Source organism: Streptomyces sp. NPDC002054, assembly GCF_040296685.1.
In the GTDB taxonomy this organism is placed as follows: domain Bacteria; phylum Actinomycetota; class Actinomycetes; order Streptomycetales; family Streptomycetaceae; genus Streptomyces.
On sequence record NZ_JBEOXT010000038.1, the window covers coordinates 1 to 56376 of the forward strand.

The following is a 56376-nucleotide window of genomic DNA, read 5'->3' on the forward strand; positions in this document are numbered from 1 at the left end:
TGCCGGGTCCGCCCGCCTGCGCAAGATCCCCGGTGTGCTCACCGACCCCACGCACCCCGCGCGGGAGGTGAGCCGGGCGGCGGCTCCCTTCACCCCCCGGGGGCCGGCGCCCCACGGCCAGGGTGGTCAGGGGGTCAGGGAGCGCCAGGCTGTCGGGATGGCCAGGGCCAGCTCGTGGGCGGTGATCGGGGCGCCGGCCGCCGTGCCGCCCGCCGCCGTGCCGGCCGACGCGCCAGCCGCGAGTTCGCCCGCTCGGCCGTGGAGGTATGCCGCCACCGCGCCCGCGTCGCGTGCCCGGAGGCCCGCCGCCAGCAGGGATCCCGCCAGACCCGACAGCACGTCCCCGCTGCCGGCCGTGGCCAGCCAGTGCGAGCCCGTCGGGTTGACCCGTACGGGGGTGTCGCCGCCCGGTTCGCAGATCAGCGTCGCCGACCCCTTCAACAGCACCACCGCCCCGAACCGGTCCGCCAGCTCCCGCGCCGCCGCCAGCCGCCCGCGTTCGACCTCCTCCCGGGACACGCCCAGCAGCGCCGCCGCCTCCCCGGCGTGCGGGGTCAGCAGGGTCTCGGCGGTCCGGGCCCGGACCGCGGCAGGGGTCAGGCCGCGCAGCCCGTCCGCGTCGGCCAGCAGCGGTACGTCCCCGTCCGGCAGCGGAACCTCCTCGCTGCCGAGCCCGGGGCCCATCACCCACGCCTGCACCCGGCCCTTGCCGATCAGCACCTCGGGGTAGCGGGCCAGCACCGCGTCCGCCGCCGGGCCGACGTACCGCACCGCACCCGCCCCGCCCCGCAGCGCGCCCGCCACGGTCAGCACGGCCGCGCCCGGGTACTGGGCGGACCCGGCGATCAGGCCCACCACCCCGCGCCGGTACTTGTCGCTCGCGGCGGTGGGTACCGGCAGCAGCCGCCGTACGTCCGCGTCCTCCAGCGCCTCCGCCGTGGCTTCCTCCGGCAGCTCCAGCCCGATGTCCACCAGCCGCACCTCGCCGGCCAGCGAGGCCCCGGGCTCGATCAGCAGGCCCGGCTTGTACGCCCCGAAGGTCACCGTCAGCCCGGCCGCCACGGCCCGCCCCGCCGTCTCCCCGGTGTCCGCGTCCACCCCGCTCGGCAGGTCGACGGCCACCACCAAAACCCCGGCCGGCAGTCCGTCCACCAGCGCCGCCGCAGCCGCCCGCAGGCCGCCCCGGCCGCCGATCCCCACCAGCCCGTCCAGCACCAGGTCCACCCGGTCCGGCACCCGCTCCGCGGTCCGCCCGCCGGCCCGCAGCAGCGCGGCCAGTCCGCCCGGATGCATCCGCTCCGGGTCCATCGGCACGGCCCACACCCCGGCGCCGCGCCGCGCCAGCCGGGCGCCCGCGTACAGCGCGTCGCCGCCGTTGTCCCCCGGCCCCACCAGCAGCGCCACCCGGCTGCCGGACACCCGCCCCAGCCGCTGCGCGCATACGGCGGCCAGCCCGGCCGCCGCCCGCTGCATCAGGGCGCCCTCCGGCAGCCGCGCCATCAGCGCGCGCTCGGCGGCCCGTACGGTCTCCACGCGGTAAGCAGTACGCATGGGGTCAGCCTTCCGCGATCACCACCGCCGACGCCACCCCGGCGTCGTGGCTGAGCGAGATGTGCCAGGAGCCCACGCCCAGCTCCTCGGCGCGCGCCGCGACCGTGCCCTGGACCCGCAACCGCGGCCGGCCGCTGTCCTCGACGTACACCTCGACGTCCGTCCACAGCAGGCCGGGCGGCGCGCCCAGCGCCTTCGCCAGGGCCTCCTTGGCGGCGAACCGGGCGGCGAGCGAGGCGATACCGCGCCGCTCGCCGCTGGGCAGCATCAACTCCGCGTCGACGAACAGCCTGCGCGCCATGCCGGGCGTACGCTGCAGCGCGGCCTCGAACCGGTCGATCTCGGCAACGTCGATCCCCACGCCGATAATCACAATTGACGACCCATCACTCCACAGTCACTGACTTCGCGAGATTACGCGGCTGGTCCACCTCGTTGCCCCGCGCCGTCGCCAGTTCGCAGGCGAACACCTGCAACGGCACCGTCGCCACCAGCGGCTGCAGCAGCGTGGGCGTGGCCGGGATCCGGATCAGGTGGTCGGCGTACGGGACCACCGCCTCGTCCCCCTCCTCCGCGATCACGATCGTCCGCGCCCCCCGCGCCCGGATCTCCTGGATGTTCGACACGATCTTGCCGTGCAGCACCGACCGGCCGCGCGGCGACGGGACCACGACCACCACCGGCAGATCCTGCTCGATCAGCGCGATCGGGCCGTGCTTGAGCTCGCCCGCCGCGAAGCCCTCGGCGTGCATGTACGCCAGCTCCTTCAGCTTGAGCGCACCCTCCAGGGCCACCGGGTAGCCCACGTGCCGCCCCAGGAACAGCACCGTGTTCTTCGCCGCGAGGGACCGGGCCAGCTTCCGCACCGGCTCCATGGTCTCCAGGACCATGTCCACGGCCCGCGCGATGTCCGACAGTTCACGGACCACGGCCCGGATCTCGTCGCCCCACTTGGTGCCCCGCACCTGCCCGAGGTAGAGCGCGACCAGGTAGCAGGCGACGAGCTGGGTCAGGAACGCCTTCGTGGAGGCGACGGCGACCTCCGGCCCGGCGTGCGTGTACAGCACCGCGTCCGATTCCCGCGGGATGGTGGAGCCGTTCGTGTTGCAGATGGCCAGCACCCGGGCGCCCTGCTCGCGCGCGTGCCGCAGCGCCATCAGAGTGTCCATCGTCTCGCCGGACTGCGAGATCGCCACCACCAGCGTGCGCTGGTCCAGGATCGGATCCCGGTACCGGAACTCGCTCGCCAGCTCCGTCTCGCACGGAATCCTGGTCCAGTGCTCGATCGCCAGCTTCGCGATCAGGCCCGCGTGGTACGCCGTACCGCAGGCCACGATCATGACCTTGTCGACCTCGCGCAGCACCGAGACCGGGATGCGCACCTCGTCCAGCGTCAGCGAGCCGCTCGCATCGATCCGGCCCAGCAGGGTGTCGGCGACGGCCTTCGGCTGCTCGGCGATCTCCTTGAGCATGAAGTAGTCGTAACCCCCCTTCTCGGCCGCCGAGGCGTCCCAGTCCACGTGGTACGCCCGCACCTGGGCCGGCGTGCCGTCGAAGTTGGTCACCGTCACCCCGTCGCGGCGGAGTTCGACGACCTGGTCCTGCCCCAGCTCGATCGCGGCCCGGGTGTGGGCGATGAAGGCGGCCACGTCCGAGGCGAGGAAGTTCTCCCCCTCGCCGACGCCCACCACCAGCGGGGAGTTCCGGCGCGCCCCCACCACCACGTCCGGATCGTCGGCGTGCACCGCGACCAGCGTGAACGCACCGTCCAGGCGCCGGCAGACCTGCCGCATCGCCTCGGCCAGGTCCCCGGTCGAGGAGAAGGCCTCCGCCAGCAGGTGCGAGACGACCTCGGTGTCCGTCTCCGAATCCAGCCGGTGCCCGCGCTCCGTCAGCTCGGCGCGCAGGGCGGCGAAGTTCTCGATGATGCCGTTGTGGACGATCGCGACCCGCCCCGAATTGTCCAGGTGGGGGTGCGCGTTGATGTCGGTCGGCGCGCCGTGGGTGGCCCACCGGGTGTGCCCGATCCCGGTGCAGCCGGCCGGCAGGGGCCGGCTGACCAGCTCCTTCTCCAGGTTGACCAGCTTGCCGGCCTTCTTGGCGGCGGCCAGCCCGCCGTCGGCGAGTACGGCGACCCCGGCCGAGTCGTAGCCGCGGTACTCCAGCCGCTTGAGTCCGGCAATGACCACATCGAGCGCCGACTGCGCTCCCACGTAACCCACAATTCCGCACATAGGCCGCAGCGTACGCCGCTGAACCCCCGCTGACCGGTAGCTGAACCAGACGAAAACCCCGCCCCGGCGAATGTGCCGGAACGGGGTTTGACGTTCGGGTGCGCGCCGCCCGGGGCGGCCGGGCGCGCGCTGCCTCAGCCGAGCTTCTTGGCCTGGGCCTCGACCAGGGCCTTCGGCTGCTCGGCCTTGCCGGACAGGCTCAGCGTGGAGAAGGTGGCGAGGGTGTTGCCCTTGCGCACGACCACCAGCTGGGTGGCGAACGCCTCGCCGTCGGCGTCGGCCGCGACGGTGTAGGCGACCGCCTCGTCGCCGGCGGTGATCGCCGCGGCGGGGGCGACACCGGTGACCTTGCCGGTCTCGCCCGCCTGGGTGGCCGAGTAGCCGCCGGCGCATGCGGTGCCGGCCGTCTTGACGGAGGCGAAGGCCTCCTCGGCGCCCTTGCCGTCGTACGAGGTCAGGGTGACGGCGGTCGCGCTGGCACCGGTGAGGGCCTCCAGCCCGGCCTTCAGCTTGTCCTCCTCCGAGGCACCCGCGCCCGGGGTCTTCACGCTGGCGCCGGCGGCCTTGGTACGGGCGGTGCCGGACGGCGTGCCCAGCGTGCCGAAGGACTGCGCCTGGACCAGCACCTTGCACTCGGGCTTGTCGCTGGTCGCGGCGGCACCGGCGGCGGCCTCGGCCGGCGTGGCCTCCTTGAAGGTGGTGTCGGCCACGTCGCCCTGAGCCACGATCAGCTTGGCCAGCTCGGCGTCCGTCTTGCCCTTGGCCGCCGGGGCGGCCGGCGCGGACACCGAGGGCTTGGTGTCCGTCTTCGCGTCGTCCTTCTTGTCCTCGGAACCGCACGCGGTGGCCAGCAGGGCCAGCGAGACGGCAGACGCGGTCATGACGGAACGACGAACGAGGGTGCTGCGCACGAGAAGATCTCCCCCAGGAAAATGTTGATTACCGACCGGCCGGGGCGCCTCCGCACAGGGGCACAGCGCGCACACAGGAACCGGAACAAGATCTGAATCTACGAGGTCCCGGCACCCGCACACAGCCAGATTCCCGATCGTAACGAGCCCGATATACCGCCTCGCCCCAATCGAGATCAAGACCCACACAACCTTCACCTCAGGTGCCGTCCACGTGACCGACCCCACCACCCACAAGTCCGCCGGAGAGCCGACAATGGCGGTGTGATCACTTCGCCGCCACGAAGCGCACCCGGCCACCGGCACCGCACCGCCGATGTCTCGCCGTACGTCGACCTCACCCGAGCCGAGTGGAGCGCATTGCGCGAGCGGACCCCGCTCCCGCTGACCGCCGAGGAGGTGGAGCGGCTGCGCGGCCTCGGCGACGTCATCGACCTGGACGAGGTCCGGGACGTCTACCTGCCGCTGTCCCGGCTGCTCAACCTGTACGTCGGCGCCACCAGCAATCTGCGCGGCACGCTCAACACCTTCCTCGGCGACGCGGGCAACGGCCACGGCGCACAGCAGGGCACCCCCTTCGTGATAGGCGTGGCCGGCTCGGTGGCCGTCGGCAAGTCCACCGTGGCCCGTCTGCTGCAGGCGCTGCTCGCCCGCTGGCCCGAGCACCCGCGGGTGGAGCTGGTCACCACGGACGGCTTCCTCTACCCGATGAAGGAGCTCAAGGAGCGCGGGCTGCTGTCCCGCAAGGGCTTCCCGGAGTCGTACGACCGGCGCGCGCTCACCCGCTTCGTCGCGGACATCAAGGCCGGCAAGGACGAGGTCACCGCCCCCGTCTACTCGCACCTCATCTACGACATCGTGCCGGGCGAGCAGCTGGTGGTGCGGCGGCCGGACATCCTGATCGTGGAGGGGCTCAACGTCCTCCAGCCGGCCCTGCCCGGCAAGGACGGCCGGACCAGGGTCGGCCTGGCCGACTACTTCGACTTCAGCGTGTATGTGGACGCGCGCCCCGAGGACATCGAGCGCTGGTACCTGAACCGGTTCCGCAAGCTCCGCGAGACCGCCTTCCAGAATCCTTTCTCCTACTTCCGGAAGTACACGCAGGTGTCGGAGGAGGAGGCCATGGAGTACGCGCAGACGATGTGGCGCACCATCAACCGCCCCAACCTGCTGGAGAACGTCGCCCCGACCCGCGGCCGGGCCAATCTGGTCGTCCGCAAGGGACCGGACCACAAGGTACAGAAGCTCAGTTTGCGGAAGCTTTAGCGCATAGAGTGCGTTAATGCTTCATTTGCGGATGATCACCCCGGCCGACCGGACGGAGGCCGTGGTGGCGGCCGTCGAATCGACGGTCGGCACCACCCATCTGGTCGTACTCCCCGGCGCCGCCCGGGACCCCCGAGGGGACCTGGTCCTCTGCGATGTCGCCCGGGAGGCCGGCGACGAGCTGCTGCACGAGCTCCGGCAGCTCGGCATCCACAAGGACGGCTCGATCGCAGTCGAGAACATCGACCTCTCGATGTCGGAACGCGCCGACGCGGCCGACCAGGAGGCCCCCGGAGAACCGGCGGACGCGGTGATCTGGGAGCAGCTCGCCGAGTCGACCCACGAGGAGTCCACCCTCACCATCACCTACGCCGCACTCATGATCATCGCGACGATGATCGCGGCCTGCGGTGTGGTGCTCGACAACGCGGTCCTGATCGTGGGCGCGATGGCGGTCGGCCCGGAGTTCGGGCCGCTGGCCGGGGTCTGCACCGGCGTGGTGCAGCGCGCCCCCAGACTCGCCGCCCGCTCGCTCGCGGCCCTGCTGATCGGCTTCGCCGCGGCGATCATCGCCACCACCGTGTTCAGCCTGGTGATGGACGCGCTCGGCCTGTTCAGCCAGGGACGGCTCGACAATCCGCGGCCGAACACCAGCTTCATCTGGCAGCCGGACCCGTTCTCCTTCGTCGTCGCCCTGCTGGCCGGCGTCGCCGGAACGCTCTCGCTGACCTCGGCGAAGGCCGGAACGCTGGTCGGCGTGGCCATCTCGGTCACCACCGTCCCGGCCGCCGCGAACGCAGCCGTGGCGCTGAGCTACAAGGAGTACGCGCAGATGTGGGGCTCGGCGCTCCAGCTGCTGCTGAACCTGGGCGGCATCATGCTCGCCGGCGTCCTGACCCTGTACGCATGGAAGCTGCTGTGGCGCACCCAGCGTGGCCGCTGGAAGCGCGTACTCCCCCGGCGCTGACCGAAACCGGCCGGCCGGGGGAGTTCAGGGGCCCTACGTGTCCGGCCCTAGCCCAGCGCGGACTTGACCGCGTCCGCCAGCCGGCCGGCGACGGACTGCGCCTGCTCGATGTCGGCGGCCTCGACCATCACCCGAACGAGCGGCTCGGTGCCGGACGGACGGAGCAGTACCCGGCCGGTGGTGCCCAGCTCGCGCTCCGCGTCGGCGACCGCCGCGGCCAGCTCGGCCGAGGTGCCGACCCGGGACTTGTCCACGTCCGGGACGTTGATCAGCACCTGCGGCAGCCGCCGCATGACGCCGACCAGGTCGGCCAGGGTGCGGCCGGTCGCGGCGACCCGGGCCGCCAGCATCAGGCCGGTCAGCGTGCCGTCGCCGGTGGTCGCGTGGTCGAGGATGATCACGTGGCCGGACTGCTCGCCGCCGAGCGCGTAGCCGTTCTCCTTCATCGACTCCAGCACATAGCGGTCGCCGACGCCGGTCTGCACGAGCGCGATGCCCTCGGCCTCCATCGCCAGCTTGAAGCCGAGGTTGGACATGACGGTGGCGACCACGGTGTTCTTGCGCAGCTGGCCGGACTCGCGCATGGCGAGCGCCAGCACCGCGAGGATCTGGTCGCCGTCGATCTCCTCGCCGGTGCCGTCCACGGCCAGGCAGCGGTCGGCGTCACCGTCGTGCGCGATGCCGAAGTCGGCGCCGTGCTCGACGACGGCCTGCTTGAGCAGGCCGAGGTGGGTGGAGCCGCAGCCGTCGTTGATGTTGAGGCCGTCCGGCTCGGCACCGATGGTGACGACCTCGGCCCCGGCCCGGGCGAAGGCCTCCGGGGAGACCCGGGCCGCCGCACCGTGCGCCTCGTCCAGGACGATCTTCAGGCCGTCCAGCCGGTTCGGGAGGACCGCGATGAGGTGGGCGATGTACTTGTCGAAGCCCTCGTCGTAGTCACTGACCCGGCCGACACCGGCGCCCGTCGGGCGCTCCCACGGGGCACCGGTGCGGTGCTCCTGGTAGATGGCCTCGATCTTGTCCTCGAGCTCGTCGGCGAGCTTGTGGCCGCCCCGGGCGAAGAACTTGATGCCGTTGTCGGGCATGGCGTTGTGGCTGGCGGAGAGCATCACGCCGAGGTCGGCACCCAGCGCACCGGTGAGATACGCCACCGCCGGGGTGGGCAGCACACCGACGCGCAGGACGTCCACGCCCGCGCTCGCCAGTCCGGCGACGACCGCCGCCTCCAGGAATTCGCCGGAGGCCCGGGGGTCACGGCCGACCACCGCGGTGGGCCGGTGCCCCTCGAAGGTGCCCGCCTCGGCGAGCACATGGGCAGCCGCCACGGAAAGACCGAGCGCCAGCTCGGCCGTGAGATCCGCGTTGGCGACACCGCGTACACCGTCCGTGCCGAAGAGTCGTCCCACTTTTGTCCTCCGAGTTCGCGCTGGGTACTTCTTTGTACGTGACCGCGTGTGACAGATATGTGCCGCCTGAGGCGGTAAACGAACCGCCCCGGCAGCACAGAGCGTGCCGCCGGGGCGGATTCGTGCAGAGAGCAGGCAGATTAACGCTTGCTGTACTGCGGAGCCTTACGGGCCTTCTTGAGACCGGCCTTCTTGCGCTCGACCGCACGGTCGTCGCGGGAGAGGAAGCCGGCCTTCTTCAGCGCCGGGCGGTTGTTGTCGACGTCCGCCTCGTTCAGCGCACGGGCCACACCGAGGCGCAGGGCGCCGGCCTGGCCGGACACGCCGCCACCCGCGATGCGGGCGATGACGTCGTAGCGGTTGTCGAGCTCGAGCACCTTGAAGGGCTCGTTGACTTCCTGCTGGTGCACCTTGTTGGGGAAGTAGTCCTCAAGGGTGCGACCGTTGATCTTCCACTTGCCGGTGCCCGGAACGATCCGGACGCGGGCGATGGCGTTCTTGCGACGGCCCAGGCCGGCGGCCGGCTGCGGGTCGCCGAAGCGCGAGGCGACGGACTCGGAGGTGTAGTCACCCTCCGGAGCCTCCGACTCGAAGGTGGTCACAGCGTCGTAGGTCTCGTCGCCCTCGATGGGGGTCTCGACGGTGGTCTCGGCCACGATTCTCCTCAGAATTCTTTACGTCTTAGGGGGTGGCCGGAATTACTGCGCGACCTGGGTGATCTCGAACGGCACCGGCTGCTGGGCAGCGTGGGGGTGCTGGTCGCCCGAGTAGACCTTCAGCTTCGAGAGCATCTGACGGCCCAGGGTGTTCTTGGGGAGCATGCCCTTGACGGCCTTCTCCACGGCCTTCTCCGGGTTGTCCGCGAGGAGGTCGCTGTAGCGGACGGCACGCAGACCACCCGGGTAGCCCGAGTGGCGGTACGCCATCTTCTGGTTCGCCTTGTTGCCGGACAGGTGGACCTTGTCGGCGTTGACGATGATGACGAAGTCGCCCATGTCCATGTGGGGGGCGTAGGTCGGCTTGTGCTTGCCCCGGAGGAGGGCAGCGGCCTGGGTCGCCAGACGGCCGAGGACAACGTCCTGGGCGTCAATGACGAGCCACTGGCGCGAGATGTCGCCGGGCTTGGGGCTGTACGTACGCACGGTTCGTAGCCTTCGCTTCTTCAGTGATGGGTCCTGACAAAGGTCACCACGGAACGATCACGACAGCCCTGGTGCACGACGGGGACGCAACCCGTGTGTACCGCTGGTCATCGGCCCCGGTGGACCGGCGTAAGGGCCCTTTCACGTGAGAATGAACAAGCCAATACGCATAACGAACCAGCAGAATACCTGGGCTGCCCCGGACGGGTCAAAACGCCGGACGAGATCCCGCCTGGAGGGGCTCCTCGACGGGCCCTTCAGCGGGCTCCTCGGCGGACCCTTCGGGCCGCACGGATCCTGCAGTTCGTACGCCTACCAGACTACCCCGCCGCCGGGCGGCGCACCCGCGGATCAGCCCGGCCGCCAGCACGCACAGGGTGAAACAGTCCTTGAAGGCCCGCCGCTCCCTGGTGAAGTACCAGTTCCACGGCATCCCGATGACCTGCGGCACCACCGCCGTCCAGAACCAGGGCGAGCGCGGCGCCGACCCCGGCCGCACCACCGAGGCGAACAGCAGCGGCAGCACCACCAGCAGGTAGTGGTCGAAGGACGGCCGGGACACCAGGAAGGCGGCGAGCATCGTCATACAGGCGGTCTCCGCCAGCCGCAGCTCCCCCCGGTCCGGCTCCAGGGCGGCCGGCCGGGTCCAGCGCCGCCACACCGCCCACAACCCGGCCGCGGCCAGCGCCCCCGCCAGCCCCACCGCGACCGGCTCCGGCACCCCGAGCCGGGGCAGCACCGCGATGGGCGAGGCGTCCCAGGGCAGCGCGTAGGAGTCCTGGCCCTGGAGCAGGAAGGGCAGGGTCTTGGTGAAGAACAGGGTGGGGCTGGGCATCAGCAGCGCACCGGCCAGCGAGAACCCCAGCGGCACCAGCACGGCGGCGGCCAGCCCGCGCCACTGCCGGGCCAGCAGGAACAGCAGGGCCACCGGCACCAGCATCGGCTTGGCCGCGATCGCCAGCCCGATCACCGCACCCGCCGCAACCCAGCGCCTGCGGTGCGCCAGCAGCAGCGCACAGGGCAGCGCGGCGGCCGAGACCGCCGTCCAGTTCCCGATCAGCACCATGTTCGCGTACGGCTTGTAGGCGAACGCGAAGGCCGCGAAACCCAGGACCGCCAGCCGCGACCGCGTGGGCACCGAGAACAGCCGCAGCGCGCACCACCAGCCGAAGGCCACCAGCGCCGACATCGCGGGCGGCAGCACCCAGCGCAGCACGGGGGTGGGCAGCAGCGCCTCCGGCACCGCCAGCAGCACCGCACTCGGCAGGTACAGGAAACGCTTGTCCTCGTACGGGGAGCCGCCCGCCAGCAGGGTGTCCGCGGCCTTCACCACGAAGGCGTTGTCCGAGCCCCAGTTGTGCTTGAGGCTGCTGGACACGCAGATGCCGAGCACCACGGCCAGCGAGACGGCCCGCCAGGGCCGCGAGGCGGGCCGGAGCAGCCACTCGAGCAGGGCGAGCCCACGCCCCGCCACGCCCGGCCCCCCGGACCGCTTCAGCCCCACGTCTGCTCCCCCGCCCACCGCTCGCTCAGCGCTCGCGCTCCACCCGGCGCTCGTCCCACACCGGCTCCCGAGTCTCTCGCACCACACCGTCCGAGCCGAAGACCAGATACCGGTCGAAACTGCGCGCGAACCAGCGGTCGTGCGTGACACACAACACAGTGCCGTCGTACGACTCCAGGCCGTCCTGCAGCGCCTCCGCCGACTCCAGGTCCAGGTTGTCGGTCGGCTCGTCCAGCAGCAGCGCCGTGGTGCCGGCCAGCTCCAGCAGCAGGATCTGGAAGCGGGCCTGCTGGCCGCCGGACAGCTTCTCGAAAGGCTGCTCGCCCTGCCGCTCCAGCTCGTACCGGCGCAGCGCGCCCATCGCCTGGCCCAGCGGCTTCGCCGCCTCCGTCCACAGGATGTCGACCAGGGTCCGGCCGAACAGCTCCGGGTGCGCATGGGTCTGCGCAAAATGGCCGGGAACCACCCGGGCGCCCAGCTTCCAGGTACCCGTGTGCTTGACGTCCTCGCCCGCCATCAGGCGCAGGAAGTGCGACTTCCCGGATCCGTTCGAGCCGAGCACCGCCACCCGCTCCCCGTAGAAGACCTCCAGGGAGAACGGCTTCATCAGGCCGGTCAGCTCCAGGTTCTCCACCGTGAGCGCCCGCACCCCGGTACGGCCGCCCTTGAGCCTCATCCGGATGTCCTGCTCGCGCGGCGGCTCCGGCGGCGGGCCGGCCTCCTCGAACTTCTGGAAGCGGGTCTGCATCGCCCGGTAGCGCGAGGCCATGTCCGGGCTGCTCGCCGCCTGGTTGCGCAGCCGCAGCACCAGCGCCCGCAGCCGGGCGTGCTCCTCGTCCCAGCGCCGCTTGAGCTCCTCGAAGCGCGCGAAGCGCTCCTTGCGGGCGTCGTGGTACGTGCCGAAGCCGCCGCCGTGCACCCAGACGTCGGTGCCCATGGGCCCCGGCTCCAGGCTGATGATCTTCTGCGCGGCCCGGGTCAGCAGCTCCCGGTCGTGCGAGACGAACAGCACGGTCTTGCGGGTGGCGTTCAGCTGCTCCTCCAGCCACCGCTTCCCCGGCACGTCCAGGTAGTTGTCCGGCTCGTCGAGCAGCAGGCACTCGTCCGGACCGCGCAGCAGCGCCTCCAGGACCAGGCGCTTCTGCTCACCGCCGGACAGCGTCCGCACCTCGCGGAACTGCGCCTTGTCGTACGGCATGCCGAGCGCCGCCATGGTGCAGACGTCCCACAGCGTCTCGGCCTCGTAGCCCTGCACGTCGGCCCAGTCGCTGAGCGCCTGCGCGTAGGCCATCTGGGCCGACTCGTCGTCCACCGTCATGATCAGGTGCTCGGCCCGGTCGACGGCCTTCGCCGCATCCCGGATCCGCGGCTGTGCCACCGAGACCAGCAGGTCGCGGACGGTGGTCTCGTCCCGGACCGAGCCCACGAACTGGGACATCACCCCGAGTCCGCCGCTGACGGTGACCCCGCCGCCGTGCGGCTGGAGCTCCCCGGAGAGCAGCTTGAGCAGGGTGGTCTTGCCCGCCCCGTTCGCCCCGACCAGGGCGACCACCGAGCCCTCCCCCACGCGGAAGGAGACGTCAGGGAGCAGTACCCGCCCGTCCGGAAGGTAGTACTCCAGGTGGCCCGCTTCGAGATGTCCCATGCGGGGCATTCAACCCCGCCGCACGGGACTCACCCAAACGGATTCGGATGGATCAGTGGTTCCGGCGCTTCCGGGCCACCGCCCACAGTGCGGCGCCGACCGCGACCGCGGCGGTTCCGATCCCGCCGAGGGTGAGGGCGACGGAACCGGTCCGGGCGAGGCTACCGCCGGTGCCCGTGCCCGTACCCGTGCCGGTGGTCGGCGCCGGGGCGCTGGTCGGCGCCGGGGCGGGGGTGGTGCGGGGCGCGGCGGTCGCCGTCCGGCTCGCCGACGGACTCGGGGTCCCGGTCCCGGTGCCTGTCGGCGTGGCCGTAGGCGTGCCCGTCGGCGTGCCGGTCGGCCCGGGGGTGGCTCGGCCGGTGGGGTCCGGGGTGGCGCCCGTGCCCGCCGCCACCGTGATGGTGATCTTCGCGGAGTTGTTCGCCGGGGTGTTGTCCCACCGGCTCAGCGGGTACTGGCCGGGCTGCTGCCCGCTCTCGGCGTCCCGGCCCTCGGGGTCGTAGCGGAACTCGCCCTCGTACACCCCCGGCTTCACCCACGGAGCGATCGCGAAGGTGGCGTTGACCGGGCCGCTGCCCGGGCTGAGCCGCTGCCCGGCCGGCGGGCAGTTCCACCGGGTGCGGCCCTTGCGGACGTCCGGGTCGCAATCGCCCGTGACGTACGTGAACCCGTCCGGGAGCCGGAACTCGGTGCTCGCCACCCGGAGCCCCGGCTGGTCGGTGTGGATCGACCCGGGCCCGCGGTTGTGCCAGCGCGGGCTCAGCCGCACCTGCCCGCCGGGCTTCCCGGTGGCGGCGGCGCCGGTGACGCTGAGGTCCGGCCGCCCGGCCGGGACGAGGAAATCCAGCGCCCTCAGGTGCGCCCCGGTGGCCCGGAAGTCGTCCGTGGCCTCGATCCTGAGCTCGGGTCCCGTCCCGGGCCGCAGCCGGTAGCCCGGGTGCCGGCTGCGCTCCGCGGGGCCGTCCGGGTAGACCGAGGTCACCTGCTGGGTCCGCCAGGCGTCCGGCCGGACGGTGAGCTCCATCCCCTCGGCCAGCCGGTAGGAGGCGCCGGGCTCGAAGCGGCCCCTGAAGGTGCAGGCCACCAGCTCGTCGAGGCGGTCCGGATGCCGCGCGTACGCGCAGTTCGAGAACCGCTGGGCGTACGTCAGGCCCGGCTGGGTCACGAGGTACAGCCGCACCCCGTGGACCGGCCTGTCGCCCGTGTGGGTGAAGCCGTACCGGATCTGCTGCGTCTGCCCGGCCTTCACGGTGGTCTCGACCGTGTAGCCGCCCAGGGCGAGCTCGGAGACCGCCGGCGGGGGTGCTCCCTGGGCGGGAGCGGTCCCGAAGAGGGCCAGGGCCCCGGCGGCCACCGCCACCAGCATGCGCTTCATCGATGCGTCCCCCGTTGTGATCCTCGTGATCCTTCCCAGGATCAGACCAACGGGCGGTTCCCGGGTTGCCCGGGACCAAGATCACAAGTCAGCAACAACCCGGGGCGGCCGGACCGGCCCCCGGCAGCGTCCGCACGTTCCGCGCCAGCCGGCTGCGCTCGGCCAGCAGCTCGTCCGCCGGGTACCCGACCTCCTCCAGGGTCAGCCCGTGCGGCCGTACGACATGCACCCCGGAGTCCCGGACGCCCGCCCGCAGCACCTTGCCCGGCCAGTCCACCGGCCGGTGCCCGTCGCCGACGAACAGCAGCGCACCCACCAGCGAGCGCACCATGTTGTGGCAGAAGGCATCGGCCCGCACGGTCGCCGTGACGATGCCGTCCTCGGCCCGCTCCCAGCTGAGCTGCTGGAGCGTACGGATGGTGGTGGCGCCCTCGCGCTTCTTGCAGTAAGCGGCGAAGTCGTGCTCGCCGAGCAGGTCCCTCGACGCCTCGTTCATGGCGTCCACGTCCAGCGGCCACTGGTGCCACAGCACGTGCCCGCGGCGCAGCGGGTCGACGCCCGCCCGGTGGTCGCCGATCCGGTAGGCGTAGCGGCGCCAGACGGCCGCGAACCGGGCATTGAAGCCCGCCGGGGCCTCGGCGACCTTCCAGACCCGCACGTCGTGCGGGAGCCGTCCGGCGAGCCGGCGCAGCAGCAGCTCGCTGTGCTCGGCCCAGACCTCCTCGGGCAGGTCGAGGTGGGCCACCTGGCCGCGCGCGTGCACACCCGCGTCCGTCCGGCCGGCCACCGTCAGCGCGACCGGTTCCGCCAGCCGCATCACCGTCTGGAGCGCGGACTCCAGCTCGCCCTGCACGGTCCGCCGCGTCGCCTGCTTCGCCCAGCCGGAGAAGTCCTTGCCGTCGTACGACAGATCCAGCCGCACCCGGACGTACCCGGGCTCCACCTCGTCACTCACCCGTGAATCCTCTCAAGACACGCAGAAAAAAGCGGAACGGGCCCGCCCCCGCGAGGGGACGGACCCGTTCCAGGCCTTACGGCAGACCAGGGGGCGCTCAGGCCTCCTTGGTCTCCTCGGCCGGAGCCTCGGTGGCCTCGGCCTCGGTCTTGGCCTCGGCCTCCTTCACCGCACGCTTGGTGGCGGCCTCGGCCTCACCGGTGGCCTGCTGGGCCACGGTCAGGGCCTCGACCAGCTCGATGACCGCCATCGGGGCGTTGTCGCCACGACGGTTGCCGATCTTGGTGATGCGGGTGTAACCACCGGGGCGGTTCTCGTACCGCGGGGCGATCTCGGTGAAGAGCGTGTGGACGATGCTCTTGTCCGTGATCGTCTGCAGGACGAGGCGACGGTTGTGGATGTCGCCCTTCTTCGCCTTGGTGATCAGACGCTCGGCGACCGGACGCAGGCGGCGGGCCTTGGCCTCGGTCGTGGTGATGCGGCCGTGCTCGAAGAGCGACTTCGCGAGGTTCGCGAGCAGCAGCTTCTCGTGCGCGGCGGAGCCGCCGAGGCGGGCGCCCTTCGCGGGACGCGGCATGGTTTTCTCCTAGGTGTCTGCCCCGGCCGTATCAGGTACCGGAGTCAGTATCCGAGCGGGCGGTTGCCCGTCGGAGACCCGCGCCCCGTGAGGGGCGCGGGGAACTGCGCGACCAGCCACAGCCGGTCCGCAGCCGCAGTGCGGCCTCCCGAGGGAGATCAGTACTGCTCGGTCTCCACGAAGCCCGCGTCCGCGTCGTCGTCGGCGCCAAAGGCGTCAGCGGCAGCGGTCGGGTCGAATCCGGGCGGGCTGTCCTTGAGGGCCAGGCCCATGCCGGCCAGCTTCGCCTTGACCTCGTCGATCGACTTCGCACCGAAGTTGCGGATGTCGAGCAGGTCCGCCTCGGAGCGGGCGACGAGCTCACCCACGGAGTGGATGCCCTCGCGCTTGAGGCAGTTGTACGACCGAACGGTGAGCTCGAGCTCCTCGATCGGCAGCGCCAGGTCGGCGGCCAGGGCGGCGTCCGTCGGGGACGGGCCCATGTCGATGCCCTCGGCGTCGATGTTGAGCTCGCGCGCCAGACCGAACAGCTCGACCAGGGTCTTACCGGCGGACGCCATGGCGTCGCGCGGGCGCATGGCCTGCTTGGTCTCGACGTCAACGATCAGCTTGTCGAAGTCGGTGCGCTGCTCGACTCGGGTCGCCTCGACCTTGTAGGTGACCTTGAGGACCGGGCTGTAGATGGAGTCGACCGGGATACGGCCGATCTCCTGGCCCAGCTGCTTGTTCTGGACGGCGGAGACGTAGCCGCGACCGCGCTCGACGGTCAGCTCCATCTCCAGCTTGCCCTTGCCGTTGAGCGTGGCGAGGACCAGGTCCGGGTTGTGCACCTCGACACCGGCCGGGGGCGCGATGTCGGCAGCGGTGACCAGGCCGGGACCCTGCTTGCGCAGGTACATCACGACCGGCTCATCGTGCTCCGAGGAGACGACCAGCTGCTTGATGTTGAGGATGAGGTCGGTGACGTCCTCCTTGACGCCCGGCACGGTGGTGAACTCGTGCAGGACACCGTCGATGCGGATGCTGGTGACAGCGGCACCCGGGATCGAGGAGAGGAGCGTACGGCGCAGAGAGTTGCCGAGGGTGTAGCCGAAGCCCGGCTCCAGCGGCTCGATCACGAACCGCGAGCGGTACTCGTCGACGACCTCTTCGGTCAGCGAAGGACGCTGAGCGATAAGCATGTCTTCATTCCTTCAGTCGTGGACGCCCACTATTTGACGCCCGACGGGTCGCCGTCCGGGGACGGCGGTACTGCAAGGGTACGGGCGGCACGTCCCCCGGAGGGGTCGTACCGCCCGGACACTCAAGGACGCACAAACGCGTCCGCTGCGTCAGACGCGGCGGCGCTTCGGCGGGCGGCAGCCGTTGTGCGGGGTGGGGGTGACGTCCTGGATCGAGCCCACCTCGAGGCCGGTGGCCTGGAGGGAGCGGATCGCGGTCTCGCGGCCGGAGCCCGGACCCTTGACGAAGACGTCAACCTTGCGCATGCCGTGCTCCTGCGCGCGGCGGGCGGCCGACTCGGCGGCCATCTGCGCGGCGAAGGGGGTGGACTTGCGCGAGCCCTTGAAGCCGACGTGGCCGGCGGAGGCCCAGGAGATCACGTTGCCGGACGGGTCCGTGATCGAAACGATGGTGTTGTTGAACGTGCTCTTGATGTGGGCGTGCCCGTGAGCGACGTTCTTCTTTTCCTTGCGGCGCACCTTCTTGGCAGCGCCCTGACGACCCTTGGGGGGCATCTCTTACTCCTACAGGGAGGTGGTCGGTCCTACAGCGCAAGACCGCTGGAAAGCGTGTCCGCTGAGGACTACTTCTTGCCCGGCTTCTTCTTGCCGGCGATGGCGCGACGCGGGCCCTTGCGGGTACGGGCGTTCGTGCTGGTGCGCTGACCGTGCACCGGCAGGCCACGACGGTGGCGGATGCCCTGGTAGCACTGGATCTCGATCTTGCGGCGGATGTCGCCCTGGATCTCGCGGCGGAGGTCACCCTCGGTACGGAGGTTGGCGTCCACGTACTCGCGGATCTTGACGAGGTCCTCTTCGGCCAGGTCACGAACGCGGGTGTTCGGGTTCACGCCGGTGGAGGCGAGGATCTCCTTGGACCGGGTGCGCCCGATACCGAAGACGTAGGTGAGTGCGATCTCCACGCGCTTTTCGCGCGGGATGTCAACACCGGAAACGCGTGCCATTCAATGGCTCCTGTGTGTTCGGGGGTCTTCCGCAAAGCCGCTCCCGGGCAGCCGTATGAGGTACCAACCGGGTCCCCGGCCCCCGCCGGAGGTGCCGCCGACCCCGTGAGGGGCTGGGCGGGCTCTGCGTATGTACGTATTTACGTGCGTCGCGCGAAGAACTGCGAAATTGCAGGTCGGTCGGCGTGCGTCAGCCCTGGCGCTGCTTGTGGCGCAGGTTGTCGCAGATGACCATGACCCGACCGTGACGGCGGATCACCTTGCACTTGTCGCAGATCTTCTTGACGCTCGGCTTGACCTTCATGTGTCTGAGGTTCTCCGGGTCAGTGCCACCACCCCGCGGAAGCGGGATGCGGGGGCAAGATCTACTTGTATCGGTAGACGATCCGGCCACGCGTCAGGTCGTAGGGAGAGAGCTCCACCACAACCCGGTCATCCGGCAGGATACGGATGTAGTGCATCCGCATCTTCCCGCTGATGTGCGCGAGGACCTTGTGACCGTTCTGGAGTTCCACCTTGAACATCGCGTTCGGGAGGGACTCGATCACGGTGCCCTCGATCTCGATGGCACCTTGCTTCTTGGCCACGCTTCGCCTTTCGAATCGGCTACCTTGATCAGCTCATGTGCGCCGCGTGCCCGAAGGCAGGCATAAAGGTGCACGTGAGCCGACGAGTCAGTCTACGTCAGGGCACCCAGAAAGACGAATCCGGAAAGTTTGCCCATCAGTCTAGATCATTACGCCATCTGGTCGAGCGGGTCGGGGGCAACCGTCACGCCGTACTCGGCGAGCTTGGCCTTGCCGCAGTCCGGGCTGGTCAGCACGATCGGGCCGGCCTCCGTCAGGGCGATGGAGTGCTCCCAGTGCGAGGACCAGGTCCCGTCGGTGGTGATGACCGTCCAGTCGTCGGCCAGCACCTCCGTCTGGGCGGTGCCCAGGGAGACCATCGGCTCGATCGCCAGGCAGACACCCGGGACCAGCTTGATCCCCTTGCCGCGCTTGCGCGAGACGTAGTTCAGCAGGTGCGGGTCCATGTGCATCTCGGAGCCGATGCCGTGGCCGCCGTAGTCCTCGATGATCCCGAACTTGCCGAGGCTGTGGTCACCGGCGGCCGGCCGCGGCTGGCGCTTGATGTACGTCTCGATCGCCTTCGAGATGTCCACGAGGCGGTTGCCGAGCTTCATGGCGGCGATGCCCGCCCACATCGACTCCTCGGTCACCCGGGAGAGCTCGACCAGCTCCGGAGCGTGTCCGGTCCCGACGAAGGCGGTGTACGCCGCGTCACCGTGCCAGCCGTCGATGATCGCGCCGGCGTCGATGGAGATGATGTCGCCGTCCTTGAGGACGGTCTTGTCGTCGGGGATGCCGTGGACCACGACCTCGTTCACCGAGGTGCAGATGGTGGCGGGGAACCCGCCATACCCCAGGAAGTTCGACTTCGCACCGTGGTCGGCGATCACCTTGCGGGCGACCATGTCCAGATCCCGCGTGGTGGCGCCCGGTACGGCCGCCTCACGCGTCGCCGCGTGAATGGCGGCGACGACCAGCCCCGCCTCGCGCATCTTCGCGATCTGCTCCGGGGTCTTGATCTGGACCATGCCTGCCTTGCCTCTCGTACGAAACGTGTGGGCTCAACACTACGGCCGCGGTGTCCTCCGGACACCGCGGCCGTGCGTACCGCCTGGTGGGTTACTTCTTCAGTGCGTCCATCGCGCGCTGGGTGACTTCCTCCACCTTGCCGAGCGCCGAGATCGTCACCAGCAGGCCCTGGGCCTTGTAGTAATCGATGATCGGCTCGGTCTGGGTGTGGTAGACCTCCAGCCGGTTGCGGACCGTGGCCTCGGAGTCGTCACCGCGCTGGTACAGCTCGCCACCGCAGGTGTCGCAGACACCCTCGGCCTTCGGCGGGGCGTACAGCACGTGGAAGACGTGCGCCGAGTCGTTGCGGCAGGTCCGGCGACCGGCGATGCGCTTCACGACCTCGTCCTCCTCGACCTCCAGGTCGAGGACCGCGTCCAGCTTCATGCCGGCGGTCTTCAGCATCACGTCGAGGGCCTCGGCCTGGGAGACGTTGCGCGGGAAGCCGTCGAGCAGGAAGCCGTTCTCGGCGTCGGACTGCTCCATGCGGTCCTTGGCCATGCCGATGGTGATCTCGTCGGGGACGAGGTCGCCGGCGTCCATGAAGGCCTTCGCCCGCTTGCCCAGCTCGGTGCCCTGGCTGATGTTGGCGCGGAAGAGGTCGCCCGTGGAGATGTGCGGGATCGACAGGTTCTTGGCAAGGAACGCGGCCTGCGTACCCTTGCCCGCACCCGGAGGTCCGACGAGGACGATTCGCATCAGCGGAGGAACCCTTCGTAATTGCGCTGCTGGAGCTGGCTCTCGATCTGCTTCACGGTTTCCAGACCCACACCCACGATGATCAGGATGCTCGTCCCGCCGAACGGGAAGTTCTGGTTCGCCCCGAAGCCGGCCAACGCCATTGTCGGCACAAGAGCGATGAGACCCAGGTACAGCGACCCCGGCCAGGTGATCCGGTTGAGCACGTAGCTCAGGTACTCGGCAGTAGGTCGACCGGCCCGGATGCCCGGGATGAAGCCACCATACTTCTTCATGTTGTCGGCGACTTCCTCCGGGTTGAACGAAATCGCCACATAGAAGAAGGCGAAGAACACGATCAGGAGGAAGTACATGGAGATGTGGAACGGAGCGTTCGTGTCCGCGAGATGACGGTTCACCCACGCGGCCCAGGGTGCCTGGGAGCCACTGAACTGGACGACCAGAGCCGGGATGTACAGCAGTGACGAGGCGAAGATGACGGGAATGACACCCGCCTGGTTCACCTTGAGCGGGATGTAGGTCGACGTACCGCCGTACGCGCGGCGCCCGATCATGCGCTTCGCGTACTGAACCGGAATGCGGCGCTGCGCCTGCTCGACGAAGACCACCAGGGCCACCATCGCCAGGCCGACCAGGATGACCACGCCGAACTCGACCCAGCCATCGGCGATCTTGCCCTGAAGCTTGATCTGCCACAGAGCGCCGATGAAGCCGGCCGCGATCGAGATGAACATCAGGATCGACATTCCGTTGCCGATGCCGCGGTCGGTGATCAGCTCACCGAGCCACATGACGAGGGCGGTACCGGCGGTCATGGTCAGCACCATGACGATGGTCGTGAAGATGGAGCGGTTCGGCACGATCTGGCTGGCCACCTGGCAGCCCTGGAACAGGGTGCCGCTGCGGGCGGTGGCGACGAGGCCGGTCCCCTGGAGGATCGCAAGAGCGATGGTCAGGTAGCGCGTGTACTGCGTGATCTTCGCCGTGCCGGACTGACCCTCCTTCTTGAGGTTCTCCAGCTTCGGGATGACCACGGTCAGCAGCTGCAGGATGATGCTCGCCGTGATGTACGGCATGATGCCGAGCGCGAAGATCGTGATCTGCAGCAGTGCACCACCGCTGAACATGTTGACCAGGCCGAAGAGGCCGCCGTTCGAGCCGGCCTGCGCCTGGTCGACACAGAACTGAACGTTCTTGTAGCTCACGCCGGGTACCGGGATGTGGGACCCGAGCCTGAACAGCACGATGATGCCGAGCGTGAAGAGCAGCTTCTTGCGCAGGTCGGGCGTCTTGAACGCCCGGGCGAACGCGGTGAGCACGGTGCCTCCTGCGACCCCCGCGCTACTGCGTCAGAGGTGACGGTCTAAGGATTCGAGGTGTACGACAAAGTAAAGGTGCAGGCCACCTTACCGGCGACTGCGCCCCCCGTGGAACGACCAACCGGGGATGCCCCATATGTGAGGCATCCCCGGTCGGTTTTACTCGCTATGAGCCACTGAACTCGTCTCAGACGAGCTCGGTGACGGTGCCGCCGGCGGCGGCAATCTTCTCCTTGGCGGAGCCGGAAACGGCGTCAACCGAAACCTGCAGCGCCACGGAGATCTCGCCCTGGCCCAGGACCTTGACGAGGCTGTTCTTGCGAACAGCGCCCTTCTCGACGAGACCGGCCACGGTGACCTCTCCACCCTCGGGGTAGAGCTCGGCCAGCTTGGCCAGGTTCACGACCTGGTACTCGGTGCGGAACGGGTTCTTGAAGCCCTTGAGCTTCGGGAGCCGCATGTGGAGGGGCATCTGCCCACCCTCGAAGCGGGTCGGAACCTGGTAACGCGCCTTGGTGCCCTTGGTACCACGACCGGCCGTCTTACCCTTCGACGCCTCACCGCGACCCACACGGGTCTTCGCGGTCTTGGCGCCCGGGGCGGGACGGAGGTTGTGGATCTTGAGCGGGTTGTTCTCCGCCATGATCAGTCGACCTCCTCAACCGTCACGAGGTGGCGGACGGTCTGCACCATTCCGCGGAACTCGGGGCGGTCCTCCTTGACGACCACGTCGTTCAGGCGCTTGAGCCCGAGCGAACGCAGCGTGTCGCGGTGGTTCTGCTTGCTGCCGATGTACGACTTCGTCTGCGTGATCTTGAGGCGAGCCATTACGCACCCGCTCCCGCACGCGCACGAAGCAGAGCCGCGGGGGCGACGTCCTCGAGGGGCAGACCACGGCGAGCCGCGATCTCCTCGGGACGCTGCAGGCCCTTCAGGGCCTCCACGGTCGCGTGCACGATGTTGATCGCGTTGTCGGAGCCGAGCGACTTCGACAGGATGTCGTGAACGCCGGCGCACTCCAGAACGGCGCGCACCGGGCCACCGGCGATAACACCGGTACCGGGGGAAGCAGGCTTCAGCAGGACGACGCCCGCAGCCTTCTCACCCTGGATCGGGTGGGGGATGGTGCCCTGGATACGGGGGACCTTGAAGAAGTGCTTCTTGGCCTCCTCAACACCCTTGGCGATGGCGGCCGGCACCTCCTTGGCCTTGCCGTAGCCGACACCTACGGTGCCGTCACCGTCACCCACCACGACGAGCGCGGTGAAGGAGAAACGACGACCACCCTTGACAACCTTGGCGACGCGGTTGATCGCGACAACGCGCTCAACGTACGCGGTCTTCTCGGCGGCAGCAGCGCCACCGTCGCGACCCTTCCGGTCCCGCCGCTCGCCGCCACCGGCACCGCTTCCGCGGCGCTGGGGTCCAGCCATTGGATTACCTCTCTCTGTTACGTCCGTTAGTCCCGGAACCGGGGCTTAGAACTTCAGCCCGGCTTCGCGGGCGGCGTCAGCCAGAGCGGCAATGCGCCCGGCGTACCTGTTGCCACCACGGTCGAACACGACGGCCTCGATGCCCGCAGCCTTGGCGCGCTCGGCGACCAGGGCGCCGACCTGCTTGGCCTGCGCGGACTTGTCACCCTCGCCACCGCGGATCGAAACGTCCAGGGTCGACGCGGACGCCAGGGTGTGACCCTGGAGGTCGTCGATGACCTGAGCAACGATGTTGCGGTTGGAACGCGTCACGACGAGGCGCGGACGCTCCGCCGTACCCGACACGTTCTTGCGGATGCGGATGTGGCGGCGGGCCTTCGCGGCACGCTTGTAAGCGTCGCCCTTGGCGATCTTCACACCGTATGCCATGGCTTACTTACCAGCCTTTCCGACCTTGCGGCGGATGACCTCGCCGGCGTACTTGACGCCCTTGGCCTTGTACGGGTCGGGCTTCCGCAGCTTGCGGATGTTCGCCGCGACCTCGCCGACCTTCTGCTTGTCGATGCCCTCGACCGAGAACTTGGTCGGCGACTCGACCTTGAAGGAGATGCCCTCGGGCGCCTCCACCAGGATCGGGTGGCTGTAGCCGAGCTGGAACTCCAGGTTGGAGCCCTTCGCGGCCACGCGGTAACCGACACCGCTGATCTCGAGCGCCTTGACGTATCCCGTGGTCACACCGGTGATCATGTTGGCCACCAGCGTGCGGGACAGGCCGTGGAGGGCCTTGTTCTGACGCTCGTCGTTCGGACGGGTGACGTTCAGAACGCCGTCCTCGCCCTTAACGATCTCGATGGGGGCGGCAACGGTGTGCGTCAGGGAGCCCTTGGAGCCCTTGACGGTGACCGTGCGGCCATCGATGGTGACGTCCACGCCGGCGGGAACCGGGATGGGGAGCTTGCCGATACGAGACATAGCTTTTCCTCCGTTCCCGACTACCAGACGTAGGCGAGGACTTCCCCACCCACGCCCTTCTTCTGCGCCTGCTGGCCGGTCAGGAGGCCGTGGGACGTGGAGATGATCGCCACGCCCAGGCCGCCGAGCACCTTCGGCAGGTTGGTGGACTTCGCGTACACGCGCAGACCCGGCTTCGAGATGCGCTTGATGCCGGCGATCGAGCGCTCGCGGTTCGGACCGAACTTCAGCTCGAGGACGAGGTTCTTGCCAACCTCGGCGTCCTCGACCTTCCAGCCGGTGATGAAACCCTCCTGCTTGAGGATTTCCGCGATGTGCGACTTGATCTTGCTGTGCGGCATCACGACGGTGTCGTGGTACGCCGAGTTAGCGTTACGCAGACGCGTGAGCATGTCTGCGATGGGGTCAGTCATGGTCATGAAGTGGCCTTCGGCCTCTCTCGCCGGGGTTTCCTGTATGCGCCATCCCTCTCCCCACTCAGTGGCGGGACGGGTGCGGTGCGGGGACCTACGGCGTAGTAAGTCGACGGGCGGCGGACGCCCAACCCCACTAGCCTACGGCATGGGGGATCGGGCCTCCGCCGACCCAGATGCTTACCGAGAGTTCCGGGAATGCCTTACGTCCAAAGGACGGAAGGGATTACCAGGAGCTCTTGGTCACGCCCGGCAGCTCGCCACGGTGAGCCATCTCACGGAGGCACACGCGGCACAGGCCGAACTTGCGGTACACGGAGTGGGGACGACCGCAGCGCTGGCAGCGGGTGTACGCACGCACACCGAACTTGGGCTTGCGGGCAGCCTTCGCGATGAGAGCCTTCTTCGCCATCTCGCTTACGCCTCCTTGAAGGGGAAGCCGAGGTGACGAAGGAGCGCGCGGCCCTCAGCGTCGTTGGTCGCCGTGGTGACCACGGTGATGTCCATACCCCGGGTACGGTCGATCTTGTCCTGGTCGATCTCGTGGAACATGACCTGCTCCGTGAGACCGAAGGTGTAGTTGCCACGGCCGTCGAACTGCTTCGGCGACAGACCACGGAAGTCACGGATACGCGGCAGCGCGAGCGACAGCGTACGGTCCAGGAACTCCCACATGCGGTCACCACGGAGGGTGACGTGGCAGCCGATCGGCTGACCCTCACGCAGCTTGAACTGCGCGATGGACTTGCGGGCCTTGGTGACGGCCGGCTTCTGACCGGTGATCGTGGTGAGGTCGCGGATGGCGCCATCGATCAGCTTGGAGTCGCGGGCGGCGTCGCCCACACCCATGTTGACCACGATCTTCACGAGGCCGGGAACCTGCATGACGTTCTCGTAGGAGAACTCCTCACGCAGCTTGCCCGCGATGTCCTCGCGGTACTTCGTCTTCAGACGCGGAGTGGTAGCCATCAGATGTCCTCACCCGTGCGCTTGGCAACGCGGATCTTGTTGCCCTCGTCGTCGAAGCGGAAACCGACGCGGGTGACGACCTTCTTGCCGTCCTTCTCCACAACCAGCTGAACGTTGCTGACGTGGATCGGGGCCTCGGTGATCACGATGCCGCCGGCCTGCGAACCACCAGCGGTCTGACCGGCCTTGGTGTGCTTCTTGACCCGGTTGACACCCTCGACCAGGACGCGGTTCTCAGCGGGGATGGCCTGAATGACCTTGCCCTGCTTGCCCTTGTCCTTACCGGTGATGACCTGAACCAGGTCGCCCTTCTTGATCTTCATGCTTACAGCACCTCCGGCGCGAGCGAGATGATCTTCATGAACTTCTTCTCGCGCAGCTCACGGCCGACCGGGCCGAAGATACGGGTGCCACGAGGGTCGCCGTCATTCTTGAGAATGACAGCGGCGTTCTCGTCGAAGCGGATGTACGAGCCGTCCTGGCGGCGGCGCTCCTTGACGGTGCGAACGATGACGCACTTGACGACGTCACCCTTCTTCACGTTGCCGCCGGGGATCGCGTCCTTGACGGTGGCGACGATGACGTCACCGATGCCCGCGTAGCGGCGACCGGAGCCACCGAGAACACGGATGCAAAGGATCTCCTTGGCACCAGTGTTGTCGGCGACACGCAGTCGCGACTCCTGCTGGATCACGTCTATCTCCTGATGTGTCTGCCGGTTCCCGGCCGGGGCTGATTGCTCAGCCCCGGCCGAGCCTGGCGGAACTGACCTGAGGGAAACCCCTCAGGTGATTACTTGGCCTTCTCGAGGATCTCGACGACGCGCCACCGCTTGGTGGCGGACAGCGGCCGGGTCTCCATCAGGAGGACGCGGTCGCCGACGCCGGCAGCGTTCTGCTCGTCGTGCGCCTTGAGCTTGTTCGTACGGCGGATGACCTTGCCGTACAGCGCGTGCTTGACGCGGTCCTCGACGGCGACGACGACGGTCTTGTCCATCTTGTCGCTGACGACGAGACCCTCACGGGTCTTGCGGAAGCCGCGCTCGGTCGTCTCAGTCACGTTCTTCTCGCTCATCAGGCGCTCTCCACCGTCTCGATACCGAGCTCACGCTCGTGCATCAGGGTGTAGATGCGAGCGATGTCCTTACGGACGGACTTGAGCCGGCCGTTGTTCTCCAGCTGACCCGTGGCCGCCTGGAAGCGGAGCTTGAACAGCTCCTCCTTGGCCTCGCGCAGCTTGCCAACGAGCTCCTCGTTGCCGAGCTCACGCAGCTCGGACGCCTTGGTTCCCGTCGCCATCACGACTCACCTGCCTCGCGCCGAACAATCCGGCACTTCATCGGAAGCTTGTGAGCAGCGCGGGTGAGCGCCTCACGAGCAATCTTCTCGTTCGGGTAGGACAGCTCGAACATGACCCGGCCCGGGTGCACGTTGGCGATCCACCACTCGGGAGAACCCTTACCGGAACCCATGCGGGTCTCGGCAGGCTTCTTCGTCAGCGGACGGTCCGGGTAGATGTTGATCCAGACCTTGCCGCCACGCTTGATGTGGCGGGTCATCGCGATACGAGCCGCCTCGATCTGGCGGTTCGTCACGTACGCCGGGGTCAGCGCCTGGATGCCGTACTCGCCGAACGAGACCTCAGTACCGCCCTTGGCCATACCGCGGCGCTTGGGGTGGTGCTGCTTGCGGTGCTTGACCCTACGAGGGATCAGCATGTCGGTCAGGCCTCCGTTCCGGTGCTCTCAGCCGGAGCGGCGGCGGGAGCCTCGGCCTTGGGGGCCTCGGCGCCGGCAGCCTGCTGCGGCTTGCGGCCGCCACGGCCGCCACGCTCGCCACCGCGACCACCACGGCCACCGGCCGGACGGTCGGCGCCACCACGGGCCGGGCGGTTACCCGCACGGGCGGCAGCGTTCTCAGCGCGAACCTCGGCGATGTTCTTGACATCGCCCTTGTAGATCCAGACCTTCACGCCGATGCGGCCGAAGGTGGTCTTGGCCTCGAAGAAGCCGTACTCGACGTTCGCGCGCAGCGTGTGCAGCGGCACACGACCCTCGCGGTAGAACTCCGAGCGGGACATCTCGGCGCCGCCGAGACGGCCACCACACTGGATCTTGATGCCCTTGGCGCCGGCCTTCATGGCGGACTGCATGCTCTTACGCATGGCCCGACGGAAGGAGACGCGGGAGGACAGCTGCTCGGCGACGGCCTGGGCCACCAGCTGAGCGTCGACCTCGGGGTTCTTGACCTCGAGGATGTTCAGCTGGACCTGCTTGCCGGTCAGCTTCTCCAGGTCGCCGCGGATGCGGTCGGCCTCGGCGCCACGGCGGCCGATGACGATGCCGGGGCGAGCGGTGTGGATGTCTACGCGGACACGGTCACGGGTGCGCTCGATCTCAACCTTCGAGATGCCGGCGCGCTCCATGCCGGACGTCATCATCCGACGGATGGCGACGTCTTCCTTGACGTAGTCCTTGTACAGCTTGTCGGCGTACCAGCGGGACTTGAAGTCCGTGGTGATGCCGAGCCGGAACCCGTGCGGGTTTACCTTCTGGCCCATTACCGGGTTCCTTCCTTGCTGCTGACGACCACGGTGATGTGGCTGGTCCGCTTGCGGATCCGGTAGGCACGGCCCTGAGCACGCGGACGGAACCGCTTCAGGGTCGGGCCCTCGTCCACGAACGCCTCGCTGATGAACAGCGAAGAGGAGTCCGTGTGGTTGTAGTTGTGCGCAGCGTTGGCGATGGCGCTGTCCAGCACCTTGCCAACGGGCACGCTCGCGGCCTGCGGGGCGAAACGCAGGACCGCCTGAGCCTCCGTGGCGTCCATGCCACGGATGAGGTCCACCACGCGGCGGGCCTTCATGGGCGTGACGCGGATGTACCGCGCCTGGGCCCTGGCTTCCATGGTTGTCCCTTCGATGTAAGTCATTAGTCGTTCCACCCCGCGATTAGCGGCGCTTCGACTTCCGGTCGTCCTTGACGTGGCCGCGGAAGGTGCGAGTCGGCGAGAACTCGCCGAGCTTGTGGCCGACCATGGACTCGGTGACGAACACCGGGACATGGGTCTTGCCGTTGTGCACCGCGATGGTGTGACCCAGCATGCTGGGGATGATCATCGAGCGACGGGACCAGGTCTTGATGACGTTCTTGGTGCCGGCTTCGTTCTGGGCGTCCACCTTCTTTACGAGGTGGTCGTCGACGAAGGGCCCCTTCTTGAGACTGCGCGGCATCTAAACCCGCTCCTAGCGCTTCTTGTTCGTCTTGCGGCGGCGGACGATGTACTTGCTCGAAGCCTTCTTCGGCGAGCGAGTACGACCCTCCTTCTGACCCCACGGGGAGACCGGGTGGCGACCACCGGAGGTCTTGCCCTCACCACCACCGTGCGGGTGGTCAACCGGGTTCATCGCGACACCGCGGACGGTCGGGCGGACGCCCTTCCAGCGCATACGGCCGGCCTTGCCCCAGTTGATGTTCGACTGCTCGGCGTTGCCGACCTCGCCGACGGTGGCGCGGCAGCGCACGTCGACCAGACGGATTTCACCGGACGGCATACGGAGGTGCGCCATGGCACCTTCCTTCGCCAGCAGCTGCACGGAGGCACCCGCGGAACGGGCGAACTTGGCACCGCCACCGGGACGGAGCTCGATCGCGTGGATCGTGGTACCGACCGGGATGTTGCGGAGCGCCAGGTTGTTACCGGGCTTGATGTCGGCCGTCGGGCCGTTCTCGATCCGGTCGCCCTGGTTCAGGCCGCGCGGAGCGATGATGTAGCGCTTCTCGCCGTCTGCGTAGTGCAGGAGGGCGATGCGAGCGGTGCGGTTGGGGTCGTACTCGATGTGCGCGACCTTGGCCGGCACGCCGTCCTTGTCGTGACGACGGAAGTCGATCACTCGGTAGGCGCGCTTGTGTCCGCCACCCTGGTGGCGAACGGTCACACGACCGGCGTTGTTACGGCCGCCCTTGCTGTGCAGGGGGCGGACCAGCGACTTCTCCGGCGTGGACCGCGTGATCTCGACAAAGTCGGCGACGCTGGAGCCACGACGGCCCGGAGTCGTCGGCTTGTACTTGCGGATACCCATTTCTCAGTCCTCGTCCGATATTCGGACCAGGGCGCTCCGTTAGGAGGCCTGGCCGAAGATGTCGATACGGTCGCCCTCAGCGAGGGTCACGATGGCGCGCTTGGTGTTGGCGCGCTTGCCGAAACCGGTCTTGGTGCGCTTGCGCTTACCCTGACGGTTGATCGTGTTGACCCCGGTGACCTTGACCGAGAAGACCGCCTCGACGGCCTGCTTGATCTGGGTCTTGTTGGCGCCAGGAGCGACGATGAACGTGTACTTGTTCTCGTCCAGCAGCGCGTAGCTCTTCTCGGAGACGACCGGCTTGATCAGCAGGTCGCGCGGGTCCGTGAAGGTCTTGCTGGTGATCGTTGCCTCAGACATCAGGCCTCGTTCCCTTCGGTCTCAGCGGCCTTGGGGCCAGACACGAAGGACTCGAAGGCGGCCTGGGTGAAGACCACGTCGTCCGAGACGAGCACGTCGTACGTGTTCAGCTGGCCCGGCTCCAGGATGTGCACCTGGGGCAGGTTGCGGGCGGACAGCCACGCGGCCTCGTCGGCACGGTCGACGACCAGGAGCAGGTTCTTGCGCTCCGAGATCTTGCCGAACAGAACCTTGGCGGCCTTGGTGGAAGCGGCACCCTCGACCACGCCGGAAACGACGTGGATGCGGGAGTGACGGGCCCGGTCGGTGAGGGCGCCACGCAGAGCGGCGGCCTTCATCTTCTTCGGGGTCCGCTGCGAGTAGTCACGCGGCACGGGGCCGTGCACGACGCCACCGCCGGCGAACTGCGGCGCACGGGTCGAACCCTGACGGGCGCGGCCGGTGCCCTTCTGGCGGTACGGCTTCTTGCCACCACCGCGGACCTCGCCACGCGTCTTGACCTTGTGCGTGCCCTGACGGGCAGCGGCCAGCTGCGCGACGACGACCTGGTGGATCAGCGGAACGCTGACCTTGGCGTCGAAGATCTCGGCCGGGAGCTCGACGGTCCCGGTCTTGTCGCCCGCGGGCGACAGAATGTCAATGGTGCTCATAGTCCTCAGGCCCCCTTGGCCGCAGTGCGGACCAGGACCAGGCCGCCGTTGGGACCAGGAACCGCGCCCTTGATGAGGAGCAGGCCCTTCTCCGCGTCAACGGCGTGAACGGTCAGGTTCTGGGTGGTGACCCGCTCGTTGCCCATACGGCCAGCCATGCGGAGGCCCTTGAACACACGGCCCGGGGTGGCGCAGCCACCGATGGAACCGGGAGAGCGGTGCTTGCGCTGCGTACCGTGACCGGCACCCAGACCGCGGAAGTTGTGGCGCTTCATGACACCGGCGAAGCCCTTGCCCTTGCTCTTGCCCGTGACGTCAACCTTGACGCCGGACTCGAACACCTCGGCAGTGATCTCCTGGCCGAGCGTGTACTCGCTGGCGTCGGAGGTACGGAGCTCCACCAGGTGGCGGCGCGGGGTCACGTCGGCCTTGGCGAAGTGGCCCTTGAGGGGCTTGTTCACCTTGCGCGGGTCGATCTCGCCGAAGGCGATCTGGACCGACTCGTAGCCGTCGATGTCGTTCGTGCGGACCTGGGTAACGACACAGGGCCCGGCCTTGACGACGGTCACCGGGACGACACGGTTGTTCTCGTCCCAGACCTGGGTCATGCCGAGCTTCTCGCCCAGGACGCCCTTGATCTGCTTAGCCATCTTCGCGTCGCCTCTCAGAGCTTGATCTCGATGTCAACGCCGGCCGGAAGGTCCAGGCGCATCAGCGAGTCAACGGTCTTGGGCGTCGGGTCGAGGATGTCGATCAGGCGCTTGTGCGTGCGCATCTCGAAGTGCTCGCGCGAGTCCTTGTACTTGTGCGGCGACTTGATGACGCAGTACACGTTCTTCTCAGTGGGCAGCGGCACCGGGCCTGCGACCGACGCACCAGTGCGGGTCACCGTCTCGACGATCTTCTTCGCCGAGGAGTCGATGACCTCGTGGTCGTAGGCCTTGAGCCGGATGCGGATCTTCTGTCCCGCCATGGCTACTCAGTAGTCCTTTGTCTAGTAACAACGCTCTGGTACTCGGCCGGCTTGCGCTTTCACGCGGCTTCTCTCCGACCCCCGCGGTCGGGCGTGTCGCACTCCCGCTACAGAAAATTCCCATACGGAAATTCCCTGCTCAGAGGGTTTGCGATCCGTCCCGGACCACGATTCGGGGGAGAAACACCCACCGAGTGCCTGGTCGGCACCCCGCCCACGCTTCCCGGAAGATTCCCGTACGTCCGCCCCATTGCTGCCCGAGGGGCAGATAAAGGCGACGAGTACTGTGGGACTCGCTTCCGGTCCTCCCGGCGGGAGGCGCGCAGCATCGGCACTCAACCGAGCAACCCCGACAGTCTGCCATACAAGGCACGTGCTCCGCCAATCGGGAGCCGTAGACAATACCCCGCAGCGCGTACGCGTCAAACTGCGCCACGCCCTGCGGGGCAGCTCCCCCGGCGGATCAGGTCCTGGAGACCTGCCCGCAGCCCTCGCCCGTGGAGATCTCGGCACTGCGGTCGTACGGGTCCTCCGCCGGGCCGCTGGGCTCCGTACCGGCCACCCGGCCGTCGCTGTCGAACGTGGGGTGCAGGAACCCGTCGTGGACGCCGCAGGCCGAGTTCGCCGTCTCGCTCGGGTACTCGATCACCGCGAGGGTGCCTTCGGTGACCGTGTACCGCTTGGGGTCGTTCACGGCGACGGTGAGCTGGCGGCGCACAACGGTCCGCGCGACCTCGTCCGCGCCCTCCTTGGCCCGGACCAGCGGGTAGACGAACGAGTAGTCGGCCTTCACCAGCACCTCGCCGGGCCGCTCGCCGGCCTCGAACCACATCCGCCCGCGGGTCTTGACCACGTCCCCCACGAGCCGCACCTCGGCCGGGTCGAAGCGGGTGAACATCAGGACCGGGTCCTGCTCCTTGCCCGGGGCCGCCAGGCCCTTGACGAGCATCCCGTGCACCGCCGGCTGCCGGGGCTCCAGCAGCTTCAGGGCGGCCTCCGGCCGCTCCCCGCGCAGGGTGCGGGGGTCGAGGTTGGCTGCGACGAGCAGCGCCCTGGTACGGCTGATCGCGTCCGCCACCTGCTCCTTGGTCAAGCCGCCCGCGGCCTTGGCCACCGGCGCCTCGATCCCGGCCGCCCCGTCGGCCCACTGCACGGCCGGCGACCCGCGGAAAGGTTCCTTCAGCGTGGGCCGGTCCGGGTACATCTGCTCCGGCGGCGCGGTCGGATGTACGGACTCCGCGGCCAGCGGCTGCCGGCTCTTCCCGTCCTGCTCAGCCTTGCCGGTGATCCGGTCGATGAGCAGCTCGGGCCGCAGCACCACCAGGGCCAACCCCGCGATCAGCACGATCGCCAGCCCGGCCTTGACCCTGCCGCCCTTCTTCCGGCCCTGCATCTCCTGCCAGGCGGGGCCGGTCCGCCAACCGGGCGGCTCGTTCCGCACCGGCTCCGCGCGCCGTCCGAATCGTTTCTTCCCGGCCTTGGCCGCCCGCTCCTCGTCCCCTCCACAGCCTGTGGAAAGGGCGAAGGGGAATTACCCATTCGCATTCCACCGGGTCAGCACAGGCACGACCCGGTGGAATGGGACCTGGTCGCGTGGGACCGCTTAATAACCAAAGGACCGGGGGGAGAAAGAACCCTGCCAAGCCCCTCCAGCCTCCCCGTAACTCACACGGGTGACGTTTGCCAACTGGGCTGGATTTCAAGGGGGTTCGCTGGCATATGCTCGCGGCGACCGCACAGAAAAACGTCGGCCCCCGCCGGGAGTGGCTTCCCGAACGAGGGCCTGACCAATGAGGAAGTAAGCACCTTCCTGATGGCTTCCACGCAGCTTAGCGCGCCCCTGCGCCTCCCGTCCGGCATTCCGCATCCCGGCATCGTGCACATCACGAAACGGCAGGCCAGCCGATTCACCGTGATCGGCAACCACCTCGCCCAGCACCGGCAGCTGTCGCTCGTCGCGATCGCCCTCTCCGTGCACATCCAGTCCCTGCCCAGCGGGACCAGGATCGGCGTGAAACGGCTCGCCGAGCGCTTCCCGGAGAGCGAGGCCCGGATCGCCGCCGGGCTGCGCGAGCTGGAGGAGCACGGGTACCTGGCCAGGCCGCGGGAGCGGCTGCCCAGCGGGCAGGTCATCACCCGGACGGTTTCGTTCAACGAGCCAGGGGCCATTCACTCCCCCGAGCCCCCCGCCCGAACCCCGGACCCCGCTCCGGCCCCGGAGCCCGCCCCCGAGCCGGCCCCGGCCCCAGAGCCGCAGCCGGACCCGGGCCCTGTCCCGGACCCGGAGCCCGAGCCGGACCCGGAGCCCCAGCCGGAGCCTGGGCCCCAGCCTGAGCCCGAGCCGCAGCCCGAGCCCCCGCCCCGGCCGGCCCAGCCCGCCCCGCCCGCCCCGGACCCGCTCCCCACACCCCGCAACACCGACAACCCGGCCCGCCGCCGGCTCGCCCAGGAGCTCCTCGCCGAGCTGCGCCGTTCCGACTCCCGGCTGCTGCTCAGCCAACGCGACGTACACAGACTGGCGCCCGGGGTCGAGGCCTGGCTGGAGCTCGGGGCGCACCATCAGGCGATCACCCAGGCCCTGTCCGCCAACCTCCCCACCCCCCTGCTCAACCCCGGCGGGCTGATCGCCCACCGGCTGGCCGCACAGCTCCCGCCCGCGCTGCCGAAACCCCCGCCCCGAGTCCCGTACGTACCGCCGGACCCCTTCCAGACCTGTCCGGGCTGCGACAGAGCCTTCCGCTCCCCCACCCCCGGCCACTGCCGCGGCTGCACTCCCCCGTGACGGAACGACGAAGGGCCCCGCCCCCTCGCCGAAGCGAGGGGACAGGGCCCTTCGGTCAAACATGGTGCTCGCTAGCGAGCTACCAGGTCAGAACACGAATTACTTCGTGATCTTGACGACCTGGCCGGCGCCGACGGTCCGGCCACCCTCACGGATGGCGAACTTCAGGCCCTCCTCCATGGCGACCGGCTGGATCAGCGCGACCGTCATCTCGGTGTTGTCGCCCGGCATGACCATCTCGGTGCCCTCGGGGAGGGTCACAACGCCGGTCACGTCCGTGGTACGGAAGTAGAACTGCGGGCGGTAGTTGTTGAAGAACGGGGTGTGACGGCCACCCTCGTCCTTCGACAGGATGTAGGCCTGGGCCTCAAACTCGGTGTGCGGCGTGACCGAACCGGGCTTGATGATGACCTGGCCGCGCTCGACATCCTCGCGCTTGATGCCACGGAGGAGCAGACCGACGTTCTCACCGGCCTGGCCCTCGTCGAGCAGCTTGCGGAACATCTCGATACCGGTGACCGTGGTGGTGGTCTTCTCTTCCTTGATACCGATGATGTCGACGGTCTCGTTGACCTTCAGGACACCACGCTCGATACGGCCGGTGACGACCGTACCGCGACCGGTGATCGTGAAGACGTCCTCGACCGGCATCAGGAAGGGCTTCTCGGTGTCACGCGGGGGGGTCGGGATGAAGTCATCCACGGCCGACATGAGGCCGAGGAGCTTCTCGCCCCACTCCTTGTCACCCTCGAGGGCCTTGAGCGCCGAGACCTGGACGACCGGAACGTCGTCGCCCGGGAAGTCGTACTCGGACAGGAGCTCACGAACCTCGAGCTCAACGAGCTCCAGGATCTCCTCGTCGTCCACCATGTCGGCCTTGTTCAGGGCGACAACGATGGAGGGGACGCCGACCTGGCGGGCCAGGAGCACGTGCTCCTTGGTCTGCGGCATCGGGCCGTCGGTGGCGGCGACCACGAGGATCGCGCCGTCCATCTGCGCGGCACCGGTGATCATGTTCTTGATGTAGTCCGCGTGACCGGGGCAGTCGACGTGGGCGTAGTGACGCGCCTCGGTCTGGTACTCGACGTGCGCGATCGAGATCGTGATACCGCGCTGGCGCTCCTCAGGAGCCTTGTCGATCTGGTCGAAGGCCGAGGCCTCGTTCAGGTCGGGGTACGCGTCGTGCAGCACCTTGGTAATGGCGGCCGTGAGGGTCGTCTTACCGTGGTCAATGTGACCGATGGTGCCGATGTTGACGTGCGGCTTAGTCCGCTCGAACTTCGCCTTCGCCACTGGGGTCCTCCTGGGAAGTGGTTCTGTACGCCTTACTCATCGGCGCCAGGTGATCTTTGCTGGAATGCCGGTCCCTCCGGGGCAACAAGTGCTGTTGCTCCCGTTGCCCCAGAGGTTCCGGTGACAAGCCTAAAGCGTGAACTCGGGAGAGTTACTCGCCCTTGGCCTTCGCGATGATCTCCTCGGCGACGTTCCGCGGAACCTCGGCGTAGGAGTCGAACTGCATCGAGTAGCTGGCGCGACCCGAGGTCTTGCTGCGGAGGTCTCCGACGTAGCCGAACATCTCCGAAAGAGGCACGAGGCCCTTCACGACGCGAGCACCGTGACGCTCCTCCATGGCCTGAATCTGGCCACGGCGGGAGTTGATGTCGCCGATGACCTCACCCATGTAGTCCTCGGGCGTGGTGACCTCAACGGCCATCATCGGCTCGAGCAGCACGGGGTTGGCCTTGCGCGCGGCCTCCTTGAAGGCCTGCGAACCGGCGATCTTGAACGCGAGCTCGGAGGAGTCGACCTCGTGGTAGCCACCGTCGAGAAGCGTGACGCGGACGCCCGTCATCTCGTAGCCGGCCAGGATGCCGAACTGCATGGCCTCCTGCGCACCGGCGTCGACCGAAGGGATGTACTCCTTCGGCACGCGGCCACCGGTGACCTTGTTCACGAACTCGTACGCCGGGCCGTCCGACTCGGTGATCGGCTCGATCGCGATCTGCACCTTGGCGAACTGACCGGTACCACCGGTCTGCTTCTTGTGGGTGTAGTCGTGACGCTCGACGGCCTTGCGGATCGTCTCGCGGTACGCGACCTGCGGCTTGCCGACGTTGGCCTCGACCTTGAACTCGCGCTTCATACGGTCGACCAGCACCTCGAGGTGCAGCTCGCCCATACCGCCGAGGATGGTCTGGCCCGTCTCCTCGTCCGAGTGAACGTGGAAGGAGGGGTCCTCCTCCGCGAGACGCTGGATGGCGACACCCAGCTTCTCCTGGTCACCCTTGGACTTGGGCTCGATGGCGACCTGGATGACCGGAGCCGGGAAGTCCATGGACTCCAGGATCACGGGTGCCTTGTCGTCACACAGCGTCTCACCGGTGGTGGTCTGCTTCAGGCCCATGACGGCGACGATGTCGCCGGCGCCCACCGCCGCGATCTCCTCACGCTTGTTCGCGTGCATGCGGTAGATCTTGCCGATGCGCTCCTTCTTGCCCTTGACGGAGTTCAGCACCGAGGTGCCGGCCTCCAGGCGGCCCGAGTAAACCCGGACGAAGGTGAGCTTGCCGAGGTGCGGGTCGCTCATGATCTTGAACGCCAGAGCCGCGAGCGGCTCCTCGTCGGACGGCTTGCGCTTCACGACGACCTCGGCGTCCCGGACGTCGTGGCCCTCGATGGCCTCGATGTCCAGGGGCGACGGCAGGTAGCGGACGACAGCGTCGAGCAGGGGCTGAACGCCCTTGTTCTTGAACGCCGTGCCACAGAACACCGCGGTGATCGTGGCCTGGCCCTTGCCCTTGCCGGAGCCGATGATGATGCGGCGGACGGCGGCGTGCAGCTGCTCCACGGACGGCTCGTCGCCGTTCAGGAAGAGCTCCATGATCTCGTCGTCGTTCTCGGCGACGGTCTCGACCAGCTTGCCGCGCCACTCTTCAGCAGCCTCGGTGTGCGAGGCCGGGATGTCGACGATGTCGTACATCTCGCCCTTGGTCGCCTCGGCGGACCAGACGAACGCCTTCATGGTGACCAGGTCGACAACGCCCTGGAAGTCCATCTCGGCGCCGATGGGGAGCTGCATGACGATCGGAACCGCACCGAGGCGGTCCTTGATCATGTCGACACAGCGGTGGAACTCGGCACCGGTACGGTCGAGCTTGTTGACGAAGCAGATACGCGGCACGCCGTAGCGGTCCGCCTGACGCCAAACAGTCTCGGACTGCGGCTCCACACCGGCGACACCGTCGAACACGGTGACGGCACCGTCGAGGACGCGGAGCGAACGCTCCACCTCGACCGTGAAGTCCACGTGGCCCGGGGTGTCGATGATGTTGATGGTGTGGTCGACGTCCTCGAGCGGCCAGTGGCAGGTCGTCGCGGCGGACGTGATCGTGATGCCGCGCTCCTGCTCCTGCTCCATCCAGTCCATCGTGGCTGCGCCGTCGTGGACTTCACCGATCTTGTACGAAACACCGGTGTAGAACAGGATTCGCTCGGTGGTGGTCGTCTTGCCCGCGTCGATGTGAGCCATGATGCCGATGTTGCGCACCTTGGCCAGGTCAAGCGAAGTGGTAGCCATATCGGCTCAGTCTTCTCTCGGTCTCGATGTGGGTTGCGACTACCAGCGGTAGTGCGCGAAGGCCTTGTTGGACTCGGCCATCTTGTGCGTGTCCTCGCGCTTCTTGACGGCCGCACCAAGGCCGTTCGAAGCGTCGAGAAGCTCGTTCATCAGGCGCTCGGTCATGGTCTTCTCGCGGCGGGCGCGGGAGTAACCCACGAGCCAGCGGAGGGCCAGGGTCGACTGACGACCCGGCTTGACCTCGACCGGAACCTGGTAGGTCGCGCCACCGACGCGGCGGGACTTGACCTCGAGGGAGGGCTTGACGTTCTCCAGCGCGCGCTTCAGCGTGATGACCGGGTCGTTGCCGGTCTTCTCGCGGAGGCCTTCCATGGCGCCGTAGACGATGCGCTCGGCGGTGGAGCGCTTGCCGTCCAGGAGGATCTTGTTGATCAGCGAGGTGACCAGAGGAGAGCTGTAGACCGGGTCGATGATGACCGGGCGCTTCGGGGCGGGGCCCTTACGAGGCATTCTTACTTCTCCTTCTTGGCGCCGTAGCGGCTGCGGGCCTGCTTGCGGTTCTTGACAGCCTGGGTGTCAAGCGCACCGCGGATGATCTTGTAACGAACACCCGGCAGGTCCTTCACACGGCCACCACGCACGAGCACGATCGAGTGCTCCTGCAGGTTGTGTCCCTCACCCGGAATGTAAGCGGTGACCTCGATGCCGGAGGTCAGACGCACACGCGCGACCTTACGGAGCGCCGAGTTCGGCTTCTTCGGGGTGGTCGTGAACACACGCGTGCAGACACCACGGCGCTGGGGCGAAGCCTCAAGCGCGGGCGTCTTCGTCTTCTCGACCTTGTCCTGCCGGCCCTTCCGGACCAGCTGCTGGATCGTAGGCACTACTTCTCCGGTTTCTGTGTGCCGATCGTAAAACTAACCTGGAACTTCGCCGACCCACGCGGTCGGGTGTGTCGGATCCGGGAGGGCCCCGCCACTGGCGGAATCGCCCTCGGATCGCGGTGGCCTCTGCGGCTCGCATGCGGTTGATGGACACGCACGGGAGCCCAGGCACACCCCAGGCACAAGGTCTGAGCGTACCTACCGCATCCACTCCGGTCAAAACAAATGCCCCGGACCCGGCAGGCGCCCCGCTTTGCCCCCCGAGTGGCTGCATAAACTACCCGAACAGGCCATCGTACCGAGTTCTTGGGAGTACCACATTGGCGAGCCGGATCCAGCGGCTGTACGCACCCCTGCTCGCCTTCGCCCTCACCTCGGCCGCGTTCTGCACGGCTTGGGCGCTCCGCGGCAGCTTCCCCTTCGGGAACACCGGCCGGGCCATCAACGACCAGGCCAATCAGTACGTGCCCTTCCACCGGGCGCTCTGGGACCTGGTCCACGGGCAGGCCGCCGGTGATGTGCTGTTCACCTGGCGCGGGGCCTTCGGACAGCAGTTCCTGTCCGACTACTACACCTACCTCGGCAATCCGTTCTCCTGGCTGGCCGTGCTGGTGCCGCGAGCCCACGTCGACCTGGTGGTCTTCGCGATCACCCCGATCACGATGGGCCTGGCGGCTGCCCTGATGGCCGTCTACCTGGGCCGGCTGGTGCCGGGCCCGTGGTGGCAGCGGGGGGTGCTGGGGGCGACGTACGGCCTGTGCGGGTGGGCGCTCAGCGACGCCTCGTACATCCCGATGTGGCTGTGGGGCCTGGTCGCCCTGCCGCTGCTGGGGATCGCCGTCGAGTGGTGCCTGGAGGAGCGGCGCTGGCCGGCCGCGACCACGCTGGTCGCGCTCGCCTGGCTGGGCAACTTCTACACCGCGATGATGGCGACGATGGCGGCCTGCGTATTGCTGGGCATCCGTCTCATCACTCGGGACATGACCGGCAAGCAGCGGCTGCGCGCCCTGTTCCGGGCGGCCACCGCCGCGGCCACCGGCATACTCCTCACGCTTCCCCTGCTGCTTCCCTCCTTCCTCTCCAGCGGGGCGGCCCAGCCCACCAAGGTGGGCGAGTTCGATCCGCAGCGCCTGGACGTCTTCCTCACCGGCATGCTGCCCGCCACCCACCTGTGGGGCGGCCGGCCGCGGCTCTACATCGCCTCGCTGGGCCTGATCCTCGCGGGATCCTTTCTCCTCAACACCGCCATCGCGAAGAAGACCCGGCTGGTCTGGGGCCTGGCCCTGGTCCTGGTGGCGGCCTCGTTCCAGTTCCCGCCCACCCAGTACGTCTGGCACGGCCTGGCGGTGCCGAACGGCAACCCGTACCGCGAGGCCTTCGTGTTCAGCGGGCTGCTGGTGATCGTCGCCTGGATGGCGCTGGCCAACCGCCCGCGCCCGTTGCACCTGGCCATCACGGCCGGCCTGCTGGTGGCGGCCACCTTCCTGCTCCGCAACACCGACGACTTCGCCGTCGAGACCTGGTACGCGGTCCTGGGCGGCGGCGCGCTCTCGCTGCTCGCCCTGGTCCTGCTGGGGATGGGCGAGCGGCGGCGGGCGCTGATCCCGGTCGCCGCGGCCCTGATGGTCGCCGTGGTCTTCGCCGAGTCCACCCTGGCCGCCTTCAACGCGGACGAGAAGCGGGTCCGGGAGCGGTGGGCGAAGCCGGCCGTCACCTCGAGCCAGTCGATCACCCACCACTTCGAGGCCGTCCGCTCCGTGGACGGCTGGCCCGCATACCGAACCGACTCGGGCAAGCCCCAGACCTCGTACAACGACGCCCTGGCCCTCCAGGCCGAAGGCCCGCAGTACTACAGCAGCTACCTGCCGGAGGCCACCTACCAGGCCCTGGAGCCGCTGGGCTACGGCTACAAGAACGACGGCCGGACCTTCTTCGGCGCCGACAACGGGGTCCTGGACGCGATCTTCTCCATCGGCGCCCGGGTGAGCCCGGTCCCGGGCGTGAAGAACGCCTGGCAGGGCACGAAGTTCCTCGCTCCCCCGCTGGTCACCGTCCGCAACGGGGAATTCCGGTCGGCCGCCCCCGCGGGCAGCGTCTGGGCCAACCAGGAGAACGTCCTGGGCAAGGCCGTCTACCTGGTCCCCCGCACCCGCCGCTCCGGCAGCGCCACGGAGCAGAAGTACACGGCCGTCTGCAGCCCCGGCACCGAGGCCTACTGGTACTCCCCCGCCCTGAACGGCACCCTCACCCAGGGCGGCACCACGCACCGCCTGGAGGACCGGCAGACGGGCGTCCTGAAGCTCGGCACGGTCCCCACGAGCGGCAAGCTCGACATCACCGTCACCACCAAGAGCGGCGCCCAGGCCCCCGAGGCCCCCATCGGCTGCCTGGACCGCACCCAGCTCGCCGCGGCCGTGGAGGGCCTGGTCAAGACCGGCGCCACCGAGGTCAGGGCAGGCGGCCACACCATCGAGGCCACCCTCCCCAAGGGCACCACCGGCACGGCCGTCTTCGCCATGACGGACGTCCCCGGCTGGCAGTGCTCGGCCCCCACCAAGAGCTTCCACGGCCTGCTCGCCATGGACCTCCCCCCGGGCACCGAAAAAATCTCCTGCACCTTCACCCCAAAGGGCCTCTGGCCGGGCCTCGCAGCAGCCGCCCTGACCCTCCTGACGGTCACCACACTCAGCCTCCGCCGCCGGCGGAACGCCCAGGGCTGACTCCTCGACGCCAATCTCGCGGATTCCGCAACCGCGCCGGTCCCCCGGTCAGTACATTGACCGCCCTGATGATCGGGGGACTCGGATGGACGACTCGGCACACCTCCCGGGCGACGGCGGGCTGAACGACCGCGTTCCGTTCCTGGCCCGGCTGGAGAACGAAGAGGCCACGGCCTTACGCAAGCTGGGGCGGGAACTCGCCTTTGCGCCGCGCGCCCCGCTGATCCAGCAGCACGAACCCTCCACGCACATCCTGTTGATCCTCACCGGCTGGACCAAGGTGACGGCCTCCGCCGCCAGCGGCTACCAGGCTCTCCTCGCCCTGCGCGGGCCGGGGGACATCGTCGGCGAGTCCGCCGCGGTCACCGGCCGCCCGCGCTCCGCCACCGTCACCGCGCTGGAGCCCGTACGGGCCGTGGCCATCGACCACCGCGGCTTCCAGGACTTCCTCGCCCGCTCCCCCGCCGTCTCGCTCACCCTGCTCGGCCTGTCCGCCGACCGGACCCGGGCCGCCGACCGCCGACAACTGGAGTTCGCCTCCATGAGCGTGCGTGAACGGTTGGCCACCCTGCTGCTGGACCTCGCCCGCACCCACGGCCGCCGCACCGACAGCGGTGTGGAAATCACCGTTCCGCTCACCAAGCAGGAGCTCGCGGGCGCGGTCCTGGCCTCCCGCGAAATGGTGCAGCGGCAGCTGAAGGAGCTCCGCGACCGCGGGGTCGTCAGCACCGGCCGCCGCGCGCTGGTGATCGTACGGCCGGACGTACTCCGGCGGATCGGCCTCACCGGAGCCTGAGCGTTCAGTGCACACGGTCACAGTTCCACTGCGTCATCTGCCCTCACCCCGGGCCGGGGTGTGCCCGCACCCTGTTTCTCGCACGGCACGCGACCACGAGAGGCAGACATGACCGACCCGCTCAATCGCAATCTGCTCCTGCTCGACATCGAGAAGTTCAGTGACCGGGACGATGTGGAGCAGGCATACCTCCGCCGGATGCTCTACGACGTTGTCGAGCGCGTCCTGCAGGAGGCGGGCATCGACCAGACGCGCCACCTGCGCGCCGACCGCGGCGACGGTGTGCTCGTCATGATCGACGCGAACACGCCCCTGACCGCACTGCTGCGGGTCCTGCTCACCGAGGCACCGGCACAGCTGCGGGCGGTGAACCGGATGGCGTCCAGCGCGGCCCAGATCCGGCTGCGCGCCGTGGTGGCCACCGGCTACGTGACCGTGGACGCCACGGACGGCTGGGTCGGCTCCGACCTCAACCACGCCTGCCGGCTGCTGGACGCCGATGGCCTGCGGGCCGCACTCCGCGAGCGCACCGAGGACATCGCCCTGTGCGTGTCCGAGCCGGTGTACACGGGCATCGTCCGGCACGACCACACGGGAATCCCCCGGTCCGCTTTCCACGGGTTCACCGTGGAAAGCAAGAACGGCCCGCTGAAGGCCTGGCTGTACGGACCGCTGCCGGCAGTGTCGGCCACCTCGGCACCGGAGCCGCCCCGGCGCGGTGCCGGCCCCTCCCCCAGTGGCGGCCAGGTCGAATTCCGCGGCACCAACAACGGAGTCGTCGCCCATCAGATCACCGGCCCCATCATTCAGGGCGGTGCGATCAACGGCGGGATCTCCCTTCCCACCGACCGGGGTGACCGCGGATGAGCACTCCCGAACCGGGAGAGCAGCCGGCGCAGAAACCGGCAGCGGAGGAGAAGGACGCCGCCGAGCCGGGCGAAGCCAGGGAAGACGGAGCGACAACCGAGGAGGAGCCCGCACCGCAGGCGGCCTGGGACACCCGGCAGACGCTCCGCCGGCACCTCCCCCGCACCCTGTCGTTCGACGGGGTGAACCACGGGGTGGTCGCCGACCAGATCATCGGCGACGTCTACTACCAGTTCGGGCGGGCAGGCCCCACCCAGGCGTCCGGTGAGATCCCCGGCGAGGAGCTGGACGCGCGGGCCCGGACCTTCGTCACCGAGGGCACCCCCTTCGAAACCCTGCTGGAGCGCCTCGAGAAGGAACAGGTCCTGGTGCTGACCGGCGCACCGTTCACCGGACGGCGCACTGCCGCCCTGATGCTGCTGCGCCGGCTCGGTGCCACCCCGGTGCACGCGGTCGACCGGACCATCCGCCCCGGGGAACTGCTGGAGCGACTGGGCAAGGGAAAGGTGCCCGGGCACGCCCTGTGCGATCTGGTGACCGAGCCGAGCGATCCGCTCCGCGAGACACATCTGCTGGCGATCCGCGACCACCTCCGGGAGCACGGTGGCTTCCTGGTCATCACCGCCGGACTGCGCCCCTGGGTGGAGGACGATGTCCGTACCTGGTCCTGGACCCCGCCGACGGCCGCCGCCATCCTCCGGTCCCATCTGAACCGGGCAGTCGGGTCCGGCCCGGCACACCGGCTGATGGCGCTGGAGGCCGTCTCCGAGTTCCTGCCGCGCGGCCATCAGCCGCGCGAAGTGGTCGCGTACTGCACGGAGCTCCGGCGGTACGCCCTGGGCGAGGTCGACGAGGTTGCGCTCCGGCGGGCCTCGCTCGCGCCTGTGGTCCAGCAGGTACGGGAGTGGTTCGAGACGGACGAGGCCGACCTCCACCTGCGCGAGAAGGCGTTCCTCATCGCCCTCGCCGCGTTCGACGTCGGACCGTACGCCCTCATCGCCGAGCTCAGCGACCTGCTCTTCGAATTCCTCCAGCGGACGGCGAACTCCGACGCACCGAAGACGGTGCCCGTGTTCGGCACCCACATCGGCGACCGGATTGAACGGGCCCGGGCCCGCACCGATCCCGGGGTCGAGCCCACCGAGTGGGGCCCGGTCCACCAGCTCAAGGCCGCCTTCCAGGACGACCGCACCGCGGGGGTCCTGCTCCGCGAGGTGTGGACGGGGCATCCGTCCGCCCGTCCCGCCCTGGTGACCTGGCTCGGCCGGCTCGCCGAGGACGGGCGGCCGTTCGTACGGACCCGGGCAGCGGCGACGGTGGCCACGCTGGCCACCACCGATCTGCCCTCGGCCATGGCACTGATCATCGAGCCCTGGGCCAGGTCCCGGAAGGCCGCACACCGGGTCGGCGCCGTCGCCGCACTGGCCCTGTCCCACCGCGCGGGTGCCCCCAACATCCTCCGGATCACCGACGACTGGACCGCCGCCGCAGACCCCAGGCTCGGCTGGGTCGGGGTCCGGGCGCAGGGACTGCTCGGGGACGAGCGGCCGGAGGCGGCGCTGTCCGCACTGCGCGTGCAGGCACGGAAGCAGTACGGCAGCGAAAGCGACGGACTGCTGGACGGCGAGCTGGCCCAGTCCGTGGAACTGCTCCTGCTGTCGTCGGCTGCTCCCCGCGTCCTGGACGAGGTACTGCGGACACTGGACGACCACCGGTCCGTGTTCAAGCTCTCCATCCAAGGGTTCCTCGGCGCCTGCCGGCACACCGACGAGGACACCGGCAGCCGGCCCCTGATCCTCGACCACTACGCAACAGGTGACAGCGAGTCCGTCAGGACCGGGATACCACGGCTCCTGAGGTCCGCCCTGGGCGACCGGGACTTCACCCTCGACGCCCTGCTCGTCCTGACCAGCTGGATACGGGCAGCCGACTCGAGCCCTCCGACCGAATGGGCCCTCGCGGCACTGCTGCCGCAGCTCGTCACCGATGGCACCGAGCACCGGCGCATCGAGCACCTCCTCCACACCATCCGCGGCGACGACGGTGGACCACGCCCCGCGGTCGCCGAGCGGCTGCTGACCGTCCTCTCCCGGCTCTGACCACAAGGAGACGCAGATGTCATCGAGCAACTTCGACTGGTTACAGGCGGCCGACCGGCACACCGAGCTGATCGACCCGGTGATCAGCGTCCGGCAACTCGCCCGGCTGGATCTCCGCCGCAAACGGCTGACACGCTTCGATCACTGTCTCGTGTACGCGACCCACACGGGCGAATACGTGGTCTTCCAGCCGCCCCACCGGCCGAGAGCGACTTCCCGGTACTGCGCGGTCTACGAAGTGGACACGGGACTCCACCCGGTACAGGCCGAACTGAGCCTGCCCAGCGCAAACGACGCCCTGGAATTCCAGGCCACCGTGGACATGCAGTGGCAGGTACACGATCCGGTCGCCTTCGTCCGCAGCGGCTACCGCAACGTACCCCGGCTGCTGGAGGGTGAGCTGGAGCGCTCCGCCCGCACGATCGCCCGTAAATTCGAGATCGTCGACAGTGCTGCCGCCGAGACGGAACTCCTGGCAGCGTCGGAGCTGTGGGAGCCGCTGGGCACGACGGCAGGCCTGCGGACCACCTGGACGCTGCGGCTGCGCCGGAATCAGGAGGCGATCGCCCACGAGGCGCGCCTCCAGTCGATCGGGCACCAAGCAGCCGAGAACGTCCTCACCGAGCAGCGCGGAATCCAGGTGGACGCCGCCGCCGACGGTCGCCGGGACGCGCTGCTCCGGCTGCGGGCGGAGCGGACCGACCTCTACGAGGGGTTCCTGGACCGGGGCGGGGTCCGGGCCTGGGCCTGGTACCTCAGCCAGCACCCCGAGGACACAAAGGAGTTCATGAACCACCTCCGGGAGGACCAGCGGAACCTGGTCCGCGCCCAGCTGGAGCTCGTCACCAAACTGTTCGAAGAGCAGACGGCGGAGAACCACGAGCTGGCCGAACCCCGCCGGTATGCGGTGAAGGCCCTCACCGACGTGCTCGCACAACCCCTCGGCAGCAACCCGGTCCCCGAGGAGCCCAGGCCCCCGCGGGAGGAATCCCGCTGGGAGAAACCGCCCGGCTACGGCCGGAGCCCCGTCGAGCCGGACCAGGGGTGACGGCCGTGCCCGAACCCGACGACGATCTCGACTACCGGCACGCTCCGGGCACCCGCGTGCACTACACGGCCCACCAGCGCGGCGCCGGACTGACAGCCCTCGGCGGGCTGGCCCTGCATCTTCCCGGAGCGCTCTTCGGCCTGCTGTTGATCGGCCTGCTCAGCCGGGGCCTGCAGAGCACCACCGGAATTCCGTACGGCATACCGGTGGCGCTGTGGCTGGCGGCCGGAGTGCTCTGCTTCCACCGCCCCACCGAGGTCTGCGTCGCCCGGTACCTGCTCCGGCTGCACCCTCCCCTGCCGGAGGAACTCGCGCTGCTCACCTCCGTATGGCGTGAGGTGACGGTCCGCGCGGGCGTGGACGGGAGCCGGTACCAGCTGTGGATCGAAGAAAGCGGCGACGTGACCTCCTCGGCGGCCGGCGGCCATCTCGTGATCGTCACCCGGCGCTCGCTGGACACCCTGCCCACCTCTCAGCTGGCGGCCGTACTCGCCCACGAACTGGGCCACCACACCGCCGGGCACACCTGGAGCAGGATGCTGACCTGGTGGTACGCCCTGCCCGGCCGACTCCTCTGGCTGATCCTCCAGCCCGGCGCGCGTTTGATCCTGCGGGAGGCGAAACGCATCCCCGCCCTGGCGGCGCTGCTCCTCGGCGCCGCCCTGGCCTGGGCCGGCTACCTGACCCTGGCCGCGACCTACGGCGCACCCCTGCTGCTCCTGGCCCTGCCCTTCCTCACTGCTGCCGTCGGGCGCCGGGCCGAGCTGCGGGCCGACCGGCACGCGGCCCTGCTCGGGTTCGGGCCCCCGCTCGCCGAGGTGCTCGCTGCGGCGGCCGGCCCGGAGGACGAAGAGGTGGGCACCCTGCAGCTGCTGCTGTCCCCCGACCCGCATCACCGCACCCGGCTGCACCGCCTCCAGCCCTATCTCCCGCCCCCGGGCCGAGAACGCCGCAGGGCGGCCACCCCGTGAAGGGTGACCGCCCTGTGCTTACTACTGCCTGCGACGTCAGCCGTTGTACGGGCCGTAGTCGTAGTCCTCCAGCGGGACAGCCTGGCCGGAGCCGGTGCCGAAGGGCGAGTAGTCGATGTCGTCGTAGCCGACGGCCGAGTACATCGCGGCCTTCGCCTCCTCGGTGGGCTCCACCCGGATGTTGCGGTAGCGGGACAGGCCCGTACCGGCCGGGATGAGCTTACCGATGATGACGTTCTCCTTGAGGCCGATGAGGCTGTCGGACTTGGCGTTGATCGCCGCATCCGTCAGGACTCGGGTGGTCTCCTGGAAGGACGCCGCCGACAGCCACGACTCGGTCGCGAGCGAGGCCTTGGTGATACCCATCAGCTGCGGACGGCCGGAGGCGGGGTGACCGCCCTCGGTGACCACGCGACGGTTCTCGGTCTCGAACTTCGACCGCTCGACGAGCTCGCCCGGAAGCAGCTCGGCGTCGCCGGACTCGATGATCGTCACGCGGCGCAGCATCTGCCGGATGATGATCTCGATGTGCTTGTCGTGGATCGACACGCCCTGCGAGTTGTACACCTTCTGGACTTCGCCGACCAGGTGGACCTGGACCGCGCGCTGACCGAGGATGCGCAGCACGTCGTGCGGGTTGGTGGCACCCGCGGTGAGCTTCTGGCCCACCTCGACGTGGTCGCCCTCGGCAACCTCGAGGCGCGCACGCTTCGAGATCGGGAACGCGGTCTCGTCCGAACCGTCATCGGGGGTGATGACGATCTTCTTGGTCTTCTCGGTCTCCTCGATCCGCACGCGGCCGGCGGCCTCGGAGATCGGGGCGACACCCTTCGGGGTACGGGCCTCGAAGAGCTCGACGACACGCGGCAGACCCTGGGTGATGTCGTCACCGGCCACACCACCGGTGTGGAAGGTACGCATCGTCAGCTGGGTACCGGGCTCACCGATGGACTGGGCGGCGATGATGCCGACCGCCTCACCGATGTCGACCAGCTTGCCGGTGGCCAGCGAGCGGCCGTAGCAGAAGGCACAGGTGCCGACGGCGGACTCACAGGTCAGGACCGAGCGGACCTTGACCTCTTCGACGCCGTTCGCGATGACCGCGTCGATGAGCACGTCACCGAGGTCGACGTTGGCCGGCGCGATGACCTTGCCGTCGATGACCAGGTCCTCGGCCAGCATGCGGGCGTAGACCGAGGTCTCCGCGTCGTCCGCCTTGCGCAGCACGCCGTCCTCGCCACGGACACCGATCTTCAGCTTCAGACCGCGCTCGGTGCCACAGTCCTCCTCGCGGATGATCACGTCCTGCGAGACGTCCACCAGACGACGGGTCAGGTAACCCGAGTCGGCGGTACGCAGGGCGGTGTCGGCCAGACCCTTACGGGCACCGTGGGTGGAGATGAAGTACTCCAGCACCGACAGGCCCTCACGGAACGAGGCCTTGATCGGACGCGGGATGGTCTCGTTCTTCGCGTTCGACACCAGACCACGCATACCGGCGATCTGTCGCATCTGCATCATGTTTCCTCGGGCACCCGAGTCAACCATCATGAAGATGGGGTTGGTCTTGGGGAAGTTCGCGTTCATCGCCTCGGCAACCTCGTTGGTCGCCTTGGTCCAGATCGCGATGAGCTCCTGCGTGCGCTCGTCCTTGGTGATCAGACCGCGCTCGTACTGCTTCTGGACCTTCTCGTCCTGCGCCTCGTAGCCCGCGACGATGGCCTTCTTGGCCTCGGGCACGACGACGTCGGAGATGGCCACGGTGACACCGGAACGGGTCGCCCAGTGGAAGCCGGCCGCCTTCAGGTTGTCGAGCGTCGCCGCCACGATGACCTTGGGGTAGCGCTCCGCCAGGTCGTTGACGATCTCGGAGAGCTGCTTCTTGCCCACCGAGTAGTCGACGAACGGGTAGTCCTCGGGCAGCAGCTCGTTGAAGAGCGCGCGGCCCAGGGTGGTGCGCAGCCGGAAGGTGTCTCCCTGCTGGAACTCCTGCTCACCCTCCTCGGCGACCGGGGGAACCCAGCCGCGCGGCGGAATGGTGCCCACCGGGAAGCGGATGTCGACGGGCGACTGCAGGGCCAGCTCACCGGCGTCGAACGCCATGATCGCCTCGGCCGTGGAGCCGAAGGACCGGCCCTCGCCCTTGGTGTCGCGGAGCTCACCGTCGGTGGTCAGGAAGAACAGACCAAGGACCATGTCCTGGGTCGGCATCGTGACCGGACGGCCGTCGGCCGGCTTGAGGATGTTGTTCGAGGACAGCATCAGGATGCGGGCCTCGGCCTGCGCCTCCGCGGAGAGCGGCAGGTGGACGGCCATCTGGTCACCGTCGAAGTCCGCGTTGAACGCGGTGCAGACGAGCGGGTGGATCTGGATGGCCTTGCCCTCGACCAGCTGCGGCTCGAAGGCCTGGATGCCGAGGCGGTGCAGCGTGGGCGCACGGTTCAGCAGCACCGGGTGCTCGGCGATGACCTCTTCGAGGACGTCGTACACCACGGTGCGACCGCGCTCGACCATGCGCTTCGCGCTCTTGATGTTCTGCGCGTGGTTCAGGTCGACCAGGCGCTTCATCACGAACGGCTTGAAGAGCTCCAGCGCCATGGCCTTGGGCAGACCACACTGGTGCAGCTTCAGCTGCGGACCGACAACGATCACGGAACGCGCGGAGTAGTCCACACGCTTGCCGAGCAGGTTCTGACGGAATCGACCCTGCTTGCCCTTCAGCATGTCGCTGAGGGACTTCAGCGGACGGTTGCCGGGGCCCGTGACCGGGCGACCGCGACGGCCGTTGTCGAAGAGGGCGTCGACCGCCTCCTGGAGCATCCGCTTCTCGTTGTTCACGATGATCTCGGGGGCACCGAGGTCGAGCAGACGCTTCAGACGGTTGTTGCGGTTGATCACACGGCGGTACAGGTCGTTCAGGTCGGAGGTCGCGAAGCGGCCACCGTCCAGCTGCACCATCGGACGCAGGTCCGGCGGGATCACCGGGACGCAGTCCAGCACCATGCCCTTGGGGCTGTTGCTGGTCTGCAGGAAGGCAGAGACGACCTTGAGGCGCTTGAGCGCACGGGTCTTCTTCTGGCCCTTGCCGGTACGGATGATCTCGCGGAGGCGCTCGGCCTCCTCCTCCAGGTCGAAGGACTCCAGGCGCTTCTGCAGCGCCGCGGCACCCATCGAGCCGTCGAAGTACGTGCCGAAGCGGTCACGCAGCTCGCGGTAGAGGAGCTCGTCGCCCTCGAGGTCCTGGACCTTGAGGTTCTTGAAGCGGTTCCAGACCTCGTCCAGGCGGTCGATCTCGCGCTGGGAGCGGTCGCGGAGCTGCTTCATCTCGCGCTCGGCGCCCTCGCGCACCTTGCGGCGCACGTCGGCCTTGGCGCCCTCGGCCTCGAGCTCGGCCAGGTCGGTCTCGAGCTTCTTGGCGCGGGCTTCGAGGTCGGCGTCGCGGCGGTTCTCGATCTGCTGGCGCTCGACGGAGACGTGGGCCTCCAGCGACGGCAGGTCGCGGGTGCGGCGCTCGTCGTCCACGAACGTGATCATGTACGCGGCGAAGTAGATGACCTTCTCGAGGTCCTTCGGCGCGAGGTCCAGCAGGTAGCCCAGGCGCGACGGGACGCCCTTGAAGTACCAGATGTGGGTGACGGGAGCGGCAAGCTCGATGTGGCCCATGCGCTCACGGCGCACCTTGGCGCGCGTGACCTCGACGCCACAGCGCTCACAAATGATGCCCTTGAAGCGGACACGCTTGTACTTGCCGCAGTAGCACTCCCAGTCCCGGGTCGGACCGAAGATCTTCTCGCAGAAGAGTCCGTCCTTTTCGGGCTTCAGGGTGCGGTAGTTGATGGTCTCCGGCTTCTTTACCTCGCCGTGGGACCAGGTACGGATGTCGTCCGCGGTGGCAAGGCCGATCCGCAGCTCGTCGAAGAAGTTGACGTCGAGCACTGTGCGTCAATCCCTCTTTCGGGGTCGTGTCTCTTGATCAGTGGTCTGAAACGGTCCCGGGGACGGCCGGGGGATCTTGTGGATCCCCCGACCGGGCCCGTCAGACCTCTTCGACGCTGCTCGGCTCGCGCCGGGACAGGTCGATACCGAGCTCCTCCGCCGCGCGGAAGACGTCCTCGTCGGTGTCGCGCATCTCGATGGACATGCCGTCCGAGGACAGCACCTCCACGTTGAGGCAGAGCGACTGCATTTCCTTGATGAGCACCTTGAAGGACTCGGGAATGCCCGGCTCGGGGATGTTCTCGCCCTTGACGATGGCCTCGTAGACCTTCACTCGGCCGGTGACGTCGTCGGACTTGATGGTCAGCAGCTCCTGGAGGGCGTAGGCGGCGCCGTACGCCTCGAGCGCCCACACCTCCATCTCACCGAAGCGCTGGCCACCGAACTGCGCCTTACCACCCAGCGGCTGCTGCGTGATCATCGAGTACGGACCGGTCGAACGGGCGTGGAGCTTGTCGTCGACCAGGTGGTGGAGCTTGAGGATGTACATGTACCCGACCGAGATCGGGTCCGGGAACGGCTCGCCGGAGCGGCCGTCGAACAGGCGCGCCTTGCCGGACGGGAGCACCATGCGCTCGCCGTCGCGGTTCGGGATGGTGTGCTGCAGCAGGCCGGCCAGCTCGTCCTCGCGGGCGCCGTCGAACACCGGGGTGGCGACGTTGGTGCCGGGGGCGACCTGGTCGGCGCCGATGACCTGCAGACGCTGGGCCCACTCGTCCGCGAGGCCGGAGACGTCCCAGCCGCGGCTGGCGAGCCAGCCGAGGTGGATCTCCAGGACCTGTCCCGGGTTCATTCGGGACGGGACACCGAGCGGGTTGAGGATGATGTCGACCGGAGTTCCGTCCTCGAGGAACGGCATGTCCTCGATGGGCAGGATCTTGGAGATGACACCCTTGTTGCCGTGACGGCCGGCGAGCTTGTCACCGTCGGTGATCTTGCGCTTCTGGGCGACGTAGACGCGGACCAGCTGGTTCACGCCCGGAGGAAGCTCGTCGCCCTCCTCGCGGTCGAAGACGCGGACGCCGATGACCTTGCCGATCTCACCGTGAGGAACCTTGAGCGAGGTGTCACGCACCTCGCGGGCCTTCTCACCGAAGATCGCGCGGAGCAGGCGCTCCTCCGGGGTCAGCTCGGTCTCACCCTTCGGGGTGACCTTGCCGACCAGGATGTCGCCGGCGACGACGTCCGCACCGATGCGGATGATGCCGCGCTCGTCGAGGTCGGCGAGGACCTCCTCGGAGACGTTCGGGATGTCCCGGGTGATCTCCTCCGGGCCGAGCTTGGTGTCACGGGCATCGACCTCGTGCTCCTCGATGTGGATCGAGGAGAGGACGTCGTCCTGCACGAGGCGCTGCGACAGGATGATCGCGTCCTCGTAGTTGTGACCCTCCCACGGCATGAAGGCCACGAGCAGGTTCTTGCCGAGGGCCATCTCGCCCTCTTCGGTCGCCGGGCCGTCGGCGAGGACCTGGGACTCGACGATCCGGTCGCCCTCGTTGACGATCACCTTCTGGTTGACCGAGGTGCCCTGGTTCGAGCGGGAGAACTTGGCGACGCGGTACGTGGTGTACGTGCCGTCGTCGTTGGCGACGGTGATGTAGTCGGCCGAGACCTCCTGGACCACACCGTCCTTCTCCGCACGGATCGAGTCACCGGCGTCGACCGCACAGCGGTACTCCATGCCGGTGCCGACGAGCGGGGCCTCCGCCTTGATGAGCGGAACGGCCTGGCGCATCATGTTCGCGCCCATGAGGGCACGGTTGGCGTCGTCGTGCTCGAGGAAGGGGATCATCGCGGTCGCGACGGACACCATCTGGCGCGGCGAGACGTCCATGTAGTCGACGTCGTCACCGGCGATGTAGTCGATCTCGCCGCCACGACGGCGGACGAGTACGCGGGCCTCGGTGAAGCGCATGTCCTCGGACAGGCCGGCGTTGGCCTGGGCGATGACGAAGCGGTCCTCTTCATCGGCGGTCAGGTAGTCGACCTCGTCGGTGACGGTGCCGCCCACGACCTTGCGGTACGGGGTCTCGACGAAACCGAACGCGTTGACGCGGCCGTAGGAGGCGAGCGAGCCGATCAGACCGATGTTCGGGCCTTCAGGGGTCTCGATCGGGCACATGCGGCCGTAGTGCGACGGGTGAACGTCACGGACCTCGAAGCCGGCCCGCTCACGGGACAGACCACCCGGGCCGAGCGCGGACAGACGACGCTTGTGCGTCAGCCCGGACAGCGGGTTGTTCTGGTCCATGAACTGCGACAGCTGGCTGGTGCCGAAGAACTCCTTGATGGAGGCGACGACCGGCCGGATGTTGATCAGCGTCTGCGGCGTGATGGCCTCGACGTCCTGCGTGGTCATGCGCTCGCGGACGACGCGCTCCATACGAGCCAGACCCGTGCGGACCTGGTTCTGGATGAGCTCGCCGACGTTGCGCAGACGACGGTTGCCGAAGTGGTCGATGTCATCGGTCTCGACGACGATCGAGTTGCCGTTCTCGCCGATCGTCTCGGTCTCGCCCGCGTGCAGCTTGACCAGGTACTTGATCGTCGCGATGACGTCGTCGGTGGTGAGCACCCCGGCGTCCAGCGGCTCGTCCGCGCCGAGCTTCTTGTTGACCTTGTAACGGCCGACCTTGGCCAGGTCGTAGCGCTTCGGGTTGAAGTAGAGGTTCTCGAGCAGCGTCTGCGCGGCCTCACGGGTCGGCGGCTCGCCCGGACGCAGCTTGCGGTAGATGTCGAGCAGCGCGTCGTCCTGGCCCTGGGTGTGGTCCTTCTCCAGGGTGGCGCGCATGGACTCGTACTCGCCGAACTCCTCGAGGATCTGCTCGGTGGTCCAGCCGAGAGCCTTCAGGAGGACGGTGACGGACTGCTTGCGCTTGCGGTCGATGCGGACGCCGACCATGTCGCGCTTGTCGACCTCCATCTCCAGCCAGGCACCCCGGGACGGGATGATCTTGGCGGAGAAGATGTCCTTGTCGGACGTCTTGTCGATGGAGGAGTCGAAGTAGACACCCGGGGAGCGGACCAGCTGCGACACCACGACACGCTCGGTGCCGTTGATGACGAAGGTGCCCTTGTTGGTCATGAGCGGGAAGTCGCCCATGAAGACCGTCTGAGACTTGATCTCACCGGTCTCGTTGTTCGTGAACTCGGCCGTGACAAACAGCGGGGCCGCGAACGTGAAGTCGCGCTCCTTGCACTCGTCCACGGAGTTCTTCGCCGGCTCGAACCGGTGGTCGCGGAAGGTCAGCGACATCGACCCGGAGAAGTCCTCGATCGGGGAGATCTCCTCGAAGATCTCTTCCAGACCGGACTTGGTGGGGACGTCCTGTCCACTCTCCAGCGCCGACTCGACGCGAGACTTCCAGGCGGCATTGCCGAGCAGCCAGTCAAAGCTCTCGGTCTGCAGCGCCAGGAGGTTCGGAACCTCGAGGGGCTCCTTGATCTTTGCAAAGGAGATGCGCAGCGGGGCGGTGCTGGCGCCGTTGTTCGTATTGGTCGAGGCGTTGCGCGAGGCGGCCAAGAGGGGGTCCTTCCGAGGGCTCGGACTCACTACGCGCGTACCGGTCCCAGCCGACACAGAAGACAGTAGGTTCCCATCTGACCAAAAGGCCAGGTCAGAGACGTTCAGTCTGTGTGCTCTAGCGTGGGCATGCCCCTGGCGACGGGCAGGGGGCAGCTAACAGGCAGCGCAAAGGGTCAGTGTAGCCACTTGGCTCACTGATGTCCAGACCAGGTTTCCGGAGTCCGGCAACAGGCCTTCCCCACTGCTCTTCAATCCAACCCTGCGTTCAACGCTGCGGCGCCCCTCGGACACAGAGCGCGTATCGATACTGCCCTCTTCGTGGCCGATCCATGCCTCGGATCCGGATCGACCTGTCCATCCTCACGACGGGTCTGAGAATTGCGCGCCTCGTGCCGTTCGTCAAGGCCCCGTGCTCCGTGCGGATCACCTCGGGGCCCGGTGGCAGGGCAACGAAGATCACCATACTCCTCAACGAGAGCAGGGCAAGCCAGGCACTTCGGATACGCCAGAGGGCGACCACCCATACGGGTGATCGCCCTCCGTCAGAGGCCGTCAGGCGGCCTCAGAGGTGTTACTTGACCTCGACGGCCGCACCGGCAGCCTTGAGGGACTCGGCGGCCTTCTCAGCGGCCTCCTTGTTGACCTTCTCGAGGACCGGCTTCGGGGTGCCGTCGACGAGGTCCTTGGCCTCCTTCAGGCCCAGGGAGGTCAGCTCACGCACGACCTTGATGACCTGGATCTTCTTGTCGCCCGCACCGGTGAGGATGACGTCGAACTCGTCCTTCTCCTCCTCCGGCTCGACGGCCGGGCCGGCCTGGCCCGGGCCGGCAACGGCGACGGCCGCGGCGGCGGTGACGTCGAACTTCTCCTCGAACGCCTTCACGAACTCGGAGAGCTCGATGAGGGTCATCTCCTCGAACTGCGCGAGCAGGTCGTCCTGAGACAGCTTCGCCATGATGGGCGATCCTTCCACTAATTCGGCAGGTGCCGGATGTATCGAAACGGCGGGCGTACTGACGGCCCGCTACGACCCGCGCTCTAGGCGGCGCGGATCAATGCGCGAGCCGAATTACTCGGCACCGCCCTGCTCGGCGAGCTTGACGCGAAGCGCTTCCGCAGTGCGGACGAACTTCGACGGCAGCGCCTGGAAGAGCGAGGCAGCCTGGGACTGCTTGCCCTTGAACGCGCCGGCCAGCTTGCTGAGCAGAACCTCGCGGGACTCGAGGTCCGCGAGCTTCTTGATCTCGTCGGCGGTCAGCGCCTTGCCATCAAGGACACCGCCCTTGATGACGAGGTTCGGGTTGTCCTTGGCGAAGTCACGCAGAGCCTTCGCCGACTCCACCGGGTCACCGGTGATGAAGGCGGCCCCGGTCGGACCAGAGAACTGGTCGTCCAGCGAGGCGATCCCGGCCTGGTTGGCCGCAATCTTGGTCAGCGTGTTCTTCACCACGGCGTACTGGGCGTTCTCACCGAGCGAACGACGCAGCGTCTTGAGCTGCGCCACGGTGAGACCCCGGTACTCGGTCAGCACGACGGCGTTCGAGCTGCGGAACTGGTCCTCAAGCTCGGCTACCGCGGCAGCCTTGTCGGGCCTTGCCATAGAGCGTCGGCCTCCTTCCGGGTGATGAGGACCGCTCAGAAGGGGCTGAACAAAACGAAACGCCCCGGCGCAGGCGCACGGGGCGTAGCTCAACCGAAAAAATCCGGGAACTTTCCACAGTCACCTGCGCGGGTCGTCCGTATTCAACGGATCCTTCGGCCGCCGTCCCCTTGCGGACACGGCAACGACCAGCGGTCTTTGGCTTCTGTGGAAGCTTACGGGATGGTGCGGATAACAAGCAAATCGGGCAGAACTGCAGGTCAGGCCAGTCAGGCCGCGTTCTTGCG

Annotated in this window: 60 protein-coding genes (1 of these 60 only partly in view); 9 read left to right on the forward strand and 51 right to left on the reverse strand. The window is 68.5% G+C overall.

The features are described 5' to 3' along the window. Nucleotides 1–126 precede the first annotated feature (126 nt). From ABT123_RS29595 to ABT123_RS29610, 4 genes are all read right to left on the reverse strand, one after another. Nucleotides 127–1551, reverse strand: a complete 1425-nt coding sequence (locus ABT123_RS29595) for an NAD(P)H-hydrate dehydratase (RefSeq protein ID WP_351320221.1) — start codon at nucleotides 1549–1551, stop codon at nucleotides 127–129. A gap of 4 nt (nucleotides 1552–1555) precedes the next feature. Next, nucleotides 1556–1927, reverse strand: coding sequence for a holo-ACP synthase (locus ABT123_RS29600; RefSeq protein WP_351320356.1), 372 nt, complete (start codon nucleotides 1925–1927; stop codon nucleotides 1556–1558). A gap of 10 nt (nucleotides 1928–1937) precedes the next feature. Beyond that, nucleotides 1938–3785: a glutamine--fructose-6-phosphate transaminase (isomerizing) gene (glmS, locus tag ABT123_RS29605; protein ID WP_351320223.1), complete on the reverse strand. Its 1848-nt coding sequence runs from the start codon at nucleotides 3783–3785 to the stop codon at nucleotides 1938–1940. A gap of 134 nt (nucleotides 3786–3919) precedes the next feature. Continuing rightward, the gene (locus ABT123_RS29610) at nucleotides 3920–4666 is read right to left on the reverse strand and encodes a hypothetical protein (RefSeq protein WP_351320225.1); all 747 of its coding nucleotides are present in this window, start codon (nucleotides 4664–4666) and stop codon (nucleotides 3920–3922) included. A gap of 294 nt (nucleotides 4667–4960) precedes the next feature. On the opposite strand from ABT123_RS29610, the gene coaA reads away from it, so the two are divergent. Next, nucleotides 4961–5962, forward strand: coding sequence for a type I pantothenate kinase (gene coaA, locus ABT123_RS29615; protein WP_351320227.1), 1002 nt, complete (start codon nucleotides 4961–4963; stop codon nucleotides 5960–5962). Between the two features lie 16 nt (nucleotides 5963–5978). Continuing rightward, nucleotides 5979–6929, forward strand: a complete 951-nt coding sequence (locus ABT123_RS29620; RefSeq protein WP_351320229.1) for a DUF389 domain-containing protein — start codon at nucleotides 5979–5981, stop codon at nucleotides 6927–6929. A gap of 47 nt (nucleotides 6930–6976) precedes the next feature. On the opposite strand, the gene glmM is transcribed toward ABT123_RS29620, so the two are convergent. From glmM to ABT123_RS29810, 38 genes are all read right to left on the reverse strand, one after another. Continuing rightward, entirely contained in the window at nucleotides 6977–8335 is a 1359-nt protein-coding gene (gene glmM, locus ABT123_RS29625; RefSeq protein WP_351320231.1) for a phosphoglucosamine mutase, read from the reverse strand. 140 nt (nucleotides 8336–8475) lie between these two features. Next, complete coding sequence (rpsI, locus tag ABT123_RS29630) at nucleotides 8476–8991, reverse strand: 30S ribosomal protein S9 (protein WP_351320233.1); 516 nt, start codon at nucleotides 8989–8991, stop codon at nucleotides 8476–8478. A 42-nt stretch (nucleotides 8992–9033) separates the two neighbouring features. Further along, a complete protein-coding gene (gene rplM, locus ABT123_RS29635; protein ID WP_150209254.1) occupies nucleotides 9034–9477 on the reverse strand; it encodes a 50S ribosomal protein L13 in 444 nt (147 codons plus the stop codon). A gap of 208 nt (nucleotides 9478–9685) precedes the next feature. Further along, entirely contained in the window at nucleotides 9686–10951 is a 1266-nt protein-coding gene (locus tag ABT123_RS29640) for a glycosyltransferase family 87 protein (RefSeq protein WP_351320235.1), read from the reverse strand. Nucleotides 10952–11006: 55 nt separating this feature from the next. Further along, nucleotides 11007–12626, reverse strand: a complete 1620-nt coding sequence (locus ABT123_RS29645) for an ABC-F family ATP-binding cassette domain-containing protein (RefSeq protein WP_351320237.1) — start codon at nucleotides 12624–12626, stop codon at nucleotides 11007–11009. A 52-nt stretch (nucleotides 12627–12678) separates the two neighbouring features. Further along, the gene (locus ABT123_RS29650; protein ID WP_351320239.1) at nucleotides 12679–14001 is read right to left on the reverse strand and encodes a hypothetical protein; all 1323 of its coding nucleotides are present in this window, start codon (nucleotides 13999–14001) and stop codon (nucleotides 12679–12681) included. 88 nt (nucleotides 14002–14089) lie between these two features. After that, nucleotides 14090–14956 carry a tRNA pseudouridine(38-40) synthase TruA gene (gene truA / locus ABT123_RS29655; protein WP_351320241.1) on the reverse strand — a complete coding sequence of 289 codons (867 nt, stop codon included), beginning with the start codon at nucleotides 14954–14956 and terminating at the stop codon, nucleotides 14090–14092. A gap of 97 nt (nucleotides 14957–15053) precedes the next feature. Next, nucleotides 15054–15533, reverse strand: coding sequence for a 50S ribosomal protein L17 (gene rplQ / locus ABT123_RS29660; RefSeq protein ID WP_351320243.1), 480 nt, complete (start codon nucleotides 15531–15533; stop codon nucleotides 15054–15056). Nucleotides 15534–15691: 158 nt separating this feature from the next. Continuing rightward, nucleotides 15692–16714, reverse strand: a complete 1023-nt coding sequence (locus tag ABT123_RS29665; protein ID WP_010473911.1) for a DNA-directed RNA polymerase subunit alpha — start codon at nucleotides 16712–16714, stop codon at nucleotides 15692–15694. 150 nt (nucleotides 16715–16864) lie between these two features. Further along, entirely contained in the window at nucleotides 16865–17269 is a 405-nt protein-coding gene (gene rpsK, locus ABT123_RS29670) for a 30S ribosomal protein S11 (RefSeq protein WP_003956432.1), read from the reverse strand. 68 nt (nucleotides 17270–17337) lie between these two features. Continuing rightward, the gene (rpsM, locus tag ABT123_RS29675; protein WP_007265919.1) at nucleotides 17338–17718 is read right to left on the reverse strand and encodes a 30S ribosomal protein S13; all 381 of its coding nucleotides are present in this window, start codon (nucleotides 17716–17718) and stop codon (nucleotides 17338–17340) included. A gap of 190 nt (nucleotides 17719–17908) precedes the next feature. Next, complete coding sequence (rpmJ, locus tag ABT123_RS29680) at nucleotides 17909–18022, reverse strand: 50S ribosomal protein L36 (RefSeq protein ID WP_003956441.1); 114 nt, start codon at nucleotides 18020–18022, stop codon at nucleotides 17909–17911. A gap of 61 nt (nucleotides 18023–18083) precedes the next feature. Further along, complete coding sequence (gene infA, locus ABT123_RS29685; protein WP_003956442.1) at nucleotides 18084–18305, reverse strand: translation initiation factor IF-1; 222 nt, start codon at nucleotides 18303–18305, stop codon at nucleotides 18084–18086. Between the two features lie 149 nt (nucleotides 18306–18454). Continuing rightward, nucleotides 18455–19315, reverse strand: a complete 861-nt coding sequence (gene map, locus ABT123_RS29690) for a type I methionyl aminopeptidase (protein ID WP_351320245.1) — start codon at nucleotides 19313–19315, stop codon at nucleotides 18455–18457. Nucleotides 19316–19406: 91 nt separating this feature from the next. Next, a complete protein-coding gene (locus ABT123_RS29695) occupies nucleotides 19407–20054 on the reverse strand; it encodes an adenylate kinase (RefSeq protein ID WP_351320247.1) in 648 nt (215 codons plus the stop codon). Continuing rightward, on the reverse strand, nucleotides 20054–21373 hold the full coding sequence (secY, locus tag ABT123_RS29700; protein WP_351320249.1) for a preprotein translocase subunit SecY: 1320 nt from the start codon (nucleotides 21371–21373) through the stop codon (nucleotides 20054–20056). The genes ABT123_RS29695 and secY overlap by 1 nt, the downstream gene beginning before the upstream one ends. A gap of 187 nt (nucleotides 21374–21560) precedes the next feature. Next, complete coding sequence (rplO, locus tag ABT123_RS29705) at nucleotides 21561–22016, reverse strand: 50S ribosomal protein L15 (protein ID WP_150209247.1); 456 nt, start codon at nucleotides 22014–22016, stop codon at nucleotides 21561–21563. Between the two features lie 2 nt (nucleotides 22017–22018). Beyond that, nucleotides 22019–22201 carry a 50S ribosomal protein L30 gene (gene rpmD / locus ABT123_RS29710; protein WP_053682614.1) on the reverse strand — a complete coding sequence of 61 codons (183 nt, stop codon included), beginning with the start codon at nucleotides 22199–22201 and terminating at the stop codon, nucleotides 22019–22021. Continuing rightward, the gene (gene rpsE / locus ABT123_RS29715; protein WP_030201551.1) at nucleotides 22201–22806 is read right to left on the reverse strand and encodes a 30S ribosomal protein S5; all 606 of its coding nucleotides are present in this window, start codon (nucleotides 22804–22806) and stop codon (nucleotides 22201–22203) included. The genes rpmD and rpsE overlap by 1 nt, the downstream gene beginning before the upstream one ends. A 45-nt stretch (nucleotides 22807–22851) precedes the next feature. After that, entirely contained in the window at nucleotides 22852–23235 is a 384-nt protein-coding gene (gene rplR / locus ABT123_RS29720; protein ID WP_150209246.1) for a 50S ribosomal protein L18, read from the reverse strand. A gap of 3 nt (nucleotides 23236–23238) precedes the next feature. After that, complete coding sequence (rplF, locus tag ABT123_RS29725) at nucleotides 23239–23778, reverse strand: 50S ribosomal protein L6 (protein WP_351320252.1); 540 nt, start codon at nucleotides 23776–23778, stop codon at nucleotides 23239–23241. Nucleotides 23779–23798: 20 nt separating this feature from the next. Further along, the gene (rpsH, locus tag ABT123_RS29730; RefSeq protein WP_030201558.1) at nucleotides 23799–24197 is read right to left on the reverse strand and encodes a 30S ribosomal protein S8; all 399 of its coding nucleotides are present in this window, start codon (nucleotides 24195–24197) and stop codon (nucleotides 23799–23801) included. Nucleotides 24198–24417: 220 nt separating this feature from the next. After that, complete coding sequence (locus ABT123_RS29735) at nucleotides 24418–24603, reverse strand: type Z 30S ribosomal protein S14 (RefSeq protein ID WP_003956452.1); 186 nt, start codon at nucleotides 24601–24603, stop codon at nucleotides 24418–24420. Between the two features lie 5 nt (nucleotides 24604–24608). Further along, nucleotides 24609–25160: a 50S ribosomal protein L5 gene (rplE, locus tag ABT123_RS29740; RefSeq protein ID WP_351320255.1), complete on the reverse strand. Its 552-nt coding sequence runs from the start codon at nucleotides 25158–25160 to the stop codon at nucleotides 24609–24611. Then, nucleotides 25160–25483 (reverse strand): 50S ribosomal protein L24, encoded by a 324-nt coding sequence (gene rplX, locus ABT123_RS29745; RefSeq protein WP_351320257.1) that lies wholly within the window; start codon nucleotides 25481–25483, stop codon nucleotides 25160–25162. Before rplX ends, rplE begins: the two co-directional genes overlap by 1 nt. Nucleotides 25484–25485: 2 nt before the next feature. Then, a complete protein-coding gene (gene rplN, locus ABT123_RS29750; protein ID WP_351320259.1) occupies nucleotides 25486–25854 on the reverse strand; it encodes a 50S ribosomal protein L14 in 369 nt (122 codons plus the stop codon). A 98-nt stretch (nucleotides 25855–25952) separates the two neighbouring features. Further along, nucleotides 25953–26234 carry a 30S ribosomal protein S17 gene (rpsQ, locus tag ABT123_RS29755; RefSeq protein ID WP_066980866.1) on the reverse strand — a complete coding sequence of 94 codons (282 nt, stop codon included), beginning with the start codon at nucleotides 26232–26234 and terminating at the stop codon, nucleotides 25953–25955. Then, on the reverse strand, nucleotides 26234–26458 hold the full coding sequence (gene rpmC, locus ABT123_RS29760; RefSeq protein WP_008739703.1) for a 50S ribosomal protein L29: 225 nt from the start codon (nucleotides 26456–26458) through the stop codon (nucleotides 26234–26236). The genes rpsQ and rpmC overlap by 1 nt, the downstream gene beginning before the upstream one ends. Then, nucleotides 26458–26877: a 50S ribosomal protein L16 gene (gene rplP / locus ABT123_RS29765; RefSeq protein ID WP_030026326.1), complete on the reverse strand. Its 420-nt coding sequence runs from the start codon at nucleotides 26875–26877 to the stop codon at nucleotides 26458–26460. The genes rpmC and rplP overlap by 1 nt, the downstream gene beginning before the upstream one ends. Nucleotides 26878–26882: 5 nt before the next feature. Next, the gene (gene rpsC, locus ABT123_RS29770; RefSeq protein WP_150209240.1) at nucleotides 26883–27719 is read right to left on the reverse strand and encodes a 30S ribosomal protein S3; all 837 of its coding nucleotides are present in this window, start codon (nucleotides 27717–27719) and stop codon (nucleotides 26883–26885) included. After that, nucleotides 27719–28066, reverse strand: coding sequence for a 50S ribosomal protein L22 (rplV, locus tag ABT123_RS29775; protein ID WP_351320261.1), 348 nt, complete (start codon nucleotides 28064–28066; stop codon nucleotides 27719–27721). The genes rpsC and rplV overlap by 1 nt, the downstream gene beginning before the upstream one ends. 43 nt (nucleotides 28067–28109) lie before the next feature. Further along, nucleotides 28110–28391: a 30S ribosomal protein S19 gene (gene rpsS, locus ABT123_RS29780; RefSeq protein ID WP_007265903.1), complete on the reverse strand. Its 282-nt coding sequence runs from the start codon at nucleotides 28389–28391 to the stop codon at nucleotides 28110–28112. A 12-nt stretch (nucleotides 28392–28403) separates the two neighbouring features. Continuing rightward, nucleotides 28404–29240, reverse strand: a complete 837-nt coding sequence (gene rplB, locus ABT123_RS29785; protein ID WP_150209239.1) for a 50S ribosomal protein L2 — start codon at nucleotides 29238–29240, stop codon at nucleotides 28404–28406. Nucleotides 29241–29279: 39 nt separating this feature from the next. Beyond that, complete coding sequence (rplW, locus tag ABT123_RS29790) at nucleotides 29280–29600, reverse strand: 50S ribosomal protein L23 (protein WP_150209238.1); 321 nt, start codon at nucleotides 29598–29600, stop codon at nucleotides 29280–29282. Beyond that, on the reverse strand, nucleotides 29600–30250 hold the full coding sequence (gene rplD, locus ABT123_RS29795) for a 50S ribosomal protein L4 (protein ID WP_351320264.1): 651 nt from the start codon (nucleotides 30248–30250) through the stop codon (nucleotides 29600–29602). The genes rplW and rplD overlap by 1 nt, the downstream gene beginning before the upstream one ends. 5 nt (nucleotides 30251–30255) lie before the next feature. Beyond that, nucleotides 30256–30900: a 50S ribosomal protein L3 gene (gene rplC / locus ABT123_RS29800; protein ID WP_150209236.1), complete on the reverse strand. Its 645-nt coding sequence runs from the start codon at nucleotides 30898–30900 to the stop codon at nucleotides 30256–30258. A gap of 14 nt (nucleotides 30901–30914) precedes the next feature. Beyond that, entirely contained in the window at nucleotides 30915–31223 is a 309-nt protein-coding gene (rpsJ, locus tag ABT123_RS29805) for a 30S ribosomal protein S10 (protein WP_003948644.1), read from the reverse strand. Between the two features lie 463 nt (nucleotides 31224–31686). Beyond that, complete coding sequence (locus ABT123_RS29810) at nucleotides 31687–32664, reverse strand: hypothetical protein (RefSeq protein ID WP_351320267.1); 978 nt, start codon at nucleotides 32662–32664, stop codon at nucleotides 31687–31689. 435 nt (nucleotides 32665–33099) lie between these two features. Here ABT123_RS29810 and ABT123_RS29815 point away from each other — a divergent pair, with 435 nt between their 5' ends. Then, on the forward strand, nucleotides 33100–34005 hold the full coding sequence (locus ABT123_RS29815) for a helix-turn-helix domain-containing protein (protein ID WP_351320269.1): 906 nt from the start codon (nucleotides 33100–33102) through the stop codon (nucleotides 34003–34005). A 99-nt stretch (nucleotides 34006–34104) separates the two neighbouring features. Here the strand turns inward: ABT123_RS29815 and tuf are convergent, their stop codons facing one another. The 4 genes from tuf to rpsL form a co-directional block, all read right to left on the reverse strand. After that, nucleotides 34105–35298, reverse strand: coding sequence for an elongation factor Tu (gene tuf / locus ABT123_RS29820; RefSeq protein ID WP_351320270.1), 1194 nt, complete (start codon nucleotides 35296–35298; stop codon nucleotides 34105–34107). 151 nt (nucleotides 35299–35449) lie between these two features. After that, complete coding sequence (gene fusA / locus ABT123_RS29825; protein ID WP_351320272.1) at nucleotides 35450–37582, reverse strand: elongation factor G; 2133 nt, start codon at nucleotides 37580–37582, stop codon at nucleotides 35450–35452. Nucleotides 37583–37621: 39 nt separating this feature from the next. Beyond that, entirely contained in the window at nucleotides 37622–38092 is a 471-nt protein-coding gene (gene rpsG, locus ABT123_RS29830) for a 30S ribosomal protein S7 (protein ID WP_053731192.1), read from the reverse strand. 2 nt (nucleotides 38093–38094) lie between these two features. Then, nucleotides 38095–38466, reverse strand: coding sequence for a 30S ribosomal protein S12 (rpsL, locus tag ABT123_RS29835; RefSeq protein WP_007265893.1), 372 nt, complete (start codon nucleotides 38464–38466; stop codon nucleotides 38095–38097). A 320-nt stretch (nucleotides 38467–38786) separates the two neighbouring features. Between rpsL and ABT123_RS29840 the strand changes: the two genes are divergently transcribed. The 6 genes from ABT123_RS29840 (at nucleotide 38787) to ABT123_RS29865 (ending at nucleotide 46967) form a co-directional block, all read left to right on the forward strand. Continuing rightward, entirely contained in the window at nucleotides 38787–41186 is a 2400-nt protein-coding gene (locus ABT123_RS29840) for a YfhO family protein (RefSeq protein ID WP_351320275.1), read from the forward strand. 85 nt (nucleotides 41187–41271) lie between these two features. Continuing rightward, nucleotides 41272–41982, forward strand: a complete 711-nt coding sequence (locus tag ABT123_RS29845; RefSeq protein ID WP_351320277.1) for a Crp/Fnr family transcriptional regulator — start codon at nucleotides 41272–41274, stop codon at nucleotides 41980–41982. A 108-nt stretch (nucleotides 41983–42090) separates the two neighbouring features. Continuing rightward, on the forward strand, nucleotides 42091–42849 hold the full coding sequence (locus ABT123_RS29850; RefSeq protein ID WP_351320279.1) for a hypothetical protein: 759 nt from the start codon (nucleotides 42091–42093) through the stop codon (nucleotides 42847–42849). Next, nucleotides 42846–44948, forward strand: a complete 2103-nt coding sequence (locus ABT123_RS29855; protein ID WP_351320281.1) for a hypothetical protein — start codon at nucleotides 42846–42848, stop codon at nucleotides 44946–44948. The genes ABT123_RS29850 and ABT123_RS29855 overlap by 4 nt, the downstream gene beginning before the upstream one ends. A 16-nt stretch (nucleotides 44949–44964) precedes the next feature. Further along, nucleotides 44965–45996 carry a hypothetical protein gene (locus ABT123_RS29860; RefSeq protein WP_351320283.1) on the forward strand — a complete coding sequence of 344 codons (1032 nt, stop codon included), beginning with the start codon at nucleotides 44965–44967 and terminating at the stop codon, nucleotides 45994–45996. A 5-nt stretch (nucleotides 45997–46001) separates the two neighbouring features. Next, nucleotides 46002–46967, forward strand: a complete 966-nt coding sequence (locus ABT123_RS29865) for a M48 family metalloprotease (protein ID WP_351320285.1) — start codon at nucleotides 46002–46004, stop codon at nucleotides 46965–46967. Nucleotides 46968–47003: 36 nt separating this feature from the next. Here ABT123_RS29865 and ABT123_RS29870 read toward each other — a convergent pair whose 3' ends face one another. The 5 genes from ABT123_RS29870 to ABT123_RS29890 all read right to left on the reverse strand — a co-directional run. After that, complete coding sequence (locus tag ABT123_RS29870) at nucleotides 47004–50903, reverse strand: DNA-directed RNA polymerase subunit beta' (RefSeq protein ID WP_351320288.1); 3900 nt, start codon at nucleotides 50901–50903, stop codon at nucleotides 47004–47006. A gap of 100 nt (nucleotides 50904–51003) precedes the next feature. After that, entirely contained in the window at nucleotides 51004–54486 is a 3483-nt protein-coding gene (gene rpoB / locus ABT123_RS29875) for a DNA-directed RNA polymerase subunit beta (RefSeq protein WP_351320290.1), read from the reverse strand. Nucleotides 54487–55060: 574 nt separating this feature from the next. Next, the gene (gene rplL / locus ABT123_RS29880) at nucleotides 55061–55444 is read right to left on the reverse strand and encodes a 50S ribosomal protein L7/L12 (RefSeq protein ID WP_351320292.1); all 384 of its coding nucleotides are present in this window, start codon (nucleotides 55442–55444) and stop codon (nucleotides 55061–55063) included. Between the two features lie 114 nt (nucleotides 55445–55558). Next, entirely contained in the window at nucleotides 55559–56089 is a 531-nt protein-coding gene (rplJ, locus tag ABT123_RS29885) for a 50S ribosomal protein L10 (protein WP_150209223.1), read from the reverse strand. A 269-nt stretch (nucleotides 56090–56358) separates the two neighbouring features. Continuing rightward, nucleotides 56359–56376, reverse strand: the 3' end of a protein-coding gene (locus ABT123_RS29890; RefSeq protein ID WP_351320294.1) for an SCO4651 family lipoprotein. The gene runs 846 nt beyond the window's last position; the window shows 18 of its 864 coding nt (coding positions 847–864); the start codon falls outside the window, past its right edge; it ends in the stop codon at nucleotides 56359–56361.

Excerpts from the sequence above, each read along its gene's own strand:
- ABT123_RS29595 (WP_351320221.1), bottom strand. The coding sequence starts at position 1,551 with ATGCGTACTGCTTACCGCGTGGAGACCGTACGGGCCGCCGAGCGCGCG.
- glmS (WP_351320223.1), bottom strand. The coding sequence starts at position 3,785 with ATGTGCGGAATTGTGGGTTACGTGGGAGCGCAGTCGGCGCTCGATGTG.
- ABT123_RS29610 (WP_351320225.1), bottom strand. The coding sequence starts at position 4,666 with ATGACCGCGTCTGCCGTCTCGCTGGCCCTGCTGGCCACCGCGTGCGGT.
- ABT123_RS29620 (WP_351320229.1), top strand. The coding sequence starts at position 5,979 with ATGCTTCATTTGCGGATGATCACCCCGGCCGACCGGACGGAGGCCGTG.
- ABT123_RS29645 (WP_351320237.1), bottom strand. The coding sequence starts at position 12,626 with ATGGGACATCTCGAAGCGGGCCACCTGGAGTACTACCTTCCGGACGGG.
- ABT123_RS29650 (WP_351320239.1), bottom strand. The coding sequence starts at position 14,001 with ATGAAGCGCATGCTGGTGGCGGTGGCCGCCGGGGCCCTGGCCCTCTTC.
- rplQ (WP_351320243.1), bottom strand. The coding sequence starts at position 15,533 with ATGCCGCGTCCCGCGAAGGGCGCCCGCCTCGGCGGCTCCGCCGCGCAC.
- ABT123_RS29665 (WP_010473911.1), bottom strand. The coding sequence starts at position 16,714 with ATGCTTATCGCTCAGCGTCCTTCGCTGACCGAAGAGGTCGTCGACGAG.
- rpsK (WP_003956432.1), bottom strand. The coding sequence starts at position 17,269 with ATGCCCCCCAAGGGTCGTCAGGGCGCTGCCAAGAAGGTGCGCCGCAAG.
- rpsM (WP_007265919.1), bottom strand. The coding sequence starts at position 17,718 with ATGGCACGCGTTTCCGGTGTTGACATCCCGCGCGAAAAGCGCGTGGAG.
- rpmJ (WP_003956441.1), bottom strand. The coding sequence starts at position 18,022 with ATGAAGGTCAAGCCGAGCGTCAAGAAGATCTGCGACAAGTGCAAGGTG.
- map (WP_351320245.1), bottom strand. The coding sequence starts at position 19,315 with ATGGTCCAGATCAAGACCCCGGAGCAGATCGCGAAGATGCGCGAGGCG.
- ABT123_RS29695 (WP_351320247.1), bottom strand. The coding sequence starts at position 20,054 with ATGCGAATCGTCCTCGTCGGACCTCCGGGTGCGGGCAAGGGTACGCAG.
- rplO (WP_150209247.1), bottom strand. The coding sequence starts at position 22,016 with ATGGCGGAGAACAACCCGCTCAAGATCCACAACCTCCGTCCCGCCCCG.
- rpmD (WP_053682614.1), bottom strand. The coding sequence starts at position 22,201 with ATGGCTCGCCTCAAGATCACGCAGACGAAGTCGTACATCGGCAGCAAG.
- rpsE (WP_030201551.1), bottom strand. The coding sequence starts at position 22,806 with ATGGCTGGACCCCAGCGCCGCGGAAGCGGTGCCGGTGGCGGCGAGCGG.
- rplR (WP_150209246.1), bottom strand. The coding sequence starts at position 23,235 with ATGGCATACGGTGTGAAGATCGCCAAGGGCGACGCTTACAAGCGTGCC.
- rplF (WP_351320252.1), bottom strand. The coding sequence starts at position 23,778 with ATGTCTCGTATCGGCAAGCTCCCCATCCCGGTTCCCGCCGGCGTGGAC.
- rpsH (WP_030201558.1), bottom strand. The coding sequence starts at position 24,197 with ATGACCATGACTGACCCCATCGCAGACATGCTCACGCGTCTGCGTAAC.
- ABT123_RS29735 (WP_003956452.1), bottom strand. The coding sequence starts at position 24,603 with ATGGCGAAGAAGGCTCTCATCGCGAAGGCTGCCCGCAAGCCCAAGTTC.
- rplE (WP_351320255.1), bottom strand. The coding sequence starts at position 25,160 with ATGGCTACCACTCCGCGTCTGAAGACGAAGTACCGCGAGGACATCGCG.
- rplX (WP_351320257.1), bottom strand. The coding sequence starts at position 25,483 with ATGAAGATCAAGAAGGGCGACCTGGTTCAGGTCATCACCGGTAAGGAC.
- rpsQ (WP_066980866.1), bottom strand. The coding sequence starts at position 26,234 with ATGAGCGAGAAGAACGTGACTGAGACGACCGAGCGCGGCTTCCGCAAG.
- rpmC (WP_008739703.1), bottom strand. The coding sequence starts at position 26,458 with ATGGCGACGGGAACCAAGGCGTCCGAGCTGCGTGAGCTCGGCAACGAG.
- rplP (WP_030026326.1), bottom strand. The coding sequence starts at position 26,877 with ATGCTGATCCCTCGTAGGGTCAAGCACCGCAAGCAGCACCACCCCAAG.
- rpsC (WP_150209240.1), bottom strand. The coding sequence starts at position 27,719 with ATGGGCCAGAAGGTAAACCCGCACGGGTTCCGGCTCGGCATCACCACG.
- rplV (WP_351320261.1), bottom strand. The coding sequence starts at position 28,066 with ATGGAAGCCAGGGCCCAGGCGCGGTACATCCGCGTCACGCCCATGAAG.
- rpsS (WP_007265903.1), bottom strand. The coding sequence starts at position 28,391 with ATGCCGCGCAGTCTCAAGAAGGGGCCCTTCGTCGACGACCACCTCGTA.
- rplB (WP_150209239.1), bottom strand. The coding sequence starts at position 29,240 with ATGGGTATCCGCAAGTACAAGCCGACGACTCCGGGCCGTCGTGGCTCC.
- rplW (WP_150209238.1), bottom strand. The coding sequence starts at position 29,600 with ATGTCTGAGGCAACGATCACCAGCAAGACCTTCACGGACCCGCGCGAC.
- rplD (WP_351320264.1), bottom strand. The coding sequence starts at position 30,250 with ATGAGCACCATTGACATTCTGTCGCCCGCGGGCGACAAGACCGGGACC.
- rplC (WP_150209236.1), bottom strand. The coding sequence starts at position 30,900 with ATGGCTAAGCAGATCAAGGGCGTCCTGGGCGAGAAGCTCGGCATGACC.
- rpsJ (WP_003948644.1), bottom strand. The coding sequence starts at position 31,223 with ATGGCGGGACAGAAGATCCGCATCCGGCTCAAGGCCTACGACCACGAG.
- fusA (WP_351320272.1), bottom strand. The coding sequence starts at position 37,582 with ATGGCTACCACTTCGCTTGACCTGGCCAAGGTGCGCAACATCGGCATC.
- rpsG (WP_053731192.1), bottom strand. The coding sequence starts at position 38,092 with ATGCCTCGTAAGGGCCCCGCCCCGAAGCGCCCGGTCATCATCGACCCG.
- ABT123_RS29845 (WP_351320277.1), top strand. The coding sequence starts at position 41,272 with ATGGACGACTCGGCACACCTCCCGGGCGACGGCGGGCTGAACGACCGC.
- ABT123_RS29850 (WP_351320279.1), top strand. The coding sequence starts at position 42,091 with ATGACCGACCCGCTCAATCGCAATCTGCTCCTGCTCGACATCGAGAAG.
- ABT123_RS29855 (WP_351320281.1), top strand. The coding sequence starts at position 42,846 with ATGAGCACTCCCGAACCGGGAGAGCAGCCGGCGCAGAAACCGGCAGCG.
- ABT123_RS29860 (WP_351320283.1), top strand. The coding sequence starts at position 44,965 with ATGTCATCGAGCAACTTCGACTGGTTACAGGCGGCCGACCGGCACACC.
- rplL (WP_351320292.1), bottom strand. The coding sequence starts at position 55,444 with ATGGCGAAGCTGTCTCAGGACGACCTGCTCGCGCAGTTCGAGGAGATG.
- rplJ (WP_150209223.1), bottom strand. The coding sequence starts at position 56,089 with ATGGCAAGGCCCGACAAGGCTGCCGCGGTAGCCGAGCTTGAGGACCAG.